General features: G+C 36.0%; 58 protein-coding genes and 2 pseudogenes (2 of these 60 running past the window's edge). 8 read left to right on the top strand and 52 right to left on the bottom strand.

Going from position 1 to position 57671, the window contains the following annotated elements:
* Both DN064_RS01370 and DN064_RS01365 read left to right on the top strand, forming a co-directional pair.
* On the top strand, positions 1-365 hold the 3' portion of the coding sequence (locus DN064_RS01370; protein ID WP_115460813.1) for an acyl-CoA thioesterase. The gene continues 151 nt to the left of window position 1, outside the view; 365 of the gene's 516 nt are visible here — the last part of the coding sequence; its start codon lies off the left edge, out of view; it ends in the stop codon at positions 363-365.
* 45 nt (positions 366-410) lie between these two features.
* Positions 411-623 (top strand): DUF6515 family protein, encoded by a 213-nt coding sequence (locus tag DN064_RS01365; protein ID WP_232827342.1) that lies wholly within the window; start codon positions 411-413, stop codon positions 621-623.
* A gap of 2 nt (positions 624-625) precedes the next feature.
* On the opposite strand, the gene DN064_RS01360 is transcribed toward DN064_RS01365, so the two are convergent.
* The 19 genes from DN064_RS01360 to DN064_RS01270 all read right to left on the bottom strand — a co-directional run bounded on the left by DN064_RS01360 (position 626) and on the right by DN064_RS01270 (position 18765).
* Positions 626-1846: a murein hydrolase activator EnvC family protein gene (locus DN064_RS01360; protein ID WP_232827341.1), complete on the bottom strand. Its 1221-nt coding sequence runs from the start codon at positions 1844-1846 to the stop codon at positions 626-628.
* A complete protein-coding gene (locus DN064_RS01355) occupies positions 1843-2631 on the bottom strand; it encodes a DUF4292 domain-containing protein (RefSeq protein ID WP_115460811.1) in 789 nt (262 codons plus the stop codon). Before DN064_RS01355 ends, DN064_RS01360 begins: the two co-directional genes overlap by 4 nt.
* Before the next feature lie 10 nt (positions 2632-2641).
* Complete coding sequence (locus tag DN064_RS01350; protein ID WP_115460810.1) at positions 2642-3985, bottom strand: tetratricopeptide repeat protein; 1344 nt, start codon at positions 3983-3985, stop codon at positions 2642-2644.
* Between the two features lie 4 nt (positions 3986-3989).
* Complete coding sequence (locus DN064_RS01345; protein WP_115460809.1) at positions 3990-5009, bottom strand: sugar phosphate nucleotidyltransferase; 1020 nt, start codon at positions 5007-5009, stop codon at positions 3990-3992.
* Between the two features lie 118 nt (positions 5010-5127).
* Positions 5128-5562, bottom strand: a complete 435-nt coding sequence (dut, locus tag DN064_RS01340; RefSeq protein ID WP_115460808.1) for a dUTP diphosphatase — start codon at positions 5560-5562, stop codon at positions 5128-5130.
* A gap of 12 nt (positions 5563-5574) precedes the next feature.
* Positions 5575-7032: a lipopolysaccharide biosynthesis protein gene (locus DN064_RS01335; RefSeq protein WP_115460807.1), complete on the bottom strand. Its 1458-nt coding sequence runs from the start codon at positions 7030-7032 to the stop codon at positions 5575-5577.
* Between the two features lie 47 nt (positions 7033-7079).
* The gene (locus DN064_RS01330; RefSeq protein ID WP_115460806.1) at positions 7080-7577 is read right to left on the bottom strand and encodes a hypothetical protein; all 498 of its coding nucleotides are present in this window, start codon (positions 7575-7577) and stop codon (positions 7080-7082) included.
* Between the two features lie 107 nt (positions 7578-7684).
* Positions 7685-8545, bottom strand: coding sequence for an ATP synthase F1 subunit gamma (gene atpG / locus DN064_RS01325; RefSeq protein WP_115460805.1), 861 nt, complete (start codon positions 8543-8545; stop codon positions 7685-7687).
* 46 nt (positions 8546-8591) lie between these two features.
* A complete protein-coding gene (gene atpA / locus DN064_RS01320) occupies positions 8592-10169 on the bottom strand; it encodes a F0F1 ATP synthase subunit alpha (RefSeq protein ID WP_115460804.1) in 1578 nt (525 codons plus the stop codon).
* A 32-nt stretch (positions 10170-10201) separates the two neighbouring features.
* Positions 10202-10738 (bottom strand): ATP synthase F1 subunit delta, encoded by a 537-nt coding sequence (atpH, locus tag DN064_RS01315; RefSeq protein ID WP_115460803.1) that lies wholly within the window; start codon positions 10736-10738, stop codon positions 10202-10204.
* A gap of 6 nt (positions 10739-10744) precedes the next feature.
* The gene (locus DN064_RS01310; protein ID WP_115460802.1) at positions 10745-11239 is read right to left on the bottom strand and encodes a F0F1 ATP synthase subunit B; all 495 of its coding nucleotides are present in this window, start codon (positions 11237-11239) and stop codon (positions 10745-10747) included.
* Between the two features lie 82 nt (positions 11240-11321).
* Positions 11322-11531: an ATP synthase F0 subunit C gene (atpE, locus tag DN064_RS01305; RefSeq protein WP_188373240.1), complete on the bottom strand. Its 210-nt coding sequence runs from the start codon at positions 11529-11531 to the stop codon at positions 11322-11324.
* Positions 11532-11550: 19 nt separating this feature from the next.
* A complete protein-coding gene (gene atpB, locus DN064_RS01300) occupies positions 11551-12636 on the bottom strand; it encodes a F0F1 ATP synthase subunit A (protein ID WP_115460801.1) in 1086 nt (361 codons plus the stop codon).
* A 143-nt stretch (positions 12637-12779) separates the two neighbouring features.
* A complete protein-coding gene (locus tag DN064_RS01295; RefSeq protein ID WP_115460800.1) occupies positions 12780-13175 on the bottom strand; it encodes a hypothetical protein in 396 nt (131 codons plus the stop codon).
* A gap of 6 nt (positions 13176-13181) precedes the next feature.
* Entirely contained in the window at positions 13182-13421 is a 240-nt protein-coding gene (locus DN064_RS01290) for an AtpZ/AtpI family protein (RefSeq protein ID WP_115460799.1), read from the bottom strand.
* Complete coding sequence (locus DN064_RS01285) at positions 13372-13764, bottom strand: bactofilin family protein (RefSeq protein ID WP_394347472.1); 393 nt, start codon at positions 13762-13764, stop codon at positions 13372-13374. Before DN064_RS01285 ends, DN064_RS01290 begins: the two co-directional genes overlap by 50 nt.
* 46 nt (positions 13765-13810) lie before the next feature.
* Positions 13811-16366 (bottom strand): type IX secretion system periplasmic lipoprotein PorW/SprE, encoded by a 2556-nt coding sequence (gene porW / locus DN064_RS01280; RefSeq protein ID WP_115460797.1) that lies wholly within the window; start codon positions 16364-16366, stop codon positions 13811-13813.
* A 186-nt stretch (positions 16367-16552) separates the two neighbouring features.
* Positions 16553-17275 carry an ABC transporter ATP-binding protein gene (locus DN064_RS01275; protein WP_115460796.1) on the bottom strand — a complete coding sequence of 241 codons (723 nt, stop codon included), beginning with the start codon at positions 17273-17275 and terminating at the stop codon, positions 16553-16555.
* An 11-nt stretch (positions 17276-17286) separates the two neighbouring features.
* Positions 17287-18765, bottom strand: coding sequence for a DUF5687 family protein (locus DN064_RS01270; protein ID WP_115460795.1), 1479 nt, complete (start codon positions 18763-18765; stop codon positions 17287-17289).
* A gap of 110 nt (positions 18766-18875) precedes the next feature.
* Between DN064_RS01270 and DN064_RS01265 the strand changes: the two genes are divergently transcribed.
* Entirely contained in the window at positions 18876-19931 is a 1056-nt protein-coding gene (locus tag DN064_RS01265; RefSeq protein ID WP_115460794.1) for a ferredoxin--NADP reductase, read from the top strand.
* A gap of 6 nt (positions 19932-19937) precedes the next feature.
* On the opposite strand, the gene DN064_RS01260 is transcribed toward DN064_RS01265, so the two are convergent.
* Together DN064_RS01260 and DN064_RS01255 are read right to left on the bottom strand one after the other, a co-directional pair.
* Positions 19938-20957 carry a glycosyltransferase family 9 protein gene (locus DN064_RS01260; RefSeq protein WP_232827337.1) on the bottom strand — a complete coding sequence of 340 codons (1020 nt, stop codon included), beginning with the start codon at positions 20955-20957 and terminating at the stop codon, positions 19938-19940.
* Between the two features lie 30 nt (positions 20958-20987).
* Positions 20988-21596 (bottom strand): DUF4254 domain-containing protein, encoded by a 609-nt coding sequence (locus DN064_RS01255; RefSeq protein ID WP_115460793.1) that lies wholly within the window; start codon positions 21594-21596, stop codon positions 20988-20990.
* Positions 21597-21664: 68 nt separating this feature from the next.
* On the opposite strand from DN064_RS01255, the gene upp reads away from it, so the two are divergent.
* Positions 21665-22318: a uracil phosphoribosyltransferase gene (gene upp, locus DN064_RS01250; protein WP_115460792.1), complete on the top strand. Its 654-nt coding sequence runs from the start codon at positions 21665-21667 to the stop codon at positions 22316-22318.
* Here upp and DN064_RS01245 read toward each other — a convergent pair.
* A complete protein-coding gene (locus tag DN064_RS01245) occupies positions 22313-23254 on the bottom strand; it encodes a DUF6427 family protein (RefSeq protein ID WP_198659387.1) in 942 nt (313 codons plus the stop codon). The two genes, upp and DN064_RS01245, sit on opposite strands and share 6 nt — an antisense overlap.
* 15 nt (positions 23255-23269) lie before the next feature.
* Between DN064_RS01245 and DN064_RS01240 the strand changes: the two genes are divergently transcribed.
* Positions 23270-23497: a DUF6341 family protein gene (locus DN064_RS01240; protein WP_115460790.1), complete on the top strand. Its 228-nt coding sequence runs from the start codon at positions 23270-23272 to the stop codon at positions 23495-23497.
* Here the strand turns inward: DN064_RS01240 and purD are convergent.
* Positions 23492-24763: a phosphoribosylamine--glycine ligase gene (gene purD / locus DN064_RS01235; RefSeq protein WP_115460789.1), complete on the bottom strand. Its 1272-nt coding sequence runs from the start codon at positions 24761-24763 to the stop codon at positions 23492-23494. The genes DN064_RS01240 and purD overlap by 6 nt on opposite strands.
* 146 nt (positions 24764-24909) lie before the next feature.
* Between purD and DN064_RS01230 the strand changes: the two genes are divergently transcribed.
* Positions 24910-26157, top strand: a complete 1248-nt coding sequence (locus DN064_RS01230) for a phenylacetate--CoA ligase family protein (RefSeq protein WP_317047350.1) — start codon at positions 24910-24912, stop codon at positions 26155-26157.
* Positions 26158-26161: 4 nt separating this feature from the next.
* A complete protein-coding gene (locus DN064_RS01225) occupies positions 26162-27334 on the top strand; it encodes a glycosyltransferase family 4 protein (protein WP_115460787.1) in 1173 nt (390 codons plus the stop codon).
* Here DN064_RS01225 and DN064_RS01220 read toward each other — a convergent pair.
* From DN064_RS01220 to DN064_RS01100, 26 genes and pseudogenes are all read right to left on the bottom strand, one after another.
* Positions 27331-28689 carry an exopolysaccharide biosynthesis polyprenyl glycosylphosphotransferase gene (locus tag DN064_RS01220; protein ID WP_232827335.1) on the bottom strand — a complete coding sequence of 453 codons (1359 nt, stop codon included), beginning with the start codon at positions 28687-28689 and terminating at the stop codon, positions 27331-27333. The two genes, DN064_RS01225 and DN064_RS01220, sit on opposite strands and share 4 nt — an antisense overlap.
* The gene (locus DN064_RS01215) at positions 28676-29914 is read right to left on the bottom strand and encodes an O-antigen ligase family protein (RefSeq protein WP_157962193.1); all 1239 of its coding nucleotides are present in this window, start codon (positions 29912-29914) and stop codon (positions 28676-28678) included. Before DN064_RS01215 ends, DN064_RS01220 begins: the two co-directional genes overlap by 14 nt.
* The gene (locus tag DN064_RS01210) at positions 29890-30987 is read right to left on the bottom strand and encodes a DUF1972 domain-containing protein (protein WP_115460785.1); all 1098 of its coding nucleotides are present in this window, start codon (positions 30985-30987) and stop codon (positions 29890-29892) included. The genes DN064_RS01215 and DN064_RS01210 overlap by 25 nt, the downstream gene beginning before the upstream one ends.
* 7 nt (positions 30988-30994) lie before the next feature.
* Positions 30995-31726: an O-antigen ligase family protein gene (locus DN064_RS14120; RefSeq protein WP_157962192.1), complete on the bottom strand. Its 732-nt coding sequence runs from the start codon at positions 31724-31726 to the stop codon at positions 30995-30997.
* A gap of 716 nt (positions 31727-32442) precedes the next feature.
* Positions 32443-33666 carry an O-antigen polymerase gene (locus DN064_RS01200; RefSeq protein WP_157962191.1) on the bottom strand — a complete coding sequence of 408 codons (1224 nt, stop codon included), beginning with the start codon at positions 33664-33666 and terminating at the stop codon, positions 32443-32445.
* Positions 33667-33695: 29 nt separating this feature from the next.
* Positions 33696-35024 carry a hypothetical protein gene (locus DN064_RS01195; RefSeq protein WP_115460782.1) on the bottom strand — a complete coding sequence of 443 codons (1329 nt, stop codon included), beginning with the start codon at positions 35022-35024 and terminating at the stop codon, positions 33696-33698.
* On the bottom strand, positions 35011-36249 hold the full coding sequence (locus DN064_RS01190; protein ID WP_157962190.1) for an oligosaccharide flippase family protein: 1239 nt from the start codon (positions 36247-36249) through the stop codon (positions 35011-35013). The genes DN064_RS01195 and DN064_RS01190 overlap by 14 nt, the downstream gene beginning before the upstream one ends.
* Before the next feature lie 4 nt (positions 36250-36253).
* A pseudogene (locus DN064_RS14365) lies at positions 36254-36520 on the bottom strand (CatB-related O-acetyltransferase); the annotation flags it as partial.
* A 93-nt stretch (positions 36521-36613) separates the two neighbouring features.
* A pseudogene (locus DN064_RS14360) lies at positions 36614-36850 on the bottom strand (hypothetical protein); the annotation flags it as partial.
* Positions 36851-36856: 6 nt separating this feature from the next.
* Positions 36857-37897, bottom strand: a complete 1041-nt coding sequence (locus DN064_RS01180) for a polysaccharide pyruvyl transferase family protein (protein WP_115460779.1) — start codon at positions 37895-37897, stop codon at positions 36857-36859.
* A gap of 6 nt (positions 37898-37903) precedes the next feature.
* A complete protein-coding gene (locus DN064_RS01175; RefSeq protein ID WP_115460778.1) occupies positions 37904-38965 on the bottom strand; it encodes an N-acetylneuraminate synthase family protein in 1062 nt (353 codons plus the stop codon).
* A 1-nt stretch (position 38966) separates the two neighbouring features.
* Complete coding sequence (locus DN064_RS01170) at positions 38967-40589, bottom strand: cytidylyltransferase domain-containing protein (RefSeq protein ID WP_115460777.1); 1623 nt, start codon at positions 40587-40589, stop codon at positions 38967-38969.
* Positions 40590-40598: 9 nt separating this feature from the next.
* Positions 40599-41150: a hypothetical protein gene (locus tag DN064_RS01165; protein ID WP_115460776.1), complete on the bottom strand. Its 552-nt coding sequence runs from the start codon at positions 41148-41150 to the stop codon at positions 40599-40601.
* Between the two features lie 15 nt (positions 41151-41165).
* A complete protein-coding gene (locus tag DN064_RS01160) occupies positions 41166-42419 on the bottom strand; it encodes a sulfate adenylyltransferase subunit 1 (protein WP_115460775.1) in 1254 nt (417 codons plus the stop codon).
* A gap of 11 nt (positions 42420-42430) precedes the next feature.
* Positions 42431-43336, bottom strand: a complete 906-nt coding sequence (cysD, locus tag DN064_RS01155) for a sulfate adenylyltransferase subunit CysD (protein WP_115460774.1) — start codon at positions 43334-43336, stop codon at positions 42431-42433.
* Positions 43329-43931: an adenylyl-sulfate kinase gene (gene cysC / locus DN064_RS01150; protein ID WP_115460773.1), complete on the bottom strand. Its 603-nt coding sequence runs from the start codon at positions 43929-43931 to the stop codon at positions 43329-43331. The genes cysD and cysC overlap by 8 nt, the downstream gene beginning before the upstream one ends.
* 4 nt (positions 43932-43935) lie before the next feature.
* Positions 43936-44364, bottom strand: a complete 429-nt coding sequence (locus tag DN064_RS01145) for a DUF2061 domain-containing protein (protein ID WP_115460772.1) — start codon at positions 44362-44364, stop codon at positions 43936-43938.
* The gene (cysQ, locus tag DN064_RS01140) at positions 44361-45161 is read right to left on the bottom strand and encodes a 3'(2'),5'-bisphosphate nucleotidase CysQ (protein WP_115460771.1); all 801 of its coding nucleotides are present in this window, start codon (positions 45159-45161) and stop codon (positions 44361-44363) included. Before cysQ ends, DN064_RS01145 begins: the two co-directional genes overlap by 4 nt.
* Positions 45151-46008 carry a dTDP-4-dehydrorhamnose reductase gene (gene rfbD, locus DN064_RS01135; RefSeq protein WP_115460770.1) on the bottom strand — a complete coding sequence of 286 codons (858 nt, stop codon included), beginning with the start codon at positions 46006-46008 and terminating at the stop codon, positions 45151-45153. The genes cysQ and rfbD overlap by 11 nt, the downstream gene beginning before the upstream one ends.
* Positions 46005-46547: a dTDP-4-dehydrorhamnose 3,5-epimerase gene (gene rfbC / locus DN064_RS01130; RefSeq protein ID WP_115460769.1), complete on the bottom strand. Its 543-nt coding sequence runs from the start codon at positions 46545-46547 to the stop codon at positions 46005-46007. The genes rfbD and rfbC overlap by 4 nt, the downstream gene beginning before the upstream one ends.
* Positions 46547-47410, bottom strand: a complete 864-nt coding sequence (gene rfbA / locus DN064_RS01125; protein ID WP_115460768.1) for a glucose-1-phosphate thymidylyltransferase RfbA — start codon at positions 47408-47410, stop codon at positions 46547-46549. Before rfbA ends, rfbC begins: the two co-directional genes overlap by 1 nt.
* Before the next feature lie 3 nt (positions 47411-47413).
* Entirely contained in the window at positions 47414-48463 is a 1050-nt protein-coding gene (gene rfbB, locus DN064_RS01120; RefSeq protein ID WP_115461349.1) for a dTDP-glucose 4,6-dehydratase, read from the bottom strand.
* Positions 48453-49508 (bottom strand): GumC domain-containing protein, encoded by a 1056-nt coding sequence (locus DN064_RS01115; protein WP_115460767.1) that lies wholly within the window; start codon positions 49506-49508, stop codon positions 48453-48455. Before DN064_RS01115 ends, rfbB begins: the two co-directional genes overlap by 11 nt.
* The gene (locus tag DN064_RS01110; RefSeq protein WP_115460766.1) at positions 49508-51184 is read right to left on the bottom strand and encodes a DUF6909 family protein; all 1677 of its coding nucleotides are present in this window, start codon (positions 51182-51184) and stop codon (positions 49508-49510) included. The genes DN064_RS01115 and DN064_RS01110 overlap by 1 nt, the downstream gene beginning before the upstream one ends.
* Positions 51185-51209: 25 nt before the next feature.
* Positions 51210-52712, bottom strand: a complete 1503-nt coding sequence (locus DN064_RS01105; RefSeq protein WP_115461348.1) for a GH3 auxin-responsive promoter family protein — start codon at positions 52710-52712, stop codon at positions 51210-51212.
* Between the two features lie 7 nt (positions 52713-52719).
* A complete protein-coding gene (locus tag DN064_RS01100) occupies positions 52720-53583 on the bottom strand; it encodes a M23 family metallopeptidase (RefSeq protein WP_115460765.1) in 864 nt (287 codons plus the stop codon).
* A 111-nt stretch (positions 53584-53694) separates the two neighbouring features.
* Between DN064_RS01100 and DN064_RS01095 the strand changes: the two genes are divergently transcribed.
* Entirely contained in the window at positions 53695-53874 is a 180-nt protein-coding gene (locus DN064_RS01095) for a twin-arginine translocase TatA/TatE family subunit (RefSeq protein WP_115460764.1), read from the top strand.
* A gap of 43 nt (positions 53875-53917) precedes the next feature.
* On the opposite strand, the gene DN064_RS01090 is transcribed toward DN064_RS01095, so the two are convergent.
* The 3 genes in view from DN064_RS01090 to DN064_RS01080 are tightly spaced (at most 28 nt apart) and all read right to left on the bottom strand, a layout consistent with a single transcriptional unit that may run on beyond the window.
* Entirely contained in the window at positions 53918-54901 is a 984-nt protein-coding gene (locus tag DN064_RS01090) for a DUF4837 family protein (RefSeq protein ID WP_115460763.1), read from the bottom strand.
* Positions 54902-54912: 11 nt separating this feature from the next.
* Positions 54913-56475: a lytic transglycosylase domain-containing protein gene (locus DN064_RS01085; RefSeq protein WP_115460762.1), complete on the bottom strand. Its 1563-nt coding sequence runs from the start codon at positions 56473-56475 to the stop codon at positions 54913-54915.
* A 28-nt stretch (positions 56476-56503) separates the two neighbouring features.
* Positions 56504-57671, bottom strand: the 3' portion of a protein-coding gene (locus DN064_RS01080; protein ID WP_115460761.1) for a phosphoglycerate kinase. Its footprint extends 20 nt past the window's final position; 1168 of the gene's 1188 nt are visible here — the last part of the coding sequence; the start codon falls outside the window, past its right edge; its stop codon occupies positions 56504-56506.

Below are 57671 nucleotides of genomic sequence, written 5' to 3'. Positions count from 1 at the left end.
GAATTGTAGTTACGGCTTCAGTAAACCACGTTGCTTTTAACAGATCAGTTCCTTTAGGAAGTGTTGTTACTATTGAAGCCAAGGTTTCAAGGGCTTTTTCGTCCTCTATGGAAGTCTATATGGATGTATGGATTGAAGACCGTGAATCTGGTGAAAGTATTAAGGCTAATGAGGCTATTTATACCTTTGTAGCCGTTGATGATACTGGACGCCCAGTTAAAATACCGGCTTTAATTCCTGAAACTGAACTCGAAAAAGAGCGCTATAAAGCGGCTCTAAGACGTAAACAATTAAGTCTGGTCCTTGCTGGTAAAATGAAGCCAGAAGACGCTACCGAGTTAAAAGCGCTCTTCTTTGATAATTAAACCTTCTTTCATGTCTTGGGGTCTTAAGTAAAAACACACCCTATCATGAATCGAATTATCTTCATTGCTTTAGTCTCAATTGTTCTATTAAGTAGTTGTAGAAGTCGTGTGGTTGTTGCAGAACCACAAACTGTTACTGTTGTAAAAAAATTACCGCGATCCTATAAAGTTGTCAAAATAAAGGGGCATCGCTACTACTATTTTAATGGCAGACATTATAAGAAAACACGAAAAGGCTATGTTGTTGTGCGGGTGTAAATTTATTTAGCCAGCCAGTATTCTGGGTTTTGCGCTTTGGTATTCTTATACACCCCAAAGCCTAAATAAGATTCCCCTGAACGTTTATTGGTGAATACCTCACCAATAACCTGACCTGCTTTTATTTTTTCCCCAGTCTTCACATAGATCTTACCCATATTTTTATAAACGGTCAAATAATCTCCATGTTTAACGATTATAACTGGGTTTGCTCGTTTAATAATTTGTATGCGCACTTCACCCTCGAACACTGCCTTTACCTTTGCTTTTGTTTCAGTCGCAATAATAACTCCTTGATTGTTTACAGTTGCTGATCGATCGCTTAAAGACCGCCCTCGGCCGAACTTGGACTTAATAACTCCTTTTTCTACAGGCCAATCCAAATTGCCTTTATTAGCAGCAAAACTGGCAGCGATTCTTTTTCCCTCTGGGGTAAGAACAAATTTCCCTGTTGATTTGGTATTTCCGGCCTTCTTATTGGATTCTGCAATAGCAGCCTTAATCAATCTATCAATCTCAGCGTCAATGCGATCAATCTCCTGACGTCTTTTTTTAATGTCGGCAGCATACTTATTCATGTTCTTCTTTAAAGCCGACATTGCCTCTTCTTGCTGAGACATTTCTAATTGTAATTGTTCTTTTGCCTCTCTATTCTGAGCTACTAATTTGCTTTTGTCCTCCTTCTGGTCCAACAATTCAAGATTTAAATCTTGAAGTTCTTGTGTTTTAAGTTTAATCTCATCTGCTTGATCCGCCTGATAGGCTCTGTACTGCTTCATGTATTGGAAGCGTTTATAGGCCTGTTTAAAATTATCAGATGATAACAAAAACATGATTCTGGATTGATCGGATTTATTCTTGTAAGACCTCACCACCATTTGAGCATAATCCTTTTTAAGGGTTTCTAGCTGGACACGTAAATCCGAAATTTTTGCTTGATTGTTATTGATTTGTCGTGTTAAGAAATTAACCTGATCATTAGTGACCTTAATTAAATTCTGGCGAACACTTACTTTGTAGTTTATATTTTCAACCAGATCCACTATGGATTTTTGCTTTTTCCTATCTGTATTAAGCAGGCTCTCCATCTGTTTAATCTCACGCAGATATTGCTGCCTCTTGGCTTCCAATTGTTTTTGGGTTCTATTTTGAGCCGGAAGTGAGCAAGGCAATAAGACCATTGCAGAAATAAAAATGACGTATGTAAGCAGTCTATATGTCATTTAACTTGTATCTCCTTATACCCAGCTGGAATTTTAAATGGAAAACGCAATTCCTTATCGAGATTTATGGATTTAAACTCAAGGGCAATGGCCGCTTCATCTTTTTGATCAACTGCCACAATTCTAATATCCTTTGGCAGCACTTGATCTTCTACTTCCTGGTAACTTTTATAATCTACCTGAAGCATCCTTCTATTCTTTGGCTGATACAGCTCCAAGGCATCTAATTTAAAATGTGATGGATTAATTAAATACAGAATATCAAGAAGTGCATCAGACTCTTTGGGTTTTAAGATATAGGAAGATTCAGTTATAGAAACCTGATGTTGGGGATTCTCAAGATCGTATATGGCATGCCCCAGCAATAAATTCTGAACCTTTATAAAATCAAGGTCAACGCCCGCAAAATCTGAAATCAACTGGTAATCTCCGTCAAAATATTCATTATCAATTTTTGAGTAATACTGTACCTTTTCAGGAGTGATTTTTAATCTAGCCAAACCTAATGTAGCACTGAGCCAGATCACCTTATCTTTCTCCATTCTTAAACTAAAAGACACCCCTTGCGTTTTACCTCGCTGTGTTAAGTCTACCTTAACCTTAGCCTGAAGTGTTTTAAAATCGGTAAACCGTTTTTTATGTGTTTTAATTAATTGCCTTGTACTAAGATCGGCATTAGGTTCTCCTGAAGCCGTTAATCGTTTAGCTGAGTTACATGAATAATTTAATAGGATAGCTAAAGACGATACTATAACTACTGCTCTTTTAATAAACACTGGCTTCATAATTGGGGCTTTACTTCTGCTGTTGTTTTAAGGATTCTGCCTTTTTAGCAAACGTTTCGGACTTGCTATTATTATTTAATTGCTTGTAAGCAAAACTCAACTCCTTGTAAAAATCAATTTCCATTTCTATATCGTCTACCAAAAAATCCAAACCCATTTCAAGACTTTCAATTGCTTTTTCTGTACTAAACAAACGGTTATTAGAAACCCCATTAATTAAATAGAGTAAAGGCTGAGCGGGATATAATTCTAAAGCCTCACTGCTTTGCTCAGCCACCTCAGTATACTGTTCAAATTCAATTTTTAATAGTAGTACATCTCTCAAAAGGTCATAATTAGTTGAATCCTCCTCAAGCGCTAAGCTTAAATTTTCTAAGGCTTTCTTTTTTTCACCATTTTGGAGATAGAAATAGCCCAATTCAAATTTCGATTCATTTTCTGAAGCAATTTTTGAGGTCACTTCCAAAAGATCGTCTTTATACTCTGGATTTATTTGAGCTAGTTTTACAAAATCATTCAGAATTAAGGTTTTTGTTCCGGCATCGACCTTTGAACTATTAAGAACAATTTTCATGGAGTTAACAGCTTCATTGGATTTTCCCTGCCTCAAAGCATATTTATAAAGCGCTAAATGAGCTAACTCAGATTCAGGAATTTCTTGAATCAACTTTTGGGCAGTTTCGTAAGCTTCGTTCTCCATTCCTAATTCACTATAGCGATAAATTAAATTCAGATAATTCTCTTCATTCTTAGGATTCTCAATGATACGCTGCCTTAAGTTTTCAATGCGTCCCCCATCATTACCTGTGGCATTGTAAATATCGTCTCTCATTGCATCTCTTAAAACGGTTGGGCCAAACTCCTTGTCCAATTCATCCAACAATTTAAGGGCTTGCTGAAACTCTTGTTGCTTAAGATATAGTGTAGCAAGATCCTGCTTATAATCTGGATGAATGTCTACAAGCTGCTTTACAATCTGCATGGCTTTTTCGGTAGCTCCTTGTTGAAAATACACATCGTATAATTCATCTAAAATCCATTCCTCCCCAGGCTTTAATTGTAGGGCTTTTTTTAAGGCCTGATCCGCCTCGAGATAGAGCTGTAAAGCTTTGTAGTTCTTTCCAAGCTCGAAATATACTTCGGGTAAATTTGGATTGATCTGAAGGCACTGTTGTAAAGCTTCAATGGCTTTTTCATGGTTTTCAATGCCCTTTTGCTTTAAGGCCTCAAAAAACAACTCCTGGAATTGATCTTCTACAATGCCCATATCATCTTCTACTGGGGTAGCAAGGGGTTCCTGAGTCCAAACTAAAAGTGGAACACTTAATAATAGTATGATACTCAGTTTTTTCATCTCACTAGTCCAAATGACTGTAGTCACCAATACTTATTCTTGTATAGTCACCCTTATAAGTAACGTGATTACCAATCATGGCTTCATCCAAGGTAGCATTTTTGATAGAGGTATGATTTTGTATTAAGCTATTTTTAACTTCACTATTGTCTATTACACAATTAGCTCCTATGGATACAAACGGACCAACAGTACTATCTTTGAGCACTGTATTAGGTCCAACAATACACGGTGGAATGATCTTAGAATTAATGAATTCAACCGAATCATCAATCATTGTCTCAAGGCCATCAGCCTCAATAAACCCTAACATTTTAGCATTGGTTTCCAGAGTTACGTTCTTATTACCGCAGTCCATCCACTCATCCACGGTACCTGTTTTAAATACCTTACCAGCTGCCATCATTCGCTTTATTCCATCATTGATCTGATACTCGCCCCCATTCATTACATTTTCGCCTAAAACCTCCTGTAATTTTGCTTTAAGCTCTCCAACCTCCTTAAAGTAATAGATGCCTATAACAGCTTGATCACTCACAAATTCTTCAGGCTTTTCAACTAACTCGACAATTTGATCCTTGTCATTTAATTGCACAACACCATAGGCCTCTGGATTATCCACCTTTTTAGTCCAAATGACGCTATCAGCTTCTGAATCCAGATCAAATTCAGCCCTTATTAAGGTGTCTGCATATGCAATGACTGCAGGTCCCGAAAGTGAGGGTTCAGCACTCATTATAGCATGCCCAGTTCCTAATGGTTGGTCTTGACGGTAAATGGAGGCCTTTGCGCCTAATTCTTCAGCTAATGAAGTTAAACTTGATACTACGTCATTCCCAAAAAAAGCAGGGTCTCCCAAAACAAAAGCAATCTCTTCAATTGGTTGTTTTAAGACCTTAGCAATATCCTTCACCAATCGGTGAACTATTGGTTGTCCTGCAACGGGAATCAAGGGTTTGGGAACTGTTAAACTGTGAGGTCTTAAACGCGAGCCTCTGCCCGCCATTGGAACAATAATTTTCATAGATAGGGATAATAAACCGTCTCGCTCTCAAAAATTAGAAGCTTGAGGGTTCCATAATTTTACTTTATTATAGTTTTTAATACTTCCATTTCATATTTCGCAAAACTGTAATCATCAATCATTTAGTTCCAGTACTTCCAAATCCTCCGGTGCCGCGAGCTGTTTCAGATAGGACCTTTACCTGTTCCCACTCTATTCGACCGTATTGAGCAATGACCAATTGGGCAATCCTTTCACCGTTATTAATTTGAAAATCCTCATTGGATAAATTGACTAAGATGACACCAATTTCACCTCTATAGTCAGCATCAATAGTCCCTGGGGCATTGAGCACTGTAATTCCTTTTTTTGCGGCGAGGCCACTTCTAGGCCTTACTTGTGCCTCATAACCAATGGGTAACTCAATAAACAAGCCCGTACCCACTATGGTACGTTCTAATGGTTTTAAAACTCTACTCTCAGACAAGTTGGCTCTCAGGTCCATCCCTGCTGAAGCTAGTGTCTCGTAGTGTGGTAAATCGTGATTAGATTTATTGATAATTTTAACTGTCATCCTTCCGTTTTTTTACCGTTTTAAAATGGACTCGATATTCTGTTTTTCCGAAATATAAATCGTCAATAAAAATACAACTATAGCCAGGATACCGAAGTAATAATTACCAGAGAGTTGATAAAAACTTATCCACGCTAAACCAGTGCTTAAGGCCAAATAGGTTCCAATCTTTTTTAGGTTATACGGAATCGGATAGTAGTGTCTTCCTAAAAAGTATGAAATGAAAGCCATTAAGCTATAAGCCATAAGAGTGGCCACCGCTGAAGCCTTAAATCCAAATTGCGGAATAAACACAAGGTTAATTCCCAATGTGACTAATGCACCAATGACCGAGATAATAGCCCCATATTTAGTGCGATCTGTAATCTTGTACCAAACAGAGAGGTTATGATATATGCCTAGAAAAAAGTTAGCCATTAGTACAATAGGGACAATCCACATAGCTTCCCAATACGCCTCACTTCTAATAATAAGAACTTTCAATACATCAGCAAAAACTACTACCACCAGAAGTATGCAAGACCCAATAGCTACAAAAAACTCAAGAATGCGGGCATAGTTGGTCTGGGGGTTTTTAGTATTTGCATGGCTGAAGAAAAAAGGTTCCACCCCTAGGCGAAACGCCGTAGCAAACAAGGTCATGAATAAAGCCAGTTTGTAACAGGCAGAGTACATGCCTATTTGCGTATCTGCCACATCAGATGGTAAAAGGCCTTTCAATAATATCCTGTCAAAAGTCTCATTAATAGAAAATGCTATTCCTGCAATTAAGACAGGATAGGCATAACGCATCATACGCATCCAGAGTTGCCTATTAAAACTCCATTTTAATCTTATGTAGGTTGGGGACACCATTACTAACGTAAGGCCACTTGCAATGATGTTGGCCCATAGAATGTAACTTATTTGATACCCTTCGATATATAAGGAATCCCAAAAGTTTGAGCTTTTTGACAATTCGGGTAGCACTAATAGGAAAAATAAGTTTAGACCTAAATTAATGGCTACGTTGCTTAGTTTAATTATGGTATAAGTGGTGGCTTTAGTTTGAGCTCGTAACCAGGCAAACGGAATAATTACAAGTGCATCCAAAAACAAGATCCATATCACCAACTTAAGGTATCTAGGTTCAATGACTGTTATTTGGGAAATCTGGTCTATTGAAAGGTAACTTATAACTAAAAAAATAAATGAGCTGACAATTAAAGAGATACTTGAGGTCCCTACAATAGTATCCTGGTCTTTTTCTTTGTTATAAAACCTGAAAAACGCAGTTTCCATACCATAGGCAAGAATGACATTGAATAAAACAAAGTATGAGAATATTAGGGAGACAGTACCGTACTCAGCGGGGGACCCTAGAACCTTTTCCGAAGTATAAAGTGGCACCAGGAGAAAGCTTAGCATACGGGGGAGTACTGTTGCTAATCCATAGATAAACGTTTGCTTGAATAATGATTTTAACGCCATTTATTCGTAAAATGTAATTGCATTAAAATTCATTTTGGCAACTGAACTTAATTTCTACGCTGTTTAAGTTTCTCTTCATAAAAAGGTATGTTTTCAAACTTAATATACTTAAAAACCGTGTTCTCTAGATAAGATACAACACAATTCTCGTGTTCTAATTTCATGTCAAATACATCCTTATTTTTTTGGTAGAGTTCAGCATTTGACTCGGAAGTTTTTACATCATTGCTTTGCAGATCAAAATTATTTAGATTTCTGAATGATATACTTGCCTTGTAAATAAGAGAATTCTGTTTTAAAGGGATTAATTTTGCAGAGTAGCCCTGAAAAAAAATAGAGTCCAATTCAACAGAGGAATTCTCATCTAACACTACCGTGCACAATACTCCACCTCCTCCACCTTTTACCCCAGCAGTCCAGTCTTCATAGTAGACACTTTTTATAGCGCTAGTTTGGTCATTAAAATCTCTGTGGAACTCTATTCCATTATCGAAAATATAACTGTGATTATAAAAACATAATAGAACTAAGAGGAACATTTTCATTTTCGAAGCTTTCTTTATCGCTTTGGTAAAAATAAAAAACCCTGCAATATGCAGGGTTTTTGTTTTCTTTTAAAGTCTAATCTGTTCTATCAAACCTTATGTTTGAATTAACTATTTAAAGCCTCAGCTCCACCAACAATCTCTAAAATTTCGTTGGTAATGGCAGCTTGTCTTGCTTTATTGTATGTTAACTTCAATTGATCTCTAAGCTCTGTGGCGTTATCTGTTGCCTTGTGCATGGCCGTCATTCTAGCGCCATGTTCTGAAGCAAAAGAGTCTCTAACACTCTTAAACAACTGTGTTTTAAGAGACTTAGGAATTAAGGTTTCTACTATTTCTAATTTAGAAGGCTCAAAAATATAATCCAAATTATTATTGGCGTCACCCTCTATAGGTTTTATTGGAAGAAACTGTTCTGTCATCACAATCTGTGTGGCCGCATTCTTGAAGCTATTGTACACAATATCTACACGATCGTATTCCCCTTCTTCAAACATGGTCATTATTGCATTGGCAACTCGTTCAACATTCTCAAAAGTGAGATCATCAAAGACATCACTTTCATTAGCAACTACCAAGTTACTTTTAGAAAATGCATCATTCGCCTTTTTTCCAATAGCTAATACAGAAACACTTTTCCCTTTGTAGGTATCATTCATTAAATGCCCTACCTGCTTTATGATATTAGAATTGAAAGCGCCACATAACCCACGATTAGAAGTAATTGCAACAAGCAATACCTTATTAATAGGTCGCTGCTCTGCATACTTACTACCACTATCAGCATCCAAAGTTGCACTTAAGTCCTGTAATAACTCAGTTAGTTTGTTGGAATAGGGTCTCATGGCAGTAATAGCGTCCTGAGCCTTTTTCAACTTAGCTGCCGACACCATTTTCATGGCACTGGTAATCTGCATCGTTGAGGATACTGAGGATATTCTATTACGTATTTCTTTTAAATTCGCCATTTTTAAAAATTAAAAGTTTCAAATCCGAATGCGCTCGGACTTCTAATTATGCAAACTTTGCTGAAAGGTCTTTAGCTACCTTTGTTAAAGTATCTATAACCTCATCAGTTAATTTACCAGCTTTAAGGGTGTCAAGTACGTCTCTGTGCTTGGCATTTAAGAATTCGATATAATCTCTTTCAAATTCTTTTACTTTTTCAACTGGAACTTCCTTTAATAGGTTTTTAGATCCCGCATAGATGATCGCTACTTGATCTTCAACTGTAAACGGATCGTTTTGAGCTTGCTTTAAGATCTCAACATTACGCTTACCTTTTTCAATTACATTTAATGTAGCAGCATCTAAGTCTGAACCAAATTTGGCAAAGGCCTCTAATTCACGGAACTGCGCTTGGTCTAACTTTAAGGTACCTGCTACTTTCTTCATGGATTTAATCTGTGCAGAACCACCAACACGAGATACCGAGATACCTACGTTAATCGCAGGACGTACACCTGAGTTGAATAAATCTGACTCTAAGAAGATCTGACCATCTGTAATAGAAATAACGTTCGTTGGGATATATGCAGAAACGTCACCAGCCTGTGTTTCAATGATTGGTAAGGCCGTTAAGGATCCTCCACCTTTAACAACAGGCTTTAAAGATTCAGGAAGATCATTCATTCCCTTAGCGATGTCGTCATCACCGATTACCTTAGCAGCACGCTCTAATAATCTTGAGTGTAAGTAGAATACATCACCAGGATAGGCTTCACGCCCTGGAGGTCGTCTTAAAAGAAGTGAAACCTCACGATATGCAACCGCTTGCTTGGATAAATCATCATAGATGATTAAAGCTGGACGTCCAGTATCTCTAAAGTATTCACCAATAGCAGCACCAGCAAAAGGTGCATATACCTGCATTGGAGCAGGATCTGATGCATTAGCAGCAACGATTACAGTGTAAGCCATTGCTCCTTTATCTTCTAAAGTTTTAGCAATATTTGCTACCGTAGATGCTTTTTGACCTACAGCAACATAAACACAGAATACAGGCTCTCCTGCATCATAAAATTCTTTTTGATTAAGGATGGTATCAATACAAACAGTTGTTTTTCCTGTTTGACGGTCACCAATAACTAGCTCACGCTGACCTCTACCAATTGGAATCATAGCATCTACAGACTTAATTCCCGTTTGTAATGGCTCATCAACCGGCTGACGGAAGATAACACCAGGAGCTTTACGCTCTAATGGCATTTCGTATAAATCTCCTCCAATTGGCCCCTTTCCATCAATTGGAAATCCTAGCGTATCAACAACACGTCCTACCATTTGCTCTCCAACTTTAATAGAGGCAATTCGCTTAGTACGTTTTACAGTTGCACCTTCTTTAATTTCTTTGGAAGGACCCAATAATACGATACCAACATTATCTTCTTCTAGGTTAAGTACAATACCTTCTAATCCACCTTCGAATTCTACTAATTCTCCGTATTGCGCATTAGATAATCCGTAAGCACGTACAATACCATCTCCAACAGTTAAAACTGTTCCCACTTCATCCAACGAAGCACCTGCTTCATAACCTGAAAGTTGTTGTTTTAATATTGCTGATATTTCAGCTGGTTTTACTTCTGCCATTTTATTTTAGTCTTTAGCTATAAGCCTAGCTATTAGTTTAATGAAAATTCTCTTTTTAAATTATTTAGTTTGCTAACAATGCTAGCATTGTACTCCAAATCACCAACACGCAATATGAAGCCACCAATTATTGATGTATCGATTATATTCTCGAGTTCCGCTGTTTTTCCAGTTAACTCTTGAACCTTTGCGAGTACATTCTTCTTTAAGTCATCCGTTAACGCAACTGCAGTTGTAACTCTTGCTACTTGACTTCCTCTTAAAGTGTCATATAACTGCACATATTTACTGGCCACATCGCCAAGTAAAGACACACGCTTATTGGTGATTAAGGTCTCTATTAAATTTTGGGTTTCTTTCCCTGCTCCTTTGAATACCTGTGACAATACAGCTTTTTTATCAGCAGAGCGAATGACAGGACTTTGAAGCATCGTTGCTAATTCAGGATTATTCTGAATTGCCGTTGAAACTTCTTTCATGTCACCAGCAACCACATCAGCAACTTTTTGTTCCGTTGCCAAGCTCAATACCGCCTTTGCATATCTTATTGCTGCTCTTGATTCTGCCATTAACTATTAGTTTAATGTTGTTTCTTTAAGCATTTCGTCAACAAGTTCCAATTGCTTTTTATCTGTAGAAAGTTCAGCACCCACAATTTTCTCAGCAATTTCCATTGACAATCCTGCAACATGATTTTTTAACTCAGTCATGGCTGCTTTCTTTTCACTCTCAATAGCTGCTTGCGCCTGCTCAATCATTTTATTAGCCTGAACTTGTGCTTCTTCCTTTGCGTCAGCAATCATTTTAGCCTTCATGTCACGTGCATCTTTAAGCATACTTTCTCTTTCAGCTCTTGCCTCGTTTAAAATACGCTCATTATCAGCTTGAAGATTTTCCATTTCTCTTCTAGCTTCGTCAGCCGCCGTTAAGGCTTTTTTGATTCCTTCTTCTCTTTCACTTACTGCGCCTAATATTGGTTTCCAAGCAAACTTTCTTAGAATAAACAATAAGATCATAAACATGATCAGCGTCCAAAAAACTAATCCAAATTCTGGTGTAATTAAATCCATTCTTTTTCTGTTTTAAAAAACTTAAATCTTCGTACTTATAAACCACAGAAGTAACCAACCGTTACTTCTGTGGTTAATTGTTTTACCCTTGTAAGAAAGCAACAACAACACCAAATAGTGCTACCGCTTCTACGAAGGCAGCTAGAATCAATGCAGAAGATTGAATCTTACCGTGCATTTCAGGTTGACGTGCCATAGCTTCCATAGCAGATCCACCGATTCTACCAATACCCATTCCAGCTCCGATAGCTGCTAAACCAGCTCCAATAGCCGCAATTCCAGTAATAGTCATAGTATAAAATTTAAATTAATTAATGATGTGCTTCTTCTGTTGCCATACCAAAATATAAGGCTGACAAAATTGTAAATATATATGCTTGTATAGCGGTTACAATAATTTCGATAACTGTAATGAATAATGCAAATCCAACAGATACCGGAGCAATCGCTATGGTTTTAAATACAAATATTAAGGACATTAATGCCAGGATAATAACGTGTCCGGCTGTGATGTTTGCAAACAAACGAATCATTAGAGAAATTGGTTTTACAAACACACCAATAATCTCAATAGGCATTAAAAATATTTTCATTGGTACGGGAACTCCTGGCATCCAAAAAATATGTTTCCAATAGTTCTTGTTGCCACTAACATTAGTAATGATAAATGTTAGTACAGCTAAGGTAAAAGTGAAGGCTATATTTCCACTTAAATTAGCACCATTAAGGATTGGAATTAATCCAAAGATGTTATTGATCCATATAAAGAAGAATATAGTTAGTAGGTACGGCATGTACTTTTTGTACTTCTCTTCACCTATCATTGGCCTTCCAATTTCATCTCTTACAAATAATACCAAAGGTTCCACAAAACTTGCGATTCCAGAAGGTACGTTGTCCTTTGAATTTTTATAGCGTCTTGAAGCTGATAAGAAAATTAATAACAGCACGACCACTGATACCATCATCATAAAGACATTCCTTGTTATAGAAATATCTATTGGTCTTTTGGCATTCGTAGGATGATGTTCTGCATCATAAGTTACTTCTGTCTCTCCCTCGTTTAACACGTAGACCTTTTCATGAACATTTGCAAATTTCTGTCCATTCTTTTCAACGATAACTTCTCCTGAATAATCATGATGAAACTCTGATGATGAAAACACAGTGAAACCATTATCAGTATAAGTAATTACTGGAAGAGGAATGGATATTGGGTGACCGTCCCAATCAAATAAATGCATCCCATATGCATCTTTTACGTGATGTAAAATCATTTCTTTTGGATCGAACTCAGCATCGTCTCCTGACTCTTTATCTGAACTTGCGAATCCGAAATTTCCAATTACTAAAAACGTTGTGATTAATAAAAGGTTTCTGAAAGTGTTGATTCTCATTATGTACGCTTAAAATCCCTGACTTTAAATTCGCTGCAAATGTACGCACATTATGTGAATTGACAAACAAATATTAGGCTCTAAAATCTCGATACTTTAATTCATCATATCCACCTGATAAACAGTGTGTTGTGACTTTAAATCTATTGCTTCTGTAAGAACCTTGTCAACGCAAACACCTCAAAGAACAAATAGAGGAAGTATGGAATGAAAAAATTGAATACGTCTGGCTGCTTATTTTCAAATTCAGAAAGTAAGAGGGGTAGTAAAAAAATTATGGCCAAGATCATCTTCAAAAAGGTCAATACCATAAACAAATTAAAGATGTCTTTTTTTCCATTTGAAAATCTGTAGTTGATGGTAGAATACAATACCGTCGTAATAAGTACGTGGAATAGATAAATCTGCCAAAGTGGGAAAAAGAAGTTGATCTCTTTAGCAAAGTGGCTCAATAAATATGCATGAATTCCAAAAACCACCAGCGTTACTCCTACTAACTGCAGTAAAAATGAAATCTGACGTTTTCTAAATTCTTCCATACCCGATTAATTTGAAGCTGCAATAATACGCCTAATCACATAAACTATGGCCCCAATTACAGAGAATAATGTCAAGCCTAAGGTAAACCAATTCGACTCGTTTGGATACCGCTCATCAAGTTTAACACCAACAAAGGTGCCAACAGCAATAATTCCAAGCATCTGAAGACCCAAACCAGATAATCTGGCATATGAGTTAAGCTGGTCTTTCTTCTTTAATGGGTTCTTGTCTTTTGGCTGATTCATGAGACAACGGTTTAACAGCACCTTTCATGCTACAAATCGCATTGAAATTGGCACCAGGCTCAACCGCCAATTTATTGACTTGTACTTCTCCATCTATTTGTGCTGTGGATTTTAAGGATAGCGTCCCGGACAAAATAAGTTTCCCTGAGAAGCGACCTTCAAAATCTGCATTCTCACCATGCAAAGTACCTTTAATTGCACCTGTCTTACCGACAACAACTTTTCCTGTGGTTTTAACATTACCCTCAATACTACCATCAATTCTAAACGGTCCTGAGCTAATAACATCACCGATGATTTTCGTGCCCTGGGCAATAACATTTTGTTGTGAACTTGTTTCCATACCTAACTTGGTTTTTTTTTGATCTGAAGAGAACATATTTATGATATTATTGGGGTTTTAAATACTTATCTAAACTTTTATGACGCTGAACAATAGCATAATTGGGTGATGATATGGCAAAGTATTCTCTTTTTATGGTTGGCCTTTTCTTATTACGCTTTTTTGTCAAATCTTCACCAAAACTAGCAGCTGCAGCTAAGTTTTTAAAGCCATGTACAATTACAAATACTTTTTCTATGGAGTACACATCTAATGATACTGATAAATCGTAATACGTAATATCTTTAATTACGATGTTAAGGTCCTTTATGGTTTTTTCAATGGCTGTAGAGTCATTTTTTTCAAACTCATAAACCAAATTAAAAAAGAGCGCATCATCCTCGGGAAAAAAATCACTTTCCGCTAGAACCGGTATGGCTTCTTGTAGGATTTCTTCAGCTTTTTTACCCTCTTCTGAGTTAGGATATGTTAAAGACACAAAAGTGATGCTTTCTTTATAAGACTCAAAGCCATACAATCTTCCCATTGCTGTGGCCTTTAGCAATTCTAATTTGGGAACTATGTCCTCTCCTTCGTATCGTTTTATCTGCTTTTCTGATTCAGCTATGCATTCTTCAAATTTCTGTGCGTCAAACAACCTGTATATGCTATTGTAAAGTTGTTCGGGACTATTTTCATCCTTGGACAACTCGGAGTTTGGATTCAAAAGTATCTCAGCATAACGGGACTCGGGGTAATTGGTGACAATTTCTGTCTTCATTTGATCCGACTTAGACTCAAGCCCTCTCAATTCATAAATCTTGTAAAGATTATACATGGCAGGCAGCACCAAACGCTCCTCGGGATCACTATCCAGCAAAGTTTCTAACCTAAACTGAGCTAATGGTAGCTCTTGAAACTTCTCAAAATAGATGACTCCTAATTGATAATAGGCATAGTTTCTGTCTATGACAAGTGTGTCAATTTCCTCTTGCGTTTGTGGCAATTGGGCCATAAAAAAGCTAGGGTCGAAGACATCCGTTTTTACCTCCGTAGTATTAATAGAATCTAGCACACCCGCCTTGGCAACACTAAATGTTGTTGAGAATCTCCAATTATCCTGAAGCTGCCTACGCCCCCATTGCTTTAGAAATTCATTTTTACCATAGGCAACCGTTGTTGGATTGTAAAAATAAAAACTCTCAGAGGCGCCTTTTATACCCACATCTTGCGGTGAGGCCACCCCTGGAAATAAATTCCCACCAACCTTAACTCTATTCTTGCTATCTTGAATTTGTTGCTCTTTGGCTTTCCTCTTTTCCTCTTCTGCCTTTAAGTCTTGTGACACCTTTGCAAAATACATGGTTTTCTCTGCGTCAGACATGTCCAATATTCTTAATATACTATCATTGGAAGTCACCACCCCTTCATAATATATAACGTCTTGTAAATTGTCCCGTTTTTTCTTTATTGCTCGGAAGGGCCGTGTATTCTTATCCATGTTAATAAGAGTACTATCAAAATAAGCCCCAGCTGTCTTATATTCTTTCCTATCAAAATACATGTCGCCAAGTGTGTTGTAGTTTTTGGCGTTCAATGTCAGGTCAGCCGAATTTGCTCTTAGAGATCGCTCATAATACATTTCGGCCTGAAATTCAGATCCCCTTCTTCTGTAAAATTCTGCTATCCCATGATAAACTTTATCCAGATATGGTCGGTTTTCACGGTTCTCTTCCATTTCAAGTAGGTACTCTTCAAATGCAATGGGATCCCCTTCCTCAAAACTAAAGTTTTGCGCTTTGGACAAGTGCGCATTAATATAGTAAGCACGGGGGATTTTTCTGTGAAGCTCAATGATTTTATCGTAGGCTAAATTTGCACTGTCTTTTTTTCCAAACTCGTCGTATAATTGACCTATTATAAAATTATATCTTGCCTTTTCCAGATTAACCTTAGTGCTTGAGGCGGCAATCTTCAGGTACATTTGAGCTGTATCTTTGACTTGCAGATTAATATAACACTGGGCAATTGTAGCTGTGATATCGGCCAGGTCCTGGCCCTCAACTTCTTCTTGTTTTATGTGTCTTTTTAGGTTCTTTATTGCCACCTCGTTATTTCCAAGACGCATATTAGATTTCTCTCTCCAAACCTTTACCTGGTTAATTTTATCACTTGTTGGATACTTATTAAGTATATTATTAAAGGCGTCTAAGGCAGGGACAAATCGTTCATCGTAATATCTGGCCTTTCCTAAAAGAAGGTAGGCCTCATCTATTTGAGGATTTCGTTCTTTACTGTCAATGGTCATTCCATGCTTTTGAATGGCTTTTATTGCTTTTTCCTCTGCACGCTCAAAATCCTGATTTCTCGCTTGCCCCGGAAGAAAAATATCCCCTGTTACTTGCATACGCTCAACAGGAAGAAGCTCCCAAAAGTTTTCGGTAAATTCATTGTTAACAGAAGCCAATCCATTTTCCAAAGCAATGTTTCCATTGTAAAGCACATTAAATTTGGTACCCATGGCGTGGAAGTTCCTGTTTAACCATTTATCTTTTTTACGAGAACAACCAATTAGAACCGTTAGGCTCAGAAGAATAAGAAGAGATTTCGACAGGGTTCTCAACACAGTGGGATTGTGATTAAAAGATAACTTTTGATTACAACTTTTATTGCACAGGGTTAAAATTAATCATCTTTTGGGATTATAGGTCGTTTTTAGAAGGTTTTCGAGTCATAGCCAAGGTTTCACCATAAAAATAGCCCATGCTATACTAGCATGGGCTTAGTTTTTTGTTAGTCTTTGTAGGGCTTACTCTTCCTCCGAACTAATCATCAAATTCCCGGCAAAATGAGCTTCTAATTCCTTTAAGGTTGTAGGATTCGTTTCCAGGTCTTTAACAACCTCACCTTTTTCCAAAACTACAATTCGCTCACATACGTCAGTAACATGCATAAGATCGTGACTTGAGATAAGGACCGTCACCCCTTTCGTTTCGGCCAGATCTTTTAGAATTCCCTTTAAACGAATTTGTGTAGACGGGTCTAAATTGGCAAACGGTTCATCCAGAATAATCACATCAGGATTACCAATTAAAGCAGCCACAATACCTGCCTTCTTTTGATTTCCCTTACTTAAATCACGTAGGTATTTTTTCTTACCAATGATTTCTCCGTTAAAAAAATCTTCAAATTGCGAGGTTAAGGCATCTACATCTGCCTTATTCTGGCCTCTAAGATCTCCTATGAAATAAAAATATTCTTCAGGTGTTAGATATCCGATTAAGAAGCTCTCATCAATAAAAGCCGAAGTATGAGGTTTCCAGTCTTCACTTTCTGAAACAACAACCTCATCATTGGTGATGCTCCCGGTTGTTGGTTTTATCAGATCTAGAAGTAAACTGAAGTATGTTGTTTTCCCGGCTCCGTTATTACCAACCAAGCCAAAACTCTGACCTTTTGGGATATCGAGTGCGTCGATTGTCAACACAGTTGTATCACTATATGTTTTAGATAATTCTTTTGTCTGTATCATAGTTCTTTTTATTAAGTATCCTGACTAAAGGCGTCAATCATTTTATATTTTGAATCGAGGTATTTTGATGTTATAAAACTCATGAGTCTCCTATGAAGAACGACTCCAGTAACTCCAAGAATGAGTAACGTACCAATGGCAACTTCAAATCCTAATAGCCAATTTAGCAGACCAAATAGTGCCATAGGAACGAGCATTAGTGGAATTCCAATTAACCATTGTACCGCACCTGTACCTTGATAGTTGAAGGCTGCTTTTTTATCTAACTCTATTTTTTTCCTGTTGTATGATCCCCCCCAAAGAATCACATGAGAATTTACACCAATGTTATAGACGGCTGCCGCAAAATGGGCCAATAAAATTTTCCAACCAAAATACACATAAGGTATCCCTAGAACAAACATTGCCACAACACTCATGACCATAAGAATAAATTTTGAACGTAAATATTGTTCATACTTAATATTCTGACTCATCAGCATTTTATAGTAGGCACTATCCCAGGCAGGAATAAATTGACCAAAGTTAATTAAGAAGAACCCTGTAGAAAAAATGCCAATAAATGCCCACATAAATTCCATCTCTCGATAGATTTGTTGGGGATAAAAGAACAGACCATATAACAATCCAATAATCATTAGCAGAGCCATTGATTTGGTTCGTTTATTTCTCCAAATAAGTTTTAAATCCAATTGCATAAATGGTGCAATATCACCAAAGCGTTTGGTCCATGATAGATCTGCTGCTTTTACTTCCTCCACCTTTGATTGCAGTGACGCGTCCAGATAAAGTTTGTCTTTTAAAATTTTGTAATTGTACGCATAGCAAATCCCAAGCACTGCTGCTGGTGCTAGGATTAGTATTGGGGTGTTTGAAACCGTCTGAAAGAGCCCACCAACAATTGAGGTCATCGAGACAATATCAAAATAATTAAGGGCATATAAACTCCCCACGACAAGGAGTAATGGTAAAAATGAATACTCAGAGTCTGAGGATACCGCTTCAATAATAAAGTTCAGGAAATTAAGGACTAGAACAACAATTATCATGGTGAACATCCAGGTGATCACCATAGAAGTCTCAAACCCATCATTAATAGCCATGATACTAAACGGAATGATGGCAAAAAGAGGTAAGAAATTAAAAAAAGACAGGGCCGATTTACCCAATACAAAATGGACCACGGTAGAACGCTTTACGGGTAATGTAAGTAAAGGTTTCACGGTCATGACAGGAAGTTTCTGTAAAAAGAATCTGATTAATAAATCTGCGATAATCCAGTAAAACAAAAACCCATTAAGAACCACAAATGGGTCTTGATCTGGAAACAGTTTCTTTAGAACTTTTAACAAAATAAAACCTCCTCCTAAGAAAATGGCAACAAAATAAAGAGCGAAAAAAACTAAAAGTATATTGAGTGCTATACTTTTTTGCCAGTATGAGGAACGAAAATATTGTTTCCACTCCAGTGAGATAAAGTGTTTAATCATAGCTTTTTAAGAGGTTAATGCCTAACATTAGTAAACATAACTGTTAATTTGTTACAAACAAAACTGCTTCTATTTCATGAGGTCATTATTTTTGCACCAAAAAATCTAGCATGGCACAATTTCACGACCTAACTATAAAAGGTATTTCCCAAGTCACGGATCAATCTGTGGCCATAAGTTTTGACATCCCATCTGAATTAAAATCGCACTTTGTCTTTAAAGCAGGACAGTATTTAACACTAAAAGCAACTATTAACGGGGACTCTATTCGTCGTGATTATTCCATTTGTTCTTCTGCTAACAGTGGCTCACTAACTGTTGGAATTAAGGCGGTTGAAGGAGGTACATTTTCAGTACACGCCAATAAGATCTTAAAGGAAGGGGATACGATTTCTGTGGCAGAACCTCAAGGCCGTTTTGTGTTTGAATCAAACTCTGAAAAAACAAGAACCATTGCAGCATTTGCAGCTGGAAGTGGTATTACTCCAATTCTCAGTATTGCTAAAACTCTTCTAGAAGAAGAGCCGTTTAGCAATTTTATATTAGTGTATGGTAATAAATCTGCTTCTGACTCTATGTTTAAAAATGACCTTGACGCCCTTTCTAGTAACTATGGCAATAGATTTCATATACACAACATCTATAGCCAAATACGAGCTAATGAAGCCTTATTTGGGAGAATTGACAAAAGCATTGTCAACCTCATCGTAAAAAATAAATACCAAGGGATAACCATAGAAAACTTTTATTTATGTGGTCCAGAAGCCATGATCCACACTGTAAAAGATACTCTTATTGAAAATGGTATTAAAGAGCAGCAAATATTTTTCGAATTATTCACTGCGCCTGCTGTTTCAGAGAATGAGGAAGTAATGCTGGCTGATGGTAACTCTAAAGTTAAAGTTATTGTTGATGATGAAGAGTTTGATCTAGAGATGTCTCAAAAACAATCGATTTTAGAGGCGGCTCTTAAAGCGGATATAGATGCTCCTTACTCTTGCCAAGGAGGTATTTGCAGCAGTTGTATTGCCAGGGTATCAGAAGGGACAGCCAAAATGACTCAGAACAATATACTTACCGATAATGAAGTCGCTGAAGGATTAATTCTAACCTGCCAGGCACACCCTACTTCTGCATCAATTGTTGTAGATTATGATGATGTCTAAACGGATTTAATTAAGAACCTCTCTAACCTTTTTAATAATTGCCTCCGGAGGTATTGAAGCCGCTGCATTTTCATAACCTTTAGGGAATTTGTTACCGTAGACCGAAGTTGGAATTTGTGGGTATTTTTTTTGATCGGCCAATAAGGAGTTTCCAGCTGGTTGATTAAATGGAGTAAATCCGGCAAAAGGATGTGTTACTCCCCAAACGCTAATGACCGGAATCCCGTAAATAGCGGCCAAATGACCATTCCCTGAATCCATAGATATCATAAGATCCAAATTGGAAATCAAATCCAACTCCTCTTGAAACGATAAATTACCCGCAACAGAAAGGACGTTATTAAATTGCTTTTCAATTCTTGATAACGCTAATGACTCGGCCGCACCTCCTCCAAATAAAACTAGTTGATGGGTCTTAGATAACTCAGCAATAACCTTTTCCATCAACTCTAATGGATACATCTTTGCTTCATGTGCTGCAAAGGGAGCAATTCCAATTAAATTGGTTTTTGAATCGATGTTTACATTATCTAAAAATCCATCTATTTCAGCCTTGCGAGGAAATATGGGAGAATGAAGATCTAACTGAATATTCATTTCAGAGAAAACATCTGCATAACGTTGATGGGTTGATTTTAATTGTTGAATCTTAAGACCAGTAACTAGTTCTTTCTTTTCAGAACGTCCTTTGTCCAATTGAAAGAAAGGAATACCCCTTAATAATAACTTTAGTAGTTTGGTACGCAACACGTTATGAAGATCCGCAATAGCATCAAACCGCTGTTTTTTAAGTTTTCTGGCCAGTTTAAAAATTCCTGAAACACCTTTATACTCGGCTTCTAAATTGACACCAATTACATCAATACCAGGAATACTAGAAAATAAGGGGGTAAATCTGGTTCGTGTGAGTACCGTAATACGAATCTTTGGGTTTTTATCTAATACCGCTCTAATAACGGGTACTGTCATTGCCACGTCTCCCATTGCTGAAAAACGAATAACAAGAATATGCCTGTAATTTGCCATGATAGATTAATAAGGCCACAAAAAGGAAATTTATTTCTGACCTCTCAAGACCGGATTCAATTCATCATCGTTGTACATCTTCATTTGCTTGTACACTTTCATGAATTTATCACCGTTGGAAATGTCGTGAAGAAGATCATCAATAGCCGTACTTAAATCCATACGTTGTTCTAACAGAACATTCAATTTATTTTGACATGCTTCTTTATGAGCTTCAGAGGCGTCATCCCTAACAGTTTCCAAATGCATGTGGTAAATTTTAAGCGCCAGAATTGACAATCTATCTATGGCCCAAGCAGGACTTTCGGAATTGATTTTAGCATCCTCCTTTACAGAGACATCTTTGTATTTGTCTAGAAAGTAACTGTCAATATATTCAACCGTATCTGTTCTGTCCTGGTTTGAAGCATCAATTTTTCGTTTTAATTCTAAGGCGGCAACTGGGTCAATATTAGGGTCTCTAATTATGTCTTCATAGGCCCATTGAACTGTATCTATCCAGCACTTTCTGTAAAGCAAATGCCCAATCAAATCTTCATTCTTTTCAATAGGATTATTGAATGGCTGATCTACCGTATTTAAGACTTTATACTCTGCAATGACTTTTTGAAAAATTGAATTGGCTTTCTCTGAAATCATGATTGAAAATTTAAGACTACAAATATACTCTGAATTATTAACTTTAGGTCTATAAGCTTATTGTCGCCATGCACATACACAACCTTTCTGATCAAGCCTCCGTACTTAATCAGTACCTATTAGAAATTAGGGATGAAACCATTCAAAAAGACACGATGAGGTTTCGGAGAAACCTTGAACGAATTGGAAACTTTTTAGGCTATGAACTGAGCAAATCTTTGGAGTATAAAAATCAGCCAATAACCACTCCTCTAGTGGAGACATCAGCTAAAAAACTTAGTGGATCTCTAGTTATTTGTTCTGTACTTCGCGCAGGGCTTCCACTCCACCAGGGCCTTTTACAGGTGTTTGATAGATCTGAAAATGCATTTATTTCGGCTTTCAGACATCCGGCTGAAAATGAACGTGGATTTGAAATAATCACGGACTACGTCGCCACTCCAAATATAGAAGGTAAAACTCTAATTCTTGCTGATCCGATGCTTGCCACGGGTGATTCCTTAATCGCCACATACAACTCCCTATTGAAATTTGGCATTCCTAAACAAATTCATGTCGTATGTGTCATTGGCTCGTCCTATGGAGTTGATCATATAAATTCCACTTTGCCTGATGCCTCCCATCTTTGGATCGCAGATGTGGATCCTCAATTGAATGATAAAAGTTATATAGTCCCAGGACTTGGTGATGCTGGTGATCTAGCTTTTGGTTCTAAGCTATAGAACTAGATTAACAATTATTGCTATGATCAATACCCCTATTATAGTGTTGGTTATCCATTCACGATCAATTGTCTCCATGTTCAGGGCCACTACAAAGGAGGCGGGCACCAATAAAAAAATCATTTGTCCTCCATCTTGAATCACTGAAAATCCAATAATTAATAAGGCACTAATGGTGTACCAGATCAATATCATGTACGTTGGTTTCTCGTCGGTGTTTCTCTCGTTATAGGATGCGATTACCTTAATTAGAGACCAAAATAAAATCAGTAAAAACGGAACAATCCTTGTTAAAGAATCTTGTGTCCAATAATTAGATAAATCTAAATTGAACTGAACTTGTAAGTCTCTTTCTAAAAAATAGGTGTCGAACACAAGTATGTTATAACAAATCTTAATTACCAAAACACACAATAAACCAACTATAGGAATTATAGCGGTCTTAACGTCATTACCTGAATAATACCCAACGGCAATTACCAGTATTGGGAGTATAAGTATGAGGGTTGGGTTTATTAATATGGCCAAACCAATCCAGAATCCAGCATCAAAAAGCTTCTTTTTAACATGCTTTCTTGAATGCAAACTAACCAATCGCCTTAATGCAAATAATAGGAATACATTGGACCACAATAATTCTGAATGTTTAATTATTTCAGGAAACAATCCCAATACGAGTCCGAAGCATAGCACTGCAAAACCGTTTCTTTGGGTAATGTTATTTTTTGAATTTATAAAGTCAAAAATCAAAAGCGAGAACAGAAGTACAATAATGTTCAAGACCATTTGACCAGATCTTGATATATCTGTGAAAAAAAGATTCCAGTTATAAATTGTGGAAATCAGAATTAAAAATGCCGCAATAATGATAATATTTACAGGCTTAGATTTACTAAAAATGCTTGCGATCATTAACTCTTTTTGTATTTTTGCCAAGTAAATTTAAAACTTATGAAGGACTTCTTTTACGCTATTCAGGATTTGTTTGTAAATGTTTTATTCGCCCCGCTTGATGCGTTGAGAGAATTGGAACTGTCCAGTTGGTTTGGCGCCAACATGTTTAGTTGGATTTTTATGGCAATTGGCTTTGTAGCCTTTGTTTATTGGATGAGAGAATTATCTAAATTCAATAAAAGTGGAGAAGAAGATAAAAGCGTTACTGCACACTCTTATCTATAGATCAAAACCAATATCCTTTCGGTAATACATCTTATCAAACTTTAGTAACTCTATAGATTGATAGGATTTTTTTATGGCATCATTAAACGTTTCGCCATATGAAGTGACAGCCACTACTCGGCCTCCTGAGGTCACTACGTCATTACCCACTTTTTTTGCTCCTGCATGGAATACAATTGAATCCGTGATATTCTCTAGTCCTGATATTACCTTTCCCTTTTCATAAGATTCCGGATAACCGCCTGAAACCATAACAATAGTGCTTGCCGCTCTATCATCAATCTCTATTTCCTGAGATGCTAGATCTCCACTCCCAATAGCTTCAAATAATTCAACAAGATCCGATTTTAATCTCGGCAAAACCACTTCAGTTTCAGGGTCGCCCATTCTTACATTGTACTCAATTACCTTGGGATCGTTACCAACCTTAATTAAGCCGATAAAAATGAACCCTTGGTAAGGGAGTTCGTCAATACTAAGACCCTTCACCGTAGGAATTACAATTTGTTGTTCAATCTTATCGATAAATTCCTGAGAAGCAAATGGCACTGGAGACACTGCGCCCATTCCGCCCGTATTTAATCCAGTATCACCCTCGCCAATTCTTTTATAGTCCTTGGCCATTGGCAGTATCTTATAACCATTTCCGTCTGTTAAAACAAAACAACTGAGTTCAATACCATCCAAAAACTCTTCAATAACAACCTTAGAACTTGCAGCCCCAAACTTCTCATCAATCAACATGTTTTTAAGCTCTTGTTTGGCTTCATCAAGATCTTGAATAATAAGTACACCCTTTCCAGCTGCCAAGCCATCAGCCTTTAACACATAGGGAGGCATAAGTGACTCTAAAAAACTATAACCCGATTCTAAGTCATTGGCAGTAAAACTCTGATAGGCTGCAGTTGGAATATTATGCCTACTCATGAATTCTTTTGCAAATTCTTTGCTCCCCTCTAATTGTGCAGCGGCTTGAGATGGGCCAATAACTAGGACATTCTTAAATTCGGAGTCTTTTGTGAACTCATCATGAATGCCCTTAACTAAAGGGTCTTCAGGTCCCACAACAATCATATCAATATCGTTTTCTCGTACAGCACTCTTTATGGCATCAAAATCTGTAACAGCTATCTGCAAATTAGTGGCAATACTATTAGTTCCGGAATTTCCCGGAGCCACAAATAAATTCTCACATTTTGGACTTTGTGCTATCTTCCATGCAAAGGTGTGTTCTCTTCCTCCTGACCCTAATACTAGAATATTCATAATGATCTCAATTATTGCGCAAAAATAGTTGCTTTTAGAGTGAAAAAATAATTAAATTTCAGAAACCTTATCCCCCAGTATTCTTGCGATTCTTCGATTTATCTTTAACCCTAAATGGCTACAATATAAGCAAAGCAAAACATGAGTTGGCCACACTCCAAAAGCTTGACAGAGCAAACAAGCAACTTGATATAATAAACCGACGAAATCACATTGTAGAATACCACATCGAGAACAACCCTTATTATGAGCATCATTTTTTATCTTCTTATAACAACCAATGGGAGTCCGTACCGATTATGACCAAACAGGACTTGCAAAGACCCTTAAAAGAACGTCTTTCCAATGGATTTAGTAACAAAACTATCTATGTAAATAAAACATCCGGATCTTCCGGTGACCCCTTTATTTTTGCTAAGGATAAGTGGTGTCATGCTATGACCTGGGCACAAATTATGGATCGCTTCAGCTGGTACGGTATCGACTTTAACTCGTCGTCACAGGCTCGGTTCTATGGGATTCCTTTAGATTTTATAGGTAATAAAAAGGAACGCTTAAAGGATTGGTTTTCCAACAGATATCGATTTTCGGTCTTTGATCTTAGTGATACAGCCTTTGAGGAGTGTTTAGTTCAGTTTAAAGCAACTGCATTTGAGTTCATCAATGGTTATACCAGCCCAATTGTTCAATTTGCAAAATTCTTAAAAAGAAAGGGGCTTATTTTAACCGATGTCTGTCCTAGCCTTAGGGTTTGTATAGTGACCTCAGAGATGTTATTTGATAGTGATAGATCCCTTATGCAAGAAAGATTCGGAGTCCCTGTAGTGAATGAGTATGGTGCCTCAGAGCTGGATCTTATTGCCTTCGAAAATACGCACGGAGAACTGCAGTTAAACAATGACACCCTCTATGTTGAGATTGTTGATGAGAATGATAAAGTTCTGCCCTATGGTAAAGAAGGAAGAATCATTATAACGTCATTATTCAACAAGGCACACCCCTTTATTCGCTATGATCTTGGTGATATTGGCATTATTGAGGTAAAAGAAAACTCTCCATATCCAATATTAAAAAAGCTAACGGGCCGCACTAATGATCTGGTTCAATTGCCTAGTGGTAAGACTGCAGCAGGACTTACCTTTTATTATGTAACTAAAAGTGTTATTGAAGAATCTGGAAATGTGAAAGAATTTGTGATCGAGCAAGCAAAAATAGAGCATTTTAACATTGTATATGCTAGCAAAAATGAGCTCACCCCTGAGCAGAAGGTAAAAATTGAAACCGCTATAAGTCAGTATTTAGAAGACGGGCTTACTATTAGTTACAAAAGGGTGCCTCAATTAAAAAGAAGTGCCTCTGGGAAATTGAAGCAATTTCATTCTAAAATTTATTGATGAATTGAAAAAGCCATTAACTATAATAACATCTTACTACCCCCCTGAAATAGGAGCAGCTTCCAATCGTATATATCAATTAGCTAATGGTTTACAGGGTGATTTTTCGGTTACTGTTCTCACTCCACTACCGAATTATCCTGAAGGAAAAATATTTAAAGAATTTAAGGGGAGGTTAAAAGACTATTCAGAAAAAGATGGAATATCAGTTCGACGTCTATGGATACTTCCGTCTAACTCAAAGAATAAAGTAATTAGACTGATGTCTATGATATCCTATAGTTTAAGTCTCTTAATTTACTTTCTATTCAATTCAATTCCCAAAACTGTCATCATACAATCACCTCCTTTATTAGTAGCCTTTACAAGTGTATTTTTTCTACGGTCCAAAAAACGAAAACTGGTATTAAATATTAGTGATCTTTGGCCAGATGCTGGTCTAGATCTTGGCGCATTCCAAAAAAATTTATTTTTCAAATTGCTTAAAAAAATGGAATCCTTTATTTATAGGAATGCTCAACTGGTTTTGGGACAAAGCCAGGAAATCTTAGATCAGGTGGTAAAAATAACAACCAGACCTAAAGTCTTACTTTATAGAAACTATCCTCAATTACCAAAAACACAACATCTCGTACGAGAATCAACTAATAATTCAAAGCCTCTCAGATTAGTATATGCAGGGCTATTAGGTGTTGCTCAAGGCATTGTCGCTCTTTGCAACGAACTGTCGTTTCAGAACATAGAATTCCACATATATGGTTCTGGCCCCGAAACCAATGAAATCGAATCCTTACTTCAAAACAATCCAGATCTTCCCATATTTTATCACGGTAGTTTAGACCGAGAGACTCTGCATGGTGAATTAATTAAATATGATCTTGCTATTATTCCCTTAGTAAAACGTATTTACGGCTCTGTACCCTCTAAAATTTTTGAGATGGCTTCTCTAGGATTACCAGTACTTTATTTTGGAGGTGGTGAAGGAGAGAACATCGTCCTTGAAAACAATCTTGGCTGGGTGATCAGTCCTAAAGATTACGAGGGGCTGAATAGAATAATCAATTCAGCTGTCAAAAATGAATTTAAAAATATAGATCGAAAGATGATTAGGCACACCTTTGAGTTAAAATTTAATAATGAAACCCAATTAAACAGATTAAAGGAAGCCCTTGGTTAATAGGCTTTATCTTCCCCTTTGACAGCATTGATGAAGGTTTGAAATATGATTTTTAGATCCAAGAGCAGCGACCAATTCTCTATATAGAAAATGTCATACTTGACTCTTCCAATAATATCCTTGTCAGACTCTACTTCACCTCTAAATCCTCTTGTTTGTGCTAATCCGGTAATCCCTGGTTTCACAAAATGTCTCACCATAAATTTATCTATGCGTTTTGCATACATATTTGTATGGCTAACCATGTGAGGTCTAGGCCCAACTACCGACATGTCCCCAAAAAGGACATTAAAAAATTGAGGGAGTTCATCTATACTGGTCTTTCTTAAAAATGCCCCAACCTTGGTAATCCTTTGATCGCCTCTAGTTGCTTGGTATAAATGAGCGTCCTTGTTAGGGGTCATTGATCGAAATTTATAACAGTCAAATTCTTTGTAGTTAAACCCATTCCTAGATTGCTTAAAAAATATAGGACCACGCGATTCCAGTACAATGAGCAGGCCAACAATTGGTGTTAACCATGAAAGTATAAATACAACTACAAATGCAGAAAACACAATATCAAATAACCTTTTAATAAATGTATTAATCGATTCATCTAGAGGTGTTGTTCTAAGCGACAAAATGGGGGTGTAATCATAATACTCATATTGCAATTTCTTAGAATAAATCTCTTTTGAATCAGGTAAGAATTTCACAATTTTAAGATTATTATCCGCAAAATCTATAATCTCAGCTAATTCATTATTGTTCAACTCAGAAATAGAGCAATAAATCTCATCTATGTCATTTTTTAATACAAACTCTAAACTGTTACGAAGGGCTTCACGGTCATTTTCAGAAAAGTCAATTGTCCTTATATGATTATACCCAAATTCTTTTTTGGTATTAAAGAATTTTTCCAGAGCTCTAGTCTTTTGATTTAAACCAAAAATAACGGTGCGTCTATAATTTCCTCCAAAGGATACACGGTATTTTTGAAGCAGAAAATAAATGGCAAACTTCAAGAGTCCAATAATTGTAAAGCTGAGCGCAACGAAATAAACTATTGGGCGTGGATATATCTTGAATTCATGGTATAGGCCAGAAAATGCGAATACCAACAATAAAAAAAGAATCCCCTGTCTTACTAATAATGTGATTATGGTAACTGGACGTGTAAATCTATAAACCTCATAGAACTTTGAATAAATGGATAGTAATATCCATCCAATCGTCACAAAACTCGAGAAAATAAGGAAATCCTCTTGATTAAGTAAGAAAAAGAGGGCTACGCAATTTATAATTACAATATCAATCGCGTAAGAAATAGGTCTGAGAAAACCAGAATACCTACCGTGTTTAAATAAACTCAAGCTCCTGATATTTTTGTTGTTCAGTTATACAGTTTTTATCATTAATTCCAAGTAATAAGAAAAAGAACAAAACAAAATAAGTGATGCCAATTTGTCTAACCAAAAACGACTCTGTTATTATCAAAAAGAAAAAAGATGCTACAAACAAATACAAAGGCCTATTGTCTTTAATAAAATAAAAAGGAGATAAACCTATCGCTAATAGGACAATCAATCCAAAAATGCCTGAGTCTAACAAGGATTGAAAATATTGATTATGGCAATTCAACTTATTAATAAACGCTCTTCTAAAGTTGTTTTTTTTATATGTGCCTTGTAATTCTATTTGTGATATTCTAAAACCATAACCCATTAATGGTGAAGCCTCAATTAATTCCCAACTATTTTTCCATAATTTTTTCCTTAAAGCTAAACCTGAGTAGGAAGATATGTTTTGATCAAAATTCATAATCCTACTTTTCAAAGTAGGTATGGTAAAGGAAATTATAAAAACTAAAGCCATGCAACTTAGAAGTAAAAAAATTGACTTTTTGTTCATCCGATTTAAATTTAGAAAAAACTTTGTCCCAACATAAATCAAAGTAACAACCAATGTGATTCTTGACGAGCTTAAAAATATAGCGAAAATAAACAACACGCTTAGTGTAATTTTATTTTTTACTATAGTTTTAAGTAAAAAAGAATACTCCAATATAATAACAATAGAAAAAAAATAAAGAGCTGAAACATAAATTGGCTCCACTCCGAATAAATCATTTAAATGGCGATATGTTATATAGATTGAATTGAACGATTTTTCAGCATGAAATGCTCTAAAAACCCCATAAAAAAAAGACAATATAAAAGATAGAACCCCGGAAATAATAAAAGCATTTAGGCCTGATTTGACAATTTTCCCCCATTCTTTCTTGTTTATTAATACCGAAACATAAAGAGGAATATATATAAATGGTAGCAGGGAGGTAAGATTAATTAAATCTGTAAAACTATTTGCATTCAATACCGTTGCAATAACTACTGTAAAGAAGTAAACAGAAAACAAGAGGTACAATTTCTTAAATTGAACTTTGAATTTATTTCTAAACACATCAATTAACAAAACCAACAGAGCAATTACTGAAGAAATTGAAACCAAGGCATTGCCCAAAAATAAGGATGAGCATAAAAAAATGAATGAACCCTTATAAGGCAGATAACTATTTAATAAAGTTTTGCGCTTTTGCACTTTTGAAAAAATTCTTCGTATTTTAAATTAATCTTCTCTTCTGAGAATAAATTATGAATCTTATTTAGATTATTTGCCGCAAATGTGTCAAAATGTGAACGATTCGGTTTTAAGTTTTTCTTTATGTCGTTAGAGTTATTAAAATACAATGCGTCTGAACCTAAAATACCTTTATTAAAGGGATTGTTATGAGCTATTATTGCACAACCACAGGACATTGCCTCCAACAATGAAGGATTGGTTCCACCAACAGAATGTCCATGAAAATAAAGATTTGAAAAATATCGGATATTGTTTAAATGATCTTGCTCATATATTCCGCCTAGAAATTTAATATTAGATTTTGCAGAATATCTTTTTTTTAAATATTTCCCATATTTAGTTTCATGCTTTCCAACAACAACAAAGATTCTTTCTAGTTCGGCTTTTACTACACCATCAAGAATTGTTTGAATGTTGTTTTCTGGCTCCAATCTGGCAATTAAAATGTCATAATTCCCTTTTTGTAAAGAATACTGCTCCAGTACCTTTTCATTAGGATCTTCAAAAACCCTGGCGCCATATGCAATATAAATTGATTCTTTATTATATTTTCTAGTTAGGTAATCCTTAATTCCTAGAGAATCAGCTATTAGATAATCACTTCTTAAGATAGCAAGCTTTTCAGCAAAACTCAAAAATTTCCTGGTTATTCTATTATACTTCGATCTCTTCCATTCAAGACCATCCATATTAGTAATTATAACTGCATTTTTTGGAAGAAACACCCCCCATATTGAACTACTAGTATATCCGAGCTGTAAGATTATATCAAAATTATGCTTCCTCGAATTTAAAATGCAATTCAAATCATAAACAAACTGACCCGGTGTACCGATTAAATATTCGGGATCATATTTGTGGATTATTTTGGCTCCATTCCACTCGTCTAGTTTATATGGATGGTCGTGAGAATTATAAACATAGACTTTATGTTGTTTTTTTGATAAAAAAAATGCTAGTGATTCTGCAAACTGTTCAAACCCACCATGATCATTTGGAATACCTCTAGTCCCAATTATTGCTATTTTCATTAAACCTTTAGTAGTTTTTATTGAATAAATTTATCATGCAAATAAAAAGTAAGAAAGCGTAAACCTGATGCTTAAAAATACCAGCATTTGTAATTCCAGCAAATATCATTACAATATTTACAATAAGTAAATAATTAATAAAAATATTATGCCCCGACCCTTTTCCTTTAAACAATTTAAATGGTAATATGAATATTAAATAAAAAAGATAAACACCAGCAGGTAGTCCATATTGGGAGGCTAGTGCTAAAAAATCATTATGAGAATCCATAAGATTTTTATCTTTAGACCCATAGTCTCCTTTTGTCTTATTCCATCTTCCTGGCCCTACACCAAAAAATGGGTTTTCTGCTATCATATTGATGGATGTTTGATAATGGTTAAGTCTAAGACTTAACGATTCTGTAAATGGATTATCAGAAAAAACTATTATACTATCGATTCTCTTTTTTGAAAAATCAATAGATTCTATTTCAAAATTCTTGACTGAAAGCCGTTCTTCTCTATTAAGGTACATTAACCCCATAAAAACAACAATACCAAAAAAAATATCCACGCAAACTCTAATCCATAATTTATTCTTAAAATGGTTTAATATGGTCAGAAAATAAAATACTATGAAAGTTAAAATGGAAATAAACAAAGCTGATCTGCACGAACTAAATAGAATTGCTGCGAAAATAATAAGACATACAAAACCATAATAAATTGAAATCTTTTTTCTATAAAGTAGTAGCATTATGTATGCATTAATAGCGCAGATAGTATTAGCAAACGTATTATTCCTAAGCGTTCCGCTCACTAATCGGTCGTAACTGTAATAAATTTTCGAAAAGACTATAGCCTCTGAAATTAAAAATAACGTACTGATCAAAACTCCATAAAAAAGAAATCTAGGGTCAAATCTACTTTTCAAATAATAAACTAAAATTAAGATCAAGATTAAATACCTTAGGTGATAACTGTTTGCTATAATTATAAGTATATCAGACAGGTCAATACTTGTGACTAGATTGAAAATCAAGGAGCTTAGAATAATAATACAAGTTGACAGAATTATTCTGAAATATTTAAAACTTATTGAGCTAATACTCTCAAGATTAGTGTATTTTATTATTCCAAATATTAAAAAAATATCAACATTTGTAATCAATGGATAATAAACCTGCCTGTAATCAACATGGGAAGAAATAAGAACACTAGGCATCAAATTATTGACACTTGAGGGCATGGCTAAAAAGTTAAATACTAGGCATATCAAAAAAATATTAATGTTCTTTGACCCTAAATAAAAACTCGTCAAAAAAATGACTAAAGATAAAACTTCAATATGGGTTGGTTTTTGAAAGTGAATAATTCCATTTCTATAACCTAAAATAGTTACAATTAACAGGAGTACTAAAATTGCAGAATATAAGCAAGATAGAAATTGTAAAATCCGATACGTCTTTGACATTACTCAAAACTAAATTTAATAGGTTTTTTGAGCATAAGTTGTTTTAGGAATAGATGGCAAAAAAATGCAAAAAACAAAAATAAGACGTTATTAATGAGCGTTCCAAATAGGCCAGTACTAACTGAACCCGATACACCAATTGAAAAAAATAAGAGAACTATAAGGCCTGTATTCTTTATTTCTTTCTTATTAACGATTAGCTGATATAGACTATTAAATAAAAATCCATAAAAAATTGGATATACGAAAAAAGCTATCTTTCCAAAATTTAAGTATCCTAACCCTACAAAAGATGTTGTTACACTCCCTCCGTCGAAATCCCAGTTCATAAGGTCCTTTAAATAAGTCCCAAAATTAGGGTTTGAACCTGGTAGAAATAATTTCATATCAACCAAATAACTATACCCTTTCAGATAATTGTTTTGTTCGGGAAAGAAATCGTAAATCCGCTGTAAATTTTGAATGTTCACAAAAGGCCTCCAAGCCATTCTAAATTCCATAAGAGAGAAGAAGCTTACTCTAGAGTCTTGAAAATTTGATCTTATTGCACCAAACGTAATTAGAATAAGAAATAGAACTAATCCAATTTTAGCATACTGCTTTAAAGATAGTTTTCTTGCGCTCTTAATAGTGACTATTATGAAAGTGACAATTAGTAACTTTAATAAAGGAGCTCTACTTCCATAGGAAATCAGGGCGAAAGCTGTAAACAAAAATAATCCTATTTTAATAATCCTTGTCTTGTCTTTCATCAACAAGATTACGGCATAACCATAGAGCATAAAGGCAAGAAAAAGCAAGTTATAAAGCCCCGCTCCAGCTTTTCTTGTAATCCTATCATTTTCAATGTCATCAGCGAATATAATTATCCCTCCTGTTTTAAACGTAAACATAACAAAAAACAAAACTCCTAAAAGAAATACTATAAAACCACTAACCTGAAATGATTTAGACGGTTTACTTCTTATTGAAATTTCGTTTATTCTAACATATTTTGTGCCTATTGTGTAAAAAACATATCTTGAGATCATCGCACCAATAAATGTTAGCAGATAGGATAAAATAATAAAGGTCTTTAGATCTTCTGAAATTGGAATTCGAGGATATCGAATGTCGCAATATGAAAGTGCTATAAACAAAAACGCTGTTTGATATAAATAGAAGAACACGAAAGGGTTAAGTAAGTTTTTTAAGTCAAAGTACTTATTGACTAAATATAACATTACTATGCTTATGATAATAATTGACCAGCTCATTTATGTTTTGATATCTCTTTAATTATCCTTTCTGTTGATAAGCCATCTAATTTATAAAAATACTCTTCTATATACTTTTCGTAGGTTCTCAATTTGCTTTTATGCAAACTATTGTTTGTTAAAGATTTTACTAATTCGTTAGAGTCTCGTATGTTCATACTACATCCAAAAGAATCATATTCAAGTTTTGGTGAGGAATCGTCCAATACTATCTGAATAAGAGGTACTCGAAGGGCAATAGCCTCATTTGCAACTGTTGAAGTTGTAGTGATTACAAAATTGGATTCAGATATTAATTGGTGAATATCAACATTTTTTCTAATTGTAACACTTGTTTTACCAAATACTCGTATTACTTCACTCCTATTATCCTCGGAGCTAGGGTGCAGTTTAATTGTTACTGAATAGTTAATATGAATATTTGAATTGTACAAAATAGTCAAATACTTGATTACTTGATTAATTCCAATAGGGTTTACAATAACTAATATGTTCTTTCCTTTTTTTCTTTTAGTCTCTTTCAAATAGTTTAAGATGTTATCCATTTTAGGGGTGCCCGCAGTCAATAACTTATTATTTGGAGTGCCTCTCTCGATAAACCACTTGTTAGATAATTCCCCCCAAGTGAAAATTTTATCTGCTGATACAGGGAGGTATCCATAGGGTAAAACCGTAGACCCATGTTGCAACACATATGATGTGATTGCCTTTTTGGAAGTGAGAAAAACTAGTGCCCTTGAAATTTTATGGACATCAGTGTTTAGAACTAGGACATCTAGATATCGGGCTTTTTTTAACAGCCCCTGTAAGCAATTAACCACAAAATAAGAATCAAAAAAATTGAATATTAAGAGGATGTAGCTGACATTAAATCGAGAAGAAATGGTTTTTATTTTTTTTCTTTCTTTAAATAATAGAGCACAAAAGGAAAAGAAATTGGCAAAATAACTCCTAAACCTAAAAAACGACCATAAGAATATTGAGTTTCTATTTTTTAATCTTTTATCTGTAATTAATTCTTTAAAATTATGTTTATACCTTTTTTCAACAGCCCTGATATTATCAATCATGCTATTATTGTTTATCTCATTTACAAAAATTACATCCTCATTTACTTCTTTAATTCTATATGTTAGTGCAAACAAGGACTTAACATAGCTTTCTAAGCTGAAGATTTTTATACATGATAATATTGAATTAATTTTTAATCTGCCAAGTCCTCTTTCAAATAAAAAAATTTGAGATAGCATTGAAAAATTTAAACCATCAAAACTAACCTCTGTTCTTGAAAGAAATTCTATTAATTCTTCTTCACCTTTTAACATTAAATAAAATATCTAGGTTATACTTTGAAAGACAAATAAAGTATAAAATCAAAAATTGTAATATATAACTTATCATCGTTGTATATGCTGCAATACTGTAGCCATATTCAGGGATAAAAACAAAATTTAAGATTAAGTTTACGGCTGCTGATACTATAGCGGGTATTACCATTAAGCCTGTGTGGTTATAAAAAAATGGGATGTTGGATATCAATGTATACAAAAAATAAAAAAACATACCACAAACAATAGGCACAACCAATTCAACTATCTTTAAATAAGAATCATTTGATATAAGTACCACCAAGGTATTCTTGTTCAGAACAATTATAATTCCCAATAAAAAAATTATTGCACTATATATTTTTGCCGCATTAGAAATTCTTTGAATCTGATTATTTTTTAAGTTTTCTAAAATAAACTTTTGCCACATTTTATTTGTTGCCAAAAAACAAGCCATAAATACAGATCCAATAGTATAAGCAATAGTATATTCTGCAACATCAATTTCAGAATAATAATAGTTAATAATGAACCTGTCTGAAAAACTCAAAGTTAACACGGATAACATTGCTGGTAAAAATGGAAGGCTAAATGAAATTGACTTTTTTAAGGTGCTAAGAAAAAATTCGCGTGTTACGGTGGTATATTTGGATCTAGATAAGAACAAGATCACCAATAAAGAAAAAACAACCAATTGCAAGCCCATAAATGTATAGACGCTTTTGAAGACACTCAAAGTGATAAAAGTTAAAACATAAGGAAGACCATTTCTTAACAAGAAAAGATAATTGTAGGACTTATATTGTCCTCTTATTTGATAATAAGAAAGGTTTATTTCAAGGAAAGCGTACATAGCAGCTGTCAGGGCTAAAATAAGGTCGGCCCTTTTATCTATTAAGTAAACACCTAGTATATTCTTTATCAATATTAGTGATAATACAATTATACTATTAAGAAATAACAAGGATTTAATTACCATTAAAACAGAACGAATATTTTCCTTGTCATTTACATAAGAATATTTGACAAAGCTTCTCTGAGATAAGTCTAAAAAAACGGATAGTAATGGAACAGATACCCAATATAATGACAATTTACCAAATTCTTCTTTCGTGAGTTGATCAGTAAAAAAGGGTATAGACAAAAAAACTATACCCTTTGAAAGCCCTTCACCGATTAGGTAATAAAGGAAACCTATATTCTCCTTAAAAAGTTTAATCAAATTTTTACTCAATTGGCTCTTGAAATAAATGAATTTTTTCTTTTAATTTTGATTCCTCCCAGTCCCACCATTGCAAACCCTTTACATACTCTATTTTTTTTTGAGAAAACCTATAGCCAATTTGTCTTGCTGGGTTTCCAACTACAATTTGATAAGGTTCTACATTTTTTGTTACAATGGAACCTGCTCCAATAACTGCCCCATTTCCTATTGTAACTCCAGGCATAATTATTGCGTTTGCCCCTATCCACACGTCGTTCCCTATCTCGGTAAATATAGTTATGCGGTGATCAGATTTTGTAAAACCATAATACTTAATATAAGTAAAAGCATGTGTAGATAGTTTTTTGTAATTATGTTGGGTTGCTCCTATTGTTACATTCCAAGAAATTGAGCAAAATTTACCCACATTCGCATTTGATATGACAGTATTTCTCCCAATTGAAGTATAATTGTCTATACTTGAATTACTGATAAAACTGTATCTGGAAATATTAATATTATAACCTAATACTGTATTCTTTAGTTCTGCTCCTAGACGTATGGAATTATTTCTTCGAAATAATTTCCTGTAGGTTTGCAAGAGTCTAGATATAATCATAACCCTCTAATTTTTCAAAGAGTTTAGGTATTCTTTCATAACATCAAATTGATTGTCAATGTAGTTCGCCACATTCTCAAATGACTTAAAACTATCATCTACATGTCGATGAATATCTTGATCTATATTCTTAATTAGTGATTTGTCCTCAATATTATAACATGGCAGGTTCATAGTTTGTACCATTCCCTTGCCTCTTCCGTCCTCATTTATTAACATCGAAGGAAGTCTTTTACTCAAAAAATAAAGATGTGCGTGGACACGATATCCAATATGAAAGTCACAACTATCATAAAATTTTAATTTATTTAAATCATATGAGACATCTTTTATTTTTATACTTCTCTTTACGAGTTTAGCGCCTAAGGCTTTTATTAAATACCCTGTTGTGGCCCTAATAGTTGTATACTTGTCAGGAAAGATACCTCGATGGTAAGACATAGTAATATTAGCATCAGGGAAATGCTTGACTACTAGTTTGATTATAGCTAGTGTTTGTTTTATAAGTTTTGGATCAGCAGCTGTAGTAAAAACAATGTTTTTGATGTCCTCTTTCTGATAAGTTTTAAACCTTTTTCCAATTGAAGGCAAATCATACCATACTGGGCAACCAGTCATTTCCACATTATTAAATCCGTTGTTATGTAAAATGCTTTGAGTAATATTATCTCTGCAGCTTGATCGTTTTATTTCTGAATGTACTTTCTTTAAAAATACTTTAGATTCGTCGTTAAATTTAAAATCGTTCGGCCTACCTGATGGTCTTCCGCACCAGCCAAGGCCAAATGGAACTATAGGCACTTTTATTTTCTCTAAATCATCAACAAGAGGGTAAATCCCTTTGTAAATGTCTTCGGCGTAAGCTGGACCGCCACATAAAACTACAAAACGAGATTTATTGATGATCTCCAAATGATCGTCAAGTTTTTTTGTCCTATCTAAAATAATAATATCCTTATCTACATAGGCCTCAAAAAGCTTCTTAGCCCTATCTGTTATAAGAAAATCACCAATATTTTTGATTTGGCCCGAGAGTAATACAATCATTCCTATTTATTTAAACATATCCCACTTTAACACACTATCTTCCTCTATAGTTTCAATAGCGGTTTTCCCTATTAAGTTATTTATCTCCCTTGGTGATATTCCATGAGCTGGTCTCTTCCAGGTCAAATCTTGTCTTGTAATAATTTTTCCAGCTTTAATTTCTTGTTTTGCAATTAAACTTCTTCTTGCGTTGTTCCTTGAGGTATTTTCAGATTCGAGTGGTCGTTTAGTTACATTTCCAACAGTGTTATAGATAGACGAAATCCTTTCAAAAAAGTGCTTTAGATCAACTTTATCCATAGCATGATAATGGTCATTTCCGGGTAATGTTTTATCATGCGTAAAGTGCTTCTCTAAAATTACGGCCCCCAATAGGTTTGCTGTTATCAAAACGCTCATATCGTTTGGCAGAGTGTGGTCAGAATATCCAGGCATACATCTTGGAAATTTCATCATTAAATCCTTTATCATACCTAGATTTGCATTATGATCTAAAGTGGGATAATTTAATACACATTGCATTAAACATAAAGGAAGACCATGGTGCATTATTGTCTCAACGGCTTCTTGTATTTCCCAAAGATAAGATGCTCCTGTAGATAAAATAATTGGCTTTTTGAAACTACACATATACTCAATAAAGGGGGTATTTGTAATATCTGAAGATGATATTTTGAAAACATCCATTAAGTCATTTAGAAACTTAGCTGACTCAATGTCAAATGGTGTAGATAAAAACTCAATATTTGCTTTATCGCAACATGTTTTTAATTCTTCATATTCCTTTTTCCAAAATTTATCATATTTCTTAAATAGTTCAAACTGACTCTTAGTGGATTCTTTAGTTGTATCCCAGTATGATGGACTGAATTTCGACGCTATTGTTTCAGCCTTATAGGTTTGAAACTTGATAGCATGCGCACCACCTTCTTTAGCCTCATCAATTAATTGCTTGGCGAGATCCATTGATCCTTCATGGTTTACACCAGCCTCAGCTATAACATATGGTCTTTCTACTAAATAAGGATTATAACTAAAATCTTTAATTATTTCTTTTAATTTTCTCATTTCACAAAACTTCATTAATTAATTTAACAACTCTTCGTTTCCCCATTTTAATACTATTACTTAACATTCTTTGATGCATTAATTGTCTTAATTTTAGGTCCGTTACTTTATTAAATGCCATTAGAATTTTCGAATCCGAAGATTCATACCCCAATCCTAAATTATAAAAGCCATTTTTTTCGGAGGCAAAGAAATGAGTTGTTTCTCTTCTGTTTTGACATAATACGATGCATGGCACACCTAATGAAGCTGCTTCAAAAGTAGTTCTACCTGCTGAGGTAAAGATGAGATCAGAATTCTTAAATTCGTCTGATATATTGTTAATGTTGACTTTTATGTCAATATTAGGGTGTTTTTTTTGTAGCCTTCTAAATCCGTTATAACCTAACCCTGTGACAACGGAGATATTATAGCTTTTGTCAAATTTACTACAGAGAAGATCTAATACTCTTTCGGTATAATTGTTCGGATCAACCCCACCAAACGAAATCAGTATATTTTCTATATTTTCTTTAATTGTAATTTTTTTTGTAAATAAGAATTCATCCCTTAGAATAAAATAATTTGAGCCGTAATAGTGATTTAAACTAATTTTATTTTCAGGATACATAGCATTTATAACCAAGTCAGCAAGTTCAGCGCCTTCACCTAAATCTTCAAAATTAATGCACTTGATACTGTTCGATTTAAGCTTAATTATATAACTTCTTTCAGTATCCAAGATATCATTTATTACTGCATCTGGTTTATACTTTAGTATATCATCAATTATATCATCTTCTTTTTGAAGGTGAACTTCATAGTTAGATTCGGATATCTTATCATAGGCTAACTGACTTTTTTTAGTAACTAAAAAAACCACTCTGTGGTTTAAAATTTCATTGGCTATACTTAAAGTATTGTACACATGTCCCATACCAATTTCCGAATAGCCAGAAACAACAAATAAAATTGTCTTTCTTTTAATATAATACTCACATAAATTCCAGTCATCAAAATCATCAATATCTATACTCTCTTTTTTACTAAGAGGAAATATTTCAACTTTTGGGCCAAAACGTGAATTTATTGTAATAAACTCTGGCTTGGTGATGACAAAACCACCTGTTTCTTTGTATACTTTAGGCAATTGCTGCCTGTTTAATCGTTCTTTGTAATTAGGTACATATCTGTTATTAATCTTCTTCCATGTCAAATGCCGCTCATCTATTCCAGAAATAAGAGTGTCCAAGTTATTGCTAAAAAAATTGTCAACGGCCATTTCAATTGAATCAGGGCTTAATAGTGGAGAAGTTGGCTGAATAGTTATAACGGCATCATAATCGATATTTGAAGATTTCCTTTTGATTTTTTTGAATGAATAATAAATTACAGGGTCCAATGTAGCTATGTCATTAGACAAATCACCTGTTCTTCTAATAACTGAAGCTCCAAATTTTTTGGATATCAATTCAATTTCTTGATCATCAGTTGAAACATAGCAATCAATTTTATACTTGTCGGAAAAATTCGAATTTTTAATGGAATAATAGATTAGAGGCTTCCCATTTAACGTTCTTAAGTTTTTTCTAGGAATCCCTTTAGAACCTCCACGTGCAGGAATAATAATTAATAATTTTTTCATCAAATACCTTTAATCTTCTAACAAAAAGTCTACGATATTATTTAAATTCATAGTATAAAAATAGGGGTCATATCTTCCATTCACTTCGACTGTTTTTACAATAAGCCGTTCCTTGTCAAAAATTACAAACTTACTCGGCCTTAAGTCATTTTTTAACTCCTCCTTAGAAAACTCATATTTCTTATCGTTCCAAATTAGAGTAACAGAATTTAATTTAATAGGGTCTTGATTGACATTTTTTCCAAGATCAAGTCTCAATCTTTCTGGATACATGTTTTCTGGTAAATCAAATAAAATGTCTTGATCATATTCATTGCCCAGAATTTTCTTAGAAACGAAATCTTTAGAGTGAAAGGTTGAAGAACCAGTCTCGTAATAATAAATTTCAAAAGTATCATCTTTCGGTACTCTTACATTGATAAGAATCTGAAAATAGTTGTTGGTCTGTTCAATCAAGGACGTTGAACTCTCCTTTACTTGTGAATTGCTTTTATCTTTTTCATTTTTACATGAAATCAATAAAACAACTAAATAAATTAACAGAACTTTCTTTCTAAACATTCTAATTTTTTTATGTCAAACAATCATACCAGCCGCCACAGTCTCATTGGTCATATCATCAACAAGAATAATACTCCCGGTAGATCGGTTGTCTCTGTAAGAATCAACCATTAATGGCTTTGTCGTTCTAATTTTTACTCTACAGATATCATTCATTTTTAATGATTTGTCTTCGAAGTTTCTGTCTAATGTTTCAATATCAATTTTATACACCACCTCTTTGATCATCGCTTTTTCTTCATTAGAGGTATGCCGTATCAAATACTTGGCTCTAGGCTTTGCCTCATCGTTATTAAGCCAACAAAGCATAACCTCGAGGTCCTGAGAGGCTTCGGGTTGATTATTAGTTCTAACAATCATATCGCCTCTACTAATATCAATATCATCATTTAACGTGATCGAAACCGACATGGGCGCATAGGCTTCTTTCAAATCCGTTGTAAAACTATGAATTGACTTGATAGAAGAAGTGAAGCCAGAAGGCATGGCTGTTACCTCGTCTCCTACTCTAAGAACACCACTTGCGATACGTCCAGCATACCCCCTATAGTCTCTGTGAGATTCACTCTGGGGTCTTAATACAGTTTGCACAGGAAATCTTGCGTCAATCTTATTAATGTCACTACTAATGTGCAGCGTTTCTAAGGTATGAAGCAGGGGCGCGCCTTGATACCATTCCATATTATCAGATCTGTTAACGACATTATCACCATTTAAAGCACTTAAAGGGATAAACCGAACGTCTTTAACTAAAAGTTTTGACGAAAACTCTTCAAACTGCTCAATAACCTCATTATATGCAGCTTCACTAAAATCAACAAGGTCCATTTTATTAATGCAAACTATGATATGGGGGATTTGAAGCAATGAAGCTATAAACGAATGTCTTTTAGTTTGTTCGATCACACCATGTCTTGCATCGACCAGAATAATGGCTGCATTAGCCGTTGAAGCACCTGTGACCATATTTCTGGTATACTGAATATGGCCCGGGGTATCTGCAATAATAAATTTTCTTTTAGGTGTTGTAAAATACCTGTATGCCACGTCGATAGTTATCCCCTGTTCTCTTTCATCACGTAACCCATCGGTAAATAAGGCTAAATCTACACCGTCATGCCCTTTTTTCTTACTGGTTTTTTCTATTGCTGCAAGTTGGTCTTCAAATATCGATTTTGAATCATAAAGCAATCTTCCAATTAAAGTACTTTTCCCATCGTCTACGCTCCCCGCAGTTGTAAACCTTAACAATTGGTTGTTATCTAACATACGTTTTTCTATTAAAAATAACCTTGTCTTTTGCGATCTTCCATTGCTGATTCAGATCTCTTATCATCACTTCTGTTGCCTCTCTCCGTCTGTCTCATTCCAGAAACCTCTAACGCAATTTTTTCTACAGTATCAGCGTCTGACTCAATACCCCCGGTTATCGTAATATCGCCTAAAGTTCTAAACCTCACTTTTTTAAGTACCACTTCTTCATCCTCATCAAGTTTGAGAAACTCAGAATTAGGAATCCATGAATTCTGCCTCCAAACTACTTCTCTCTCATGCGCAAAATACAAGGAGGGAATTGAAATATTTTCTCTATTGATGTAATTCCAAACATCCATTTCTGTCCAATTACTAATAGGAAAAGCCCTAAAATGCTCCCCTTCAAAATGTTTCCCATTAAACAAGTTCCAAAGTTCTGGTCTTTGGTTCTTTGGATCCCATTGACCAAAATCATCTCTATGAGAAAAAAAGCGTTCTTTAGCCCTCGCCTTCTCTTCGTCCCTTCGACCTCCACCAATGGCGCAATCTATCGAGTTTTCCTCAATAGCATCTAAGAGTGTGGTTATTTGAAGAGCATTTCTTGTAGCATTCTTACCTCTTTCTTCAGCCACACGACCATTGTCAATCGAATCCTGTACTGAGCCCACTATCAGCTGAGCCCCGAGTTCATTTATAATATTATCTCTAAATGCTATCGTCTCTGGAAAATTATGCCCAGTATCAACATGCATTAAGGGAAAAGGTATTTTAGCTGGGTAAAATGCTTTTTTAGCAAGGTGAGTGACTACAATAGAATCTTTACCACCGGAAAACAAAATAACCGGATTTTGAAATTGTGCAGCCACCTCTCTTAGCACATAAATGGCTTCACTTTCCAATTCATCCAAATAATTCAAGTAATACTTACTCATAATCCGAAAATAATTTTGGTTTTATGTGATTGTATATTAATTCTACCGATTCTTCAATCGTAAGGTTTTCAGTTGTCACCTCAATATCTGGGGTTTCAGGAACTTCGTAGGGCGAATCTATTCCAGTGAAATTCTTGATTTCGCCGCTTCTTGCTTTCTTGTATAAGCCCTTAACATCTCTCTGCTCACATGCTTCAATTGAGGTGTTTACAAAAACCTCAACAAAGTTAACTCCTTTAACAACTTCTCTTATATTCTGACGATCCTTTTTAAATGGAGATACAAAAGCCGCAAGTACAACAAGTCCAGCGTCTACCATCAAATTGGCAACCTCAGCAATTCTGCGAATATTCTCAGAACGATCCGCTGCCGTAAACGATAGGTCTTTATTTAATCCCATTCGAATATTATCCCCATCTAGAGTGTAGGTGGAAACGCCTTTATTATGAAGCAACAACTCGAGTTGATTCGCCAGGGTTGACTTGCCAGAACCTGATAATCCGGTAAACCAAATTAGAAATGCATTATGCTTATTCCTTGATGTCCTTTGCATTTTTGAGATTTTGTATCCCTGCCTAAAAATATTGTCTTCCATGATGCTATCTGCTAGATCTCTTTTCCAGTCCAAAATTAACCTTATACCATGCTCTTTCATGCAGGTAGTACAAAATCATTTTAGTTATTACCTCAAATAGTCCAATTTGAAAGCCCATCACAGGGTCACCAGAAATCAGCCAAGCCAATAACATAGTGTCGAGCGTTCCAATGGTTCGCCAGGTAAAGGTTTTGGCCAAATGGCGCTTTCTACTTTCCAAAATGACCCCATCTTTATTCAGGTTAACTTTAAACCATATGCGTTCATGCATATAATAAAGGACCATTTTTGTTAGAACCTCAGCTAATCCAACCTTTAGGCCAATAGTAGGATTCCCTGAAATTAACCATGATAGAATAATCGTGTCTAAAGTTCCCACTATTCTCCATGTAATGGTTTTAGCTAAATGTCGTTTCTGAGAATGATCGCTCATAGAGGATTTCCAACTAGAAAGTAGGGGTTTAACAGATTTTCTTTATTGTATTGCATGGGTTCTCCTGTTAACTTAGAAATAACTGAAATTCCAACAGCCTCACAAATTGCCTGGCCTGCAGCAGTATCCCATTCCATTGTAGGGGCAAATCTTGGATAAACGTCAGCTTTTCCTTCCGCTACGATACAAAACTTAAGAGAACTCCCTTTTGAAACAATTTCCACTTTTTTGCCTGTTGATTTTATAGTCTCTATAAAAGTGCTTGTATCCTCATTCATATGGGATCTGCTACCCACAACACGGCAATTATCAATGTCATTCGATCTAGAGCTTAAAATCTCAGCGCCATTTAAATCGTCCTTTGTTATAGCCGTAAATCCATCGGTAACGATCCTAACTGCTTTCATATTTAGAACATCACCAATGTAAAGTGTTCTGGTAACAGGAACGTAAATAATCCCCTGTTGCGGCTTCCCATCAACAACTAAGGCGATATTAACTGTAAACTCACCATTTCTTTTTATAAATTCTTTGGTGCCATCCAACGGATCAACAATCCAAACTTCGGACCATTGGCGTCTTATTTGATAGTCGATTTCTTTATTCTCTTCACTAATGATGGGGATATTAGTCTTGTTAAGAATACGATTAATAATGGTATTAGCCTCTTGATCAGCTAAGGTTAGTGGGGACTTGTCATCTTTTAGCTCAACACTAAAATCGGACTCATAAATAGCCATTATAGCCTCACCGGCCTTTATGGCGGCTTCGGCAGCTATTATTATATTAGGATCCATACATATTTGTTAATGCCAACTGTAGACTCTCCTCCCAATCATTTATCTCAGCCTTTATATTTTCCTGAATTTTAGTGGTGTCTAAAACCGAAAATTTAGGACGTTTAGCTAAAGTGGGAAAGTCCGCTGTTTTAATTGGCTTCAAACTTATTGAGATTCCTTTAAATTCAAAAACTTTAGAGGCGAAATCAAACCATGATATTTGACCGTGATTTGAATAATGATAGAGACCGTAGGCATCAGATTTAGAGCTGACTAATTTAACAATCGTTTTGGCTAAATCCATCGCATACGTTGGTGATCCAAATTGATCATTTACTACCGATATAGAATCCCGCTCCTTGGCAAGTCTTAGCATGGTTTTTACAAAATTATTTCCATGCTCGCTATATAACCAAGAAGTTCTTAAAATAAAATACTGCGTCATTAACCTTTCAATAGCTTGCTCTCCTTTTAACTTGCTTAACCCGTAAACTCCTAAGGGATTGGTATGATCTGTTTCAGTATAGGCGCTTCTTTTTTTGCCATCGAAGACAAAATCGGTAGAAATATGGATTAATACCACGTTATGCTTATGACACAGCTTTGCCAACTCCTTTACGCCATTTTCGTTTATTGAATGCGCTAGACGACTGTTGCTCTCAGCATTATCGACCTGCGTATACGCCGCGCAATTAATACAATAGTCAAAAGGTTTTGAAAATACAGTTCTGAGATTTTCAGGATCAGTGATGTTAAGTTCGTTTGATCCTAAAAAATGAAAAACAATATCCGGATGTTCTAAAGATTGCTGTTTAATGCAAGAGCCTAATTGTCCATTGGCACCGGTAACTAAAACACGAATCATATGTCCGCATCTTTAAATTTGGGAAGAAGTAGGTCTTTTTCAGACAATATCAGCGCGTCATTAGTCATACCCCAGTCAATATTCAAATCCTCATCACTAAAAAGGACGCCTCGTTCTGATTCTTTATGATAATAATTATCACATTTGTATGAAAAGATTGTATTGTCTTCAAGAACAAGGAATCCATGCGCAAAACCTCTAGGTACTAGTAATTGCCATTTGTTTTGTTCAGAAAGGATGACTTTAAAATGCTCTCCAAAGGTTGATGAGGCAGGTCTCATATCTACAATTACATCCAATACACTACCAGCAATTACACGAACTAATTTAGCCTGTGCGTGAGGCCCTTTTTGGTAATGTAAGCCTCTTAGGACTCCTTTTTGCGACTTTGATTCATTGTCCTGAACGAAATCAAAATCAAGACCATTATCAACTAAAACTTTAGCCTTGAATGATTCAAAAAAGTAACCCCTATGATCCTCAAATACCTTTGGTTTAAAAAGAACGCTTCCCTCCAATGGTGTCTTCTCAATCTTCATTACTCAGTAATCAAATTTAATAAGTGCTTGCCGTAACCACTCTTTTGAAGTGGATCAATTAATTCCTTTAACTGGTTCGCATTAATATAATTCATCTTATAGGCCACCTCCTCGATAGCGCCTACTTTTAAGCCCTGACGCTCTTCAATTACCTGGACAAATTGCGATGCTTGCATTAATGAGTTGAACGTGCCGGTATCGAGCCAAGCCGTTCCCTTATCCAGAACGCTAACCTTTAATTTTCCACGCTTCAAATACTCCTTATTAACATCTGTTATTTCTAGCTCCCCTCGGGCACTTGGTGCAATGGTTTTTGCGATAGCAACAACGTCGTTGTCGTAAAAATAAATTCCAGGCACCGCAAAATTAGATTTGGGGTTATCTGGTTTTTCTTCGATTGAAATTACCTGGCCACTGTTATCAAACTCCACAACACCATAGCGCTCGGGATCATGCACATGATAGGCATAGATAATCCCGCCTTCTGGATTGTTATTGGATTGAAGCTTCTTAGAAAGTCCTGAGCCGTAAAAAATATTATCCCCAAGAATTAAAGCGACTTTATCATCCCCTATAAATTCCTCTCCAATAATAAAAGCTTCTGCCAAACCATTGGGGTGCTCCTGAACTGCATATTCAAATCGGCAACCAAATTTAACCCCATCTCCCAGAAGCTGCTTAAATAGTGGTAAATCCTTTGGAGTTGAAATGATAAGAATCTCATTAATTCCCGACCACATTAAGGTAGACAATGGGTAGTATATCATTGGCTTATCATAAACAGGCATTAACTGTTTACTTACTGCCAATGTTATTGGATGTAAACGTGTACCGGAACCTCCGGCCAGAATTATCCCTTTCATCTGTTAATTTTCGTATTGTTTCGAATAATATGTTTGGTACTCACCACTCGTAATATTGTCAAGCCAATCTGCATTATTTAAATACCAGTCAATTGTTTTACCCAGTCCTTCTTCAAACTGCAAGGACGGTGTCCAGTTAAGGTCTTTATTAATTTTAGATGCATCAATAGCGTACCTCAAATCATGACCCGGCCGATCCTTTACATAGGTGATTAGTGCTCTTGACTCTCCTTTTTCTCGACCCAACCTCTCGTCCATAAGATCACAAAGAAGATTTACCAAGTCAATATTTTTCCATTCATTAAAACCACCTATATTATAGGTCTGGCCTCTATCTGCTTTATGAAAAATTAGATCAATAGCTTTAGCATGGTCCACTACATAAAGCCAATCTCTAGTGTAATTGCCATCGCCATATACAGGCAAAGATTTTCTATTAATGATATTATTAATAAACAGGGGTATTAATTTTTCTGGAAACTGGTTGGGACCATAATTATTAGAGCAATTTGAGATGACTATGGGAAGTCCATAGGTGTCTCCGTAGGCGCGGACAAAATGGTCTGAACTAGCCTTAGAAGCAGAATAAGGAGAATGTGGGTCATACGATGTGGTTTCATTAAACAAACCCGTTTCACCAAGTGTTCCATACACCTCATCAGTGCTTATGTGATAAAATAAACGGTTTTCGCCCTGTGCGTGCTTCTTAAAAGAATCCAAAAGATTAATGGTGCCCAGAATATTGGTTTTTGCAAATTGCAGTGGATCAGAAATAGATCGGTCTACATGAGATTCGGCTGCCAAATGAATAACCGAATCAAATTTATAAGATTTAAAAAGATGATTTATAGAATCTGCATCATTTATATCATTCTTCAAGAATGTATAGTTAGATGCGTTCTCGATATCAACTAGGTTTTCAAGATTTCCTGAATATGTTAACGCATCCAGATTAAATATATTGTACTGGGGGTACTTATTAACAAATAGTCTTACAACGTGTGATCCAATAAAGCCGCAACCCCCTGTAATAAGCACTTTTTTATTCACCATAGTTTTTAATAAATACAAAGCATTTAACAAATACGAATGAAAAAACTAAAATCGCAAATACAATAGCTGGATAAACAAACGTCTTGTTGGTTCTAATATTAGAACTTCTTGCTCCAACCTCCTCAAAACCAGCTAAAATATCGAAATAGCTGTCCGTCTTAACCAACTGTTCATCTAGTTTATTAATAGTGCGTCTTATCTGAAGTTCGTTTTGTAATAAATCAAATTCTTTGGTTTCACGTTTAGTTTGTTGCAATGGAAACATTCCTTCTGTGCCAATGCTCACCTCAGGTTTTTCAGACTCTTTTTCGATTACCTTTACGTAAACATCTTGAAGATTTTTAATTTCCTCTAACTGTTTTTCGAGTGAGACTTTACGAAGGTTAATTGTGTCATCCCTTTTTTCTTTTAGTCGTTTTGAATACTCATTTTCAAATGTCTTTGCGAACCCCTTCTCTAATCCTACAAATACATCGTTAACCGTCGCCCGGGCTGTTATGGAGAATATATTTGCATTAAGAATATCTCGATTATCAATGAAATCATCATAGGTTACACCCGAAGCTAGAGCACTATCAATTGACTTGATATATCGATCATATTCAACTAGTAGATCATTGGCGGTTTCTGGTCCAATAGCCATTTCAAAGCCTATTAAATTCATGGCTTCAACAGAATCAATTTCAAATATGGCACTTAATTCTGCAATATTCCGTTCTTTTATGAGGGCATTAAAGTAATTGACATTATTGGCTAATTGATATTTAGATTCGAAATATGGTCGAACTAACATATCAGACTCATAAGTGGGTGTCTCAAGTTTCTGAAAAACATAACCTATTATTGCAGAAGCTAAAACAACTATTGTTATTAGTTTAAAATTATTGACAATAGGTTTCAAAGCGTAGATAACAACCTCAAATAAGCCTTTGAGAATCTTACCTAAAAAGAGAAAAAAATTATCAAAAAGTTTGCCAATAGCATTAAACAATTGGCCTAAATCAACTTCCTCATTTTCTGAATTTGATGGTTTGTTGTCACTCATTAGTTGTCTTTTATTATTTGGTTTATAATTTTTTCTGTAATCAAATAGGTAGGTCTTACCCCAGATTCTCCAAGTCCGCCAGATGCTAATGTACTTCCTGTTTCTAAGGGGTTATCGCTGGCATAATAGGCATACCTTACCTTAACATCAGATCTAATATTTCCTCGAACCTTGGAAGCAGCTTGAATAGCTTTTTGATAATGTGCACCTTCCATTTCAAGACCCACAACATTCCAGGTAGAATCTCTAAAAAATTTCAATATTTCCTTGTTCTGTAAAGAGGTTCCCAACACAGTTACCATAGCTCCTTCATATACGGCCACACCACAATCTAATAAATCTTCGCGACTCAGTTCATTTTCAAAGGGGTAATTGTCTGCGGTCCCCTCAAAAACATGGGCTGAAGGCACCATAATATCCCCCTTTCCTCCATGCAATATACCTGCCTTACCCATTAATGAAACCGACCTCACATCTAGATGCACCTGGTTGTTCTTCTTTTTGTAGGGCTTTAAAAGCTCATCCATAGTTTCATAAGCCTGTTCGCCAAAAGCATAATCCATCACAACAATTACTGGTATGTCTTCTAATGATGACCATTCCTCCTGTGGACGCACTTTAGCAAGATCAAAAATTTGAACATTTATGTTGGTTCCTGAGGCATCCTTTAAAACAGTCATACCATTCTTGATGCCATAGGTTTCTACCTTCTGTCGTTTTTTCTCATTCTCAGATTTACTGAGCATTTGGAATAAGTCTACATCATCTAATTGATCAGCATCAGTCTTGAGTGCCTTTTTTGCAAAAAAGGTGTTCATCACACTATGCATGTTTGCGCTAATAATATGAATGGGTCTTGATAGAAGACCAGATTTATCAAGTGTAGCCTTGATGTCATTAGCCCAGATCTCTCCATGTAAATGCTGCCCCAGACGCTCGCGCAACACTTGGCTAAAAGAAATGGTTCGCTTCTCCTTACCAATAGCCTCTTGAATAGCCAACTTTCCAATCCAATAAATCACGTGAAGAAATCGATCGGGTTGTGACGGGGTGCTAAAATCTGAATAAACCTGCATAACCTCCTCATAGGTTCTACCAATAACCGTAGCCAAATGAGTGGCGGTGATCTCCCGCTCCTTTAATGTTAACTTTTTGGAACTGTTAACCGCTTCTTCAATCTTAATCCAATCTCTGGTAGTCTTTCCTTCATCATCTATTAAGACCCGTTGGCTGATTTTATGAGATTCAACAAACAGGAAGGTTAAGTGGGTAAGAATATCATAAATCTCTGAACGCCCTCGGGTGATCTCAATGTTCATTTGCGCTTCATCGATCCGATAGCAGTTACGCCTTCTTTTAGCAGGGATAATGGGTTTTAAATGCGAAGATGAATACCCTTCATCACTGGTTAAATTTATATAGGTACACTCCTCTATTCCTGCTGGCAAACGATCCATGACGTAGATTAATCCTTCTAATTCTGCCTTGTCCTCGCCAATGGAACCATAAATCTCAGGGCTTAGAAGTAATAGTGCTTGCCTCAAGGTCTCTCCTGAAACTCCCATTGGTTTGTAAAAGCCACGGTTAAAAAGATGCCGCATAGTAATATACATGCGCTCAATAGCACTGGAACTTTCCTGTGCTCGTGTTCTTTCATGTGTGCGTTGTATCCTCATCTTATTTTAACCGGTAAATATACCATTAAAAGACTAAGTTCTGACCAATCATCTCATCAACTATCTTTCGATCGTTAGCCAATCTGGGTGTTTTATTTTGACCTCCTAATTTACCCCTGGAGTCCATATACTGTTCAAAACCATTAACTCGAACTTTTGTAATAACTAATGGTTTTAATATCTGACCAACTATTAAATCCTTATAATAAGAATTTTGTTCCTGCAAGGATTTATCAAGTGTCTCATTAAATCTTGATAAATCGACCGGTAGCTTATCAAATTCCACAAACCACTCATGATAAGGAAGTCCCGTTTCTGGATTTACTTGTGGTGCAACCGTAAATTCATTAACCACTCCACCATGAAGGTTTATAGCCTCTTCCATAGCTTTTTCAACCTCCTTGCCTATAACATGCTCTCCAAACGCCGAGATAAAATGTTTGATTCGCCCAGTCACAATCACCTTATAGGGACTTGTAGACGTGAAAGCGATAGTATCTCCAACATTGTAAGCCCATAAGCCAGCTGAGGTTGAAATAATCATTACATAATTTACTCCAACTTCAACTTCAGAAAGGGTAATTCGACTCGGATTCTCATTAAAAAACGCATCGACCTTTATAAACTCGTAAAAGATGCCAGAGTCTAATAATAGCAACATTCCACGGTCATTTTGTTTGTCCTGAAATGCAAAAAACCCTTCACTGGCCGGATACAGTTCAATACTATCGACCGATCTCCCAATGAGCTCGTCGAATTTTGCTTTATAGGGCTGGTAATTAACACCCCCATAAATAAAGAGATTAAAATTTTTAAACAGATCTCCAATGGACTTCCCCGAAAGTTGCTTCAGTTTTTCAAAATAACCAAGAACCCATGGTGGAATTCCGGAAATAATGGTCATATTCTCATTTATAGTCTCCTCCACTACTGCATCAACTTTAGTATCCCAGTCTTCAATACAGTTGGTCTCATAACTAGGCAACCTGTTTCTCTGAAGGTATTTAGGCACATAATGTGCCACGATCCCCGACAATCTTCCTGTGTTAACGTCATTAGTTTTGCCCATAACGGGGCTGCCCTGAAGAAAAATCATTTTACCATCAACAAATTGAGAATTGCCTGTTTCCGCGATGTACATGAGAATGGCATTTCTAGCAGCACTTATATGAGTTGGCATACTTTCTTTTGTAATTGGAATGTATTTAGACCCAGATGTTGTGCCAGATGTTTTAGCATAGTACAAGGGTCTACCCGGCCAGAGAACATCTGGTTCACCATCTACCATTCGGTCCACATAAGATCGCAACGCTTCATAATCTCGAACAGGAACCCTGGCTACAAAATCTTCATGAGTGCTGATTTCAGAAAAGTCATGATCTTTCCCAAAACTAGTTGTCTTGGCAGAATTTATTAGCTCCTTGAACACTTTATTCTGAGTTCCAATTGGATTGGAGGCCCATCGATCGATGGATCGTTTAACAAGCTTTGCAACTGGTTTGGCTAGTAAAGCTTTTATTGAAGGCATAAATTGTCTATTGAAAATCAATAAAATTTTCTGGATTCAGTGGGTATCCCTTATTCCAAAGTTCGAAATGTAAGTGAGGCCCGGTGGTATATTCTCCCGAATTACCGGATAACGCTATGACCTCCCCTGATTTTACTATATCGCCCTGGCTTTTAGTTAAAGATCCGTTATGCTTGTAAACGGATAACAGGTCAGCTTCGTGTGCCAAAATAATCACATATCCTGTTTCAACAGTCCATTCACTAAAGATAACCGTACCATCTGCCACAGCTTTTATAGGGGTATTTAAGGTTACCGCAACATCAGTGGCAAAGTGATTATTCTCAAAATTATAGGCGTCTGAGATGGTTCCTTTTACAGGCGGAAACAAGACAAAACGTGTAGGCTCCTCCGGGTTGGCAAACAGGTTGTATTTATCCTCCTTTCTAACTTTTTCTCTTAAAATAGAGTCCGATCTACTAGGGCCAACAAGCTCAACATCCTGAGCAGCGGCATTAATTATTGAATCACGGTTAAAATCCACCTCTTCAATTTCACCAGTTAATACGCTCCTTATTGATGCTAAATAACGCTCGTTTAATTCAAGCTCTCTTTGTATGGAATCCGTTTTATAAGTCAATATTGTTGCTTTTTTCTTTAAAGCCGAAGACGAATATCCCGGAATGTACTCACGCAGTGGAGTAAAAGCAATAAGCAGTGTGGTAAAAAAAACCAGAGTAATAGATGAGAGTGAAAACAGAATAAAAACGTTTAACCGAGACAACTTAATTGCAAAGCGTTCCTCAAAGGTGTCTTCATTAAGAATAACCAAACGATACTTGTTGAGTAATCGATCTGCTAACTTCCGTTCTTTTTTATCCTTTGCTTTCACGCCTTAAAATTAGTCAAAATACGAGAAATGCCCGTCTCTAGAAGGGTATTCTTGATCAAATAAGCGGTTATTAAAGTTTAATTATTAACTTTGCCCTGTAAAGAAAATGATATGAGTTTATTAAGTTATTTCTTAGTTGTGGGGCCCTGGCAATGGGTAATTATTGGTTTAGCCATTATCTTGTTGTTTGGGGGTAAAAAAATCCCGGAATTAATGCGCGGTCTTGGAAGTGGTATCAAAGAGTTTAAGGATGCCAGCAAAGACGACGATTCCAAAAAAATCGAAGAATAATCAAACGTATTGATACATAAAACCCCGCTACTGCGGGGTTTTTTTATGGCTTTATTTTCATGGATTTAATAATGGCCTCCTGTTCAAAAATGTATTCTCGCTTATTTAAAGAGGGAGCATAAACATAGCCCTCTGCAATGATGTAGCGGTCGTTAGCTTCATCTCGGATGGCATAATTAATAAAGGGTCCTGCCATGTACTCACCTTTTATCTCCCACATCCCGCGGGTTTCATATGCCATATAGCCATCAATACTGGTTTCAAAGAGTGCCGGAACATAGGCATCTTCCGTAGACATAACAATACCATCTTCCCCTGGGATCTTATACTTAGAAATCGAATCTCTTAATCTTACAATATCCACAATAGCACTATCTCCATTGCGAATAGTACTTAAAGGAACCTCATAAAACATAAAATCCATGGTCATGGTATTGGTGAGACTCTTTCTTACCCAGAAAAAATTCTCATCGTTAAGCGCAATCCTGTAAGCCGATGGAATGTCTATCTGAAACTTTAGGGCCGTTTCCATAGGCTCATCTTTTAGAAGCGACTTATTGATTCTTCTTAGCTTCTCGCGCACCTCTTCTTTATTAAACGCCGCAACAATCTTATTGGTGTTGGACTCTAGTAATGAAATTAATTCATCCTCGGACTGACCTTTTATGACCACCACTGTTTGCGGTCTGGCGTACACATCCTTAAGAATGACGACAGCCGTTGTATCCACTTTTTCCAACTTTAAGATCAAGCGGTTCTTGGTAGCAAAGCCATCAAAGACTTGCTCTGGAATTTGTCTAATACTAAAAATGGGTTCTTCCTGCGGAAGGCCAACTAAAGGAGCTGCAAAAATATCGCGCACCTTTTCACCAACTTTACCTTCCCATACCAGGTTATCTGATACCAGAGATATACTGTTTATATTACCTGAGGATTCTGTTAAATAACGTTCCTTCTTTTTGTCCTTATCAGAACAGGAAACAATTAGAAAACATAATAGAAAGTAAAGAATGTACTTCTGTTGCATGATTTTAAAATTTATTGGGACACCACAAGAACCATTCCAATCTTAAGGCGGTTACTGGTAATGTTATTCCATTCTTTTAGGTTGTCAACCGAAACCCCTTCAAACTTCTGAGCAATGGTCCAAAGGGAATCTCCCTCTTGAACCGTGTAGGTTTTTTTACCCTTTGTATTCACCGGTTTTTTAGGCGCGGCTTTCGTTTGAGATTTGCTCCCAGAGATATTGACATTTGCTGCATTTCTCGGGTAAATGGTCAAACGCTGTCCTACCCGAATGTTGTTACTCCGTAGCCCGTTCCATTGCTTGATCTGGCTTACCCTAACCCCATATTTACGGGCGATCCTACCCAAATAATCCCCCGAGCGTACACGGTAGCGCACCTTCGTATCATTATCAAAGTATTGTGGCAGTGGCTTTTCGCGTTTGTCAAACTCCGCTTTGGCAAAGGCATAAATCTTCTCTTCGTTAGCCACAAAAATGCCCGCCGCATAACGCGGTAGTCTAAGATAGTAATTCTCACCTTCAATTACCGGAATGATATCCAGTTTGTATGACGGGTTTAAAAATTGTAGCTGTTCTACATTAACCCCTGTAACTTCAGATACCTGATCTAAGGTTATCATCTGTTTCACGCGGATGGTGTCCGTCTCCATATGATGAAACATGGGTTTTTGCGGACCAAAACCGTGTTCTTCGGCATATTCAAAAATGTATAAGGTTGCTAAAAACGCTGGCACATAGCCTGCTGTTTCACGTGGTAAAAAGGGCCTAATATTCCAGTAGTTCTCATAACCACCAGACCTTCTAATTGCTTTGTTAACATTGCCTGGTCCTGAATTGTAGGCCGCTAAAGCCAGGTCCCAATCCCCAAAAATCTGATAGAGTTTTGCTAAATATTTAGCTGCTGCTTCGGTAGATTTAATAGGGTCTCTACGCTCATCCACATAACTGCTCACATCCAGTCCGTACATCTTTCCGGTAGTAAACATAAACTGCCATAGGCCTGTGGCGCCAACACGCGACCGTGCTCTTGGGTTTAATGCCGACTCTACAATGGCCAGATACTTAACTTCTAATGGTATATCGTACTGGTCCAACGCCTCCTCAAACATGGGAAAGTACATATGGCTTAAGCCCATCAATCGCTGCATGGTTTTAGGACGATTCTTTAGGTAATTTTTAATAACACTTTCCAGGCCAGGGTTGTAAGCAATATTGAAAGGTGTTTTAGCATCTAACTTAGCCAAGCGTGCTTTTAAGGTATCGGTTGGTAATTCCGGAAAGTCCACTTCTTCATAATCCAGATCTTCAATAGACTTGTAAATAGTATCATAAAGACTGTTCTCGTATAGTTCCTCTAGCCACTTGCGTTCATATTCCGCTGCTTGCTCCAAATCTTCAAACGTAGCACCGGGAATAGAATCGGATACAGCGGGTTCAATTTTAGGGCTGTTCAATAATTTACCATCGATAACCGAATCTTTGGGGGATTCCTTTACCACAATAGAGTCCTGTACCACCTGGCTATTACCAGAGGCTACGACAAATAGAAAAATAAGGGGCCATATTTTTCGCATACAACTATATCTAAGTCAATAAAAGTGGCTATTTGTTGATAGCCGCAATTCCAGGAAGCACTTTTCCTTCCAGGCTTTCTAACATGGCACCACCACCGGTACTCACATAACTAACGGCCTTTTCAAAACCAAATTGTTTCACGGCTGCCACAGAATCACCACCGCCAACAAGTGAAAATGCACCATTAGCTGTAGCTTCAGCTATAGCATCGCCTAAAGCAATGGTTCCTTTAGCAAAGCTTTCCATTTCAAAAACGCCTAACGGACCATTCCATAAAATGGTTTTGCTTTCATTAACCACTTCACCAAATCGCTTTACAGAATTAGGACCAGCATCCAGACCTTGCCAACCATCCGGAATAGCAGTGACGTCGCAGACCTGAGTATTGGCATTATTATCAAAGGCATCTGCCGCAATAACATCGGTTGGTAAGTGTACCTGTACTCCTTTTTGTTTTGCTTGTTTTAAAATATCAAGGGCCAAATCCATTTTATCATCTTCACAAATAGAATCTCCGATGCTCCCGCCTTGAGCTTTAATGAAGGTAAAGGTCATACCCCCTCCGATGATCAGGTGGTCTACCTTATCTAAAATGTTTTCGATAATGGTGATTTTAGAAGAGACCTTAGCTCCTCCTAATACTGCCAAAACAGGTTTCTCTCCAGTTTCCAATACTTTTTTAATGCTCACAATCTCCTGAGCTAATAAGTAACCAAAGCACTTATTTTCTGGAAAATGATCCGCCACAACAGCTGTAGAAGCATGAGCACGGTGGGCCGTTCCAAAGGCATCATTCACATAAATGTCGCCCAACTTGGATAAGGCTTCAGCAAAACCAGGGTCTCCAGCTTTTTCCTCTGGGTGAAATCTTAAGTTCTCAAGTAATAAAATTTCACCAGACTTTAAATCATTGGCCGCTGCCTCTACCTCAGAACCAACACAGTCGTTTACAAATTTGACATTGACACCAATAATATCCTGTACCGTATCAACAATATGTTTTAAAGAGAATTTATCTTCTGGTCCTTTTGGACGTCCAAGGTGCGTCATTAACACACAAGAACCACCATCCTCAAGGATCTTTATAATGGTTGGTTTGGCCGCTACAATTCGAGTGGTATCCGTCACCTCTAAATTGTTATTTAAAGGTACATTAAAGTCGACTCGTATTAGGGCACGTTTATTATTAAAATCA

It is taken from the genome of Winogradskyella aurantiaca, assembly GCF_003362725.1.
Lineage (GTDB): Bacteria > Bacteroidota > Bacteroidia > Flavobacteriales > Flavobacteriaceae > Winogradskyella_A > Winogradskyella_A aurantiaca.
This window is presented reverse-complemented; position numbering and strand designations above follow the sequence as displayed.

Excerpts from the sequence above, each read along its gene's own strand:
- DN064_RS01365 (WP_232827342.1), top strand. The coding sequence starts at position 411 with ATGAATCGAATTATCTTCATTGCTTTAGTCTCAATTGTTCTATTAAGT.
- DN064_RS01360 (WP_232827341.1), bottom strand. The coding sequence starts at position 1,846 with ATGACATATAGACTGCTTACATACGTCATTTTTATTTCTGCAATGGTC.
- DN064_RS01355 (WP_115460811.1), bottom strand. The coding sequence starts at position 2,631 with ATGAAGCCAGTGTTTATTAAAAGAGCAGTAGTTATAGTATCGTCTTTA.
- DN064_RS01350 (WP_115460810.1), bottom strand. The coding sequence starts at position 3,985 with ATGAAAAAACTGAGTATCATACTATTATTAAGTGTTCCACTTTTAGTT.
- DN064_RS01345 (WP_115460809.1), bottom strand. The coding sequence starts at position 5,009 with ATGAAAATTATTGTTCCAATGGCGGGCAGAGGCTCGCGTTTAAGACCT.
- dut (WP_115460808.1), bottom strand. The coding sequence starts at position 5,562 with ATGACAGTTAAAATTATCAATAAATCTAATCACGATTTACCACACTAC.
- DN064_RS01335 (WP_115460807.1), bottom strand. The coding sequence starts at position 7,032 with ATGGCGTTAAAATCATTATTCAAGCAAACGTTTATCTATGGATTAGCA.
- DN064_RS01330 (WP_115460806.1), bottom strand. The coding sequence starts at position 7,577 with ATGAAAATGTTCCTCTTAGTTCTATTATGTTTTTATAATCACAGTTAT.
- atpG (WP_115460805.1), bottom strand. The coding sequence starts at position 8,545 with ATGGCGAATTTAAAAGAAATACGTAATAGAATATCCTCAGTATCCTCA.
- atpA (WP_115460804.1), bottom strand. The coding sequence starts at position 10,169 with ATGGCAGAAGTAAAACCAGCTGAAATATCAGCAATATTAAAACAACAA.
- atpH (WP_115460803.1), bottom strand. The coding sequence starts at position 10,738 with ATGGCAGAATCAAGAGCAGCAATAAGATATGCAAAGGCGGTATTGAGC.
- DN064_RS01310 (WP_115460802.1), bottom strand. The coding sequence starts at position 11,239 with ATGGATTTAATTACACCAGAATTTGGATTAGTTTTTTGGACGCTGATC.
- atpE (WP_188373240.1), bottom strand. The coding sequence starts at position 11,531 with ATGACTATTACTGGAATTGCGGCTATTGGAGCTGGTTTAGCAGCTATC.
- atpB (WP_115460801.1), bottom strand. The coding sequence starts at position 12,636 with ATGAGAATCAACACTTTCAGAAACCTTTTATTAATCACAACGTTTTTA.
- DN064_RS01295 (WP_115460800.1), bottom strand. The coding sequence starts at position 13,175 with ATGGAAGAATTTAGAAAACGTCAGATTTCATTTTTACTGCAGTTAGTA.
- DN064_RS01290 (WP_115460799.1), bottom strand. The coding sequence starts at position 13,421 with ATGAATCAGCCAAAAGACAAGAACCCATTAAAGAAGAAAGACCAGCTT.
- DN064_RS01285 (WP_394347472.1), bottom strand. The coding sequence starts at position 13,764 with ATGGAAACAAGTTCACAACAAAATGTTATTGCCCAGGGCACGAAAATC.
- DN064_RS01275 (WP_115460796.1), bottom strand. The coding sequence starts at position 17,275 with ATGATACAGACAAAAGAATTATCTAAAACATATAGTGATACAACTGTG.
- DN064_RS01270 (WP_115460795.1), bottom strand. The coding sequence starts at position 18,765 with ATGATTAAACACTTTATCTCACTGGAGTGGAAACAATATTTTCGTTCC.
- DN064_RS01265 (WP_115460794.1), top strand. The coding sequence starts at position 18,876 with ATGGCACAATTTCACGACCTAACTATAAAAGGTATTTCCCAAGTCACG.
- DN064_RS01260 (WP_232827337.1), bottom strand. The coding sequence starts at position 20,957 with ATGGCAAATTACAGGCATATTCTTGTTATTCGTTTTTCAGCAATGGGA.
- DN064_RS01255 (WP_115460793.1), bottom strand. The coding sequence starts at position 21,596 with ATGATTTCAGAGAAAGCCAATTCAATTTTTCAAAAAGTCATTGCAGAG.
- upp (WP_115460792.1), top strand. The coding sequence starts at position 21,665 with ATGCACATACACAACCTTTCTGATCAAGCCTCCGTACTTAATCAGTAC.
- DN064_RS01240 (WP_115460790.1), top strand. The coding sequence starts at position 23,270 with ATGAAGGACTTCTTTTACGCTATTCAGGATTTGTTTGTAAATGTTTTA.
- purD (WP_115460789.1), bottom strand. The coding sequence starts at position 24,763 with ATGAATATTCTAGTATTAGGGTCAGGAGGAAGAGAACACACCTTTGCA.
- DN064_RS01210 (WP_115460785.1), bottom strand. The coding sequence starts at position 30,987 with ATGAAAATAGCAATAATTGGGACTAGAGGTATTCCAAATGATCATGGT.
- DN064_RS14120 (WP_157962192.1), bottom strand. The coding sequence starts at position 31,726 with ATGCTACTACTTTATAGAAAAAAGATTTCAATTTATTATGGTTTTGTA.
- DN064_RS01200 (WP_157962191.1), bottom strand. The coding sequence starts at position 33,666 with ATGTTATATTTAGTCAATAAGTACTTTGACTTAAAAAACTTACTTAAC.
- DN064_RS01195 (WP_115460782.1), bottom strand. The coding sequence starts at position 35,024 with ATGTTAAAAGGTGAAGAAGAATTAATAGAATTTCTTTCAAGAACAGAG.
- DN064_RS01180 (WP_115460779.1), bottom strand. The coding sequence starts at position 37,897 with ATGATTGTATTACTCTCGGGCCAAATCAAAAATATTGGTGATTTTCTT.
- DN064_RS01175 (WP_115460778.1), bottom strand. The coding sequence starts at position 38,965 with ATGAGAAAATTAAAAGAAATAATTAAAGATTTTAGTTATAATCCTTAT.
- DN064_RS01170 (WP_115460777.1), bottom strand. The coding sequence starts at position 40,589 with ATGAAAAAATTATTAATTATTATTCCTGCACGTGGAGGTTCTAAAGGG.
- DN064_RS01165 (WP_115460776.1), bottom strand. The coding sequence starts at position 41,150 with ATGTTTAGAAAGAAAGTTCTGTTAATTTATTTAGTTGTTTTATTGATT.
- DN064_RS01160 (WP_115460775.1), bottom strand. The coding sequence starts at position 42,419 with ATGTTAGATAACAACCAATTGTTAAGGTTTACAACTGCGGGGAGCGTA.
- cysD (WP_115460774.1), bottom strand. The coding sequence starts at position 43,336 with ATGAGTAAGTATTACTTGAATTATTTGGATGAATTGGAAAGTGAAGCC.
- cysC (WP_115460773.1), bottom strand. The coding sequence starts at position 43,931 with ATGGAAGACAATATTTTTAGGCAGGGATACAAAATCTCAAAAATGCAA.
- DN064_RS01145 (WP_115460772.1), bottom strand. The coding sequence starts at position 44,364 with ATGAGCGATCATTCTCAGAAACGACATTTAGCTAAAACCATTACATGG.
- cysQ (WP_115460771.1), bottom strand. The coding sequence starts at position 45,161 with ATGGATCCTAATATAATAATAGCTGCCGAAGCCGCCATAAAGGCCGGT.
- rfbD (WP_115460770.1), bottom strand. The coding sequence starts at position 46,008 with ATGATTCGTGTTTTAGTTACCGGTGCCAATGGACAATTAGGCTCTTGC.
- rfbC (WP_115460769.1), bottom strand. The coding sequence starts at position 46,547 with ATGAAGATTGAGAAGACACCATTGGAGGGAAGCGTTCTTTTTAAACCA.
- rfbA (WP_115460768.1), bottom strand. The coding sequence starts at position 47,410 with ATGAAAGGGATAATTCTGGCCGGAGGTTCCGGTACACGTTTACATCCA.
- rfbB (WP_115461349.1), bottom strand. The coding sequence starts at position 48,463 with ATGGTGAATAAAAAAGTGCTTATTACAGGGGGTTGCGGCTTTATTGGA.
- DN064_RS01115 (WP_115460767.1), bottom strand. The coding sequence starts at position 49,508 with ATGAGTGACAACAAACCATCAAATTCAGAAAATGAGGAAGTTGATTTA.
- DN064_RS01110 (WP_115460766.1), bottom strand. The coding sequence starts at position 51,184 with ATGAGGATACAACGCACACATGAAAGAACACGAGCACAGGAAAGTTCC.
- DN064_RS01105 (WP_115461348.1), bottom strand. The coding sequence starts at position 52,712 with ATGCCTTCAATAAAAGCTTTACTAGCCAAACCAGTTGCAAAGCTTGTT.
- DN064_RS01095 (WP_115460764.1), top strand. The coding sequence starts at position 53,695 with ATGAGTTTATTAAGTTATTTCTTAGTTGTGGGGCCCTGGCAATGGGTA.
- DN064_RS01090 (WP_115460763.1), bottom strand. The coding sequence starts at position 54,901 with ATGCAACAGAAGTACATTCTTTACTTTCTATTATGTTTTCTAATTGTT.
- DN064_RS01085 (WP_115460762.1), bottom strand. The coding sequence starts at position 56,475 with ATGCGAAAAATATGGCCCCTTATTTTTCTATTTGTCGTAGCCTCTGGT.